The organism is Rhodococcus sp. P4_E4 (genome assembly GCF_056401575.1).
This window is the reverse complement of record NZ_JBFUJB010000015.1, coordinates 115,344-171,611: the sequence shown is the minus strand read 5'-3', so window position 1 is coordinate 171,611 and position 56,268 is coordinate 115,344. Positions and strand designations below refer to the sequence as shown.

General features: G+C 62.0%; 58 protein-coding genes (2 of these 58 running past the window's edge). 29 read left to right on the top strand and 29 right to left on the bottom strand.

Annotated features, from left to right (window positions below; genetic code table 11):
- From AC1DVN_RS17540 to AC1DVN_RS17520, 5 genes are all read right to left on the bottom strand, one after another.
- On the bottom strand, positions 1-977 hold the 5' portion of the coding sequence (locus AC1DVN_RS17540; protein ID WP_021333908.1) for an alpha/beta fold hydrolase. It extends 55 nt beyond the left edge of the window; 977 of the gene's 1,032 nt are visible here — the first part of the coding sequence; it begins with the start codon at positions 975-977; its stop codon lies beyond the left edge, outside the window.
- Between the two features lie 168 nt (positions 978-1,145).
- Positions 1,146-1,442, bottom strand: coding sequence for a DUF2516 family protein (locus AC1DVN_RS17535; RefSeq protein ID WP_003941505.1), 297 nt, complete (start codon positions 1,440-1,442; stop codon positions 1,146-1,148).
- Between the two features lie 96 nt (positions 1,443-1,538).
- The gene (locus AC1DVN_RS17530; protein ID WP_019744417.1) at positions 1,539-2,366 is read right to left on the bottom strand and encodes a heparin-binding hemagglutinin; all 828 of its coding nucleotides are present in this window, start codon (positions 2,364-2,366) and stop codon (positions 1,539-1,541) included.
- Entirely contained in the window at positions 2,359-2,865 is a 507-nt protein-coding gene (locus tag AC1DVN_RS17525; protein ID WP_019744418.1) for a helix-turn-helix domain-containing protein, read from the bottom strand. Before AC1DVN_RS17525 ends, AC1DVN_RS17530 begins: the two co-directional genes overlap by 8 nt.
- Positions 2,866-2,968: 103 nt before the next feature.
- Entirely contained in the window at positions 2,969-4,249 is a 1,281-nt protein-coding gene (locus AC1DVN_RS17520; RefSeq protein WP_020968906.1) for a DUF445 domain-containing protein, read from the bottom strand.
- Between the two features lie 170 nt (positions 4,250-4,419).
- On the opposite strand from AC1DVN_RS17520, the gene AC1DVN_RS17515 reads away from it, so the two are divergent.
- Both AC1DVN_RS17515 and AC1DVN_RS17510 read left to right on the top strand, forming a co-directional pair.
- Positions 4,420-5,154, top strand: a complete 735-nt coding sequence (locus AC1DVN_RS17515; RefSeq protein WP_003941527.1) for a TetR/AcrR family transcriptional regulator — start codon at positions 4,420-4,422, stop codon at positions 5,152-5,154.
- Between the two features lie 57 nt (positions 5,155-5,211).
- A complete protein-coding gene (locus tag AC1DVN_RS17510; RefSeq protein ID WP_019744420.1) occupies positions 5,212-6,066 on the top strand; it encodes a polyphosphate kinase 2 family protein in 855 nt (284 codons plus the stop codon).
- Between the two features lie 16 nt (positions 6,067-6,082).
- Here the strand turns inward: AC1DVN_RS17510 and AC1DVN_RS17505 are convergent, their stop codons facing one another.
- Positions 6,083-6,304, bottom strand: coding sequence for a hypothetical protein (locus AC1DVN_RS17505; RefSeq protein ID WP_020968904.1), 222 nt, complete (start codon positions 6,302-6,304; stop codon positions 6,083-6,085).
- A 114-nt stretch (positions 6,305-6,418) separates the two neighbouring features.
- Between AC1DVN_RS17505 and AC1DVN_RS17500 the strand changes: the two genes are divergently transcribed.
- Positions 6,419-6,988 carry a DUF2231 domain-containing protein gene (locus AC1DVN_RS17500; RefSeq protein WP_092765583.1) on the top strand — a complete coding sequence of 190 codons (570 nt, stop codon included), beginning with the start codon at positions 6,419-6,421 and terminating at the stop codon, positions 6,986-6,988.
- 22 nt (positions 6,989-7,010) lie between these two features.
- Here AC1DVN_RS17500 and AC1DVN_RS17495 read toward each other — a convergent pair whose 3' ends face one another.
- On the bottom strand, positions 7,011-7,424 hold the full coding sequence (locus AC1DVN_RS17495; RefSeq protein WP_003941464.1) for a DUF6292 family protein: 414 nt from the start codon (positions 7,422-7,424) through the stop codon (positions 7,011-7,013).
- Positions 7,425-7,544: 120 nt separating this feature from the next.
- Between AC1DVN_RS17495 and AC1DVN_RS17490 the strand changes: the two genes are divergently transcribed.
- On the top strand, positions 7,545-8,813 hold the full coding sequence (locus AC1DVN_RS17490; protein ID WP_020906742.1) for a glycosyltransferase: 1,269 nt from the start codon (positions 7,545-7,547) through the stop codon (positions 8,811-8,813).
- A gap of 71 nt (positions 8,814-8,884) precedes the next feature.
- On the opposite strand, the gene AC1DVN_RS17485 is transcribed toward AC1DVN_RS17490, so the two are convergent.
- Positions 8,885-9,328 carry an STAS domain-containing protein gene (locus tag AC1DVN_RS17485; RefSeq protein WP_020968900.1) on the bottom strand — a complete coding sequence of 148 codons (444 nt, stop codon included), beginning with the start codon at positions 9,326-9,328 and terminating at the stop codon, positions 8,885-8,887.
- Positions 9,329-9,719: 391 nt separating this feature from the next.
- Between AC1DVN_RS17485 and AC1DVN_RS17480 the strand changes: the two genes are divergently transcribed.
- Positions 9,720-10,151 (top strand): ATP-binding protein, encoded by a 432-nt coding sequence (locus tag AC1DVN_RS17480; RefSeq protein WP_020968899.1) that lies wholly within the window; start codon positions 9,720-9,722, stop codon positions 10,149-10,151.
- Positions 10,148-10,942 carry an RNA polymerase sigma factor SigF gene (locus AC1DVN_RS17475; protein WP_020906739.1) on the top strand — a complete coding sequence of 265 codons (795 nt, stop codon included), beginning with the start codon at positions 10,148-10,150 and terminating at the stop codon, positions 10,940-10,942. Before AC1DVN_RS17480 ends, AC1DVN_RS17475 begins: the two co-directional genes overlap by 4 nt.
- Before the next feature lie 16 nt (positions 10,943-10,958).
- On the opposite strand, the gene AC1DVN_RS17470 is transcribed toward AC1DVN_RS17475, so the two are convergent.
- The 4 genes from AC1DVN_RS17470 to aceA all read right to left on the bottom strand — a co-directional run bounded on the left by AC1DVN_RS17470 (position 10,959) and on the right by aceA (position 16,840).
- Positions 10,959-11,999, bottom strand: coding sequence for an NAD(P)-dependent alcohol dehydrogenase (locus tag AC1DVN_RS17470; protein WP_019744429.1), 1,041 nt, complete (start codon positions 11,997-11,999; stop codon positions 10,959-10,961).
- Positions 12,000-12,071: 72 nt separating this feature from the next.
- Entirely contained in the window at positions 12,072-14,378 is a 2,307-nt protein-coding gene (gene metE / locus AC1DVN_RS17465) for a 5-methyltetrahydropteroyltriglutamate--homocysteine S-methyltransferase (RefSeq protein WP_019744430.1), read from the bottom strand.
- Between the two features lie 91 nt (positions 14,379-14,469).
- Positions 14,470-15,366, bottom strand: a complete 897-nt coding sequence (locus AC1DVN_RS17460; RefSeq protein WP_003941541.1) for a 3-hydroxybutyryl-CoA dehydrogenase — start codon at positions 15,364-15,366, stop codon at positions 14,470-14,472.
- Positions 15,367-15,550: 184 nt separating this feature from the next.
- Complete coding sequence (gene aceA / locus AC1DVN_RS17455) at positions 15,551-16,840, bottom strand: isocitrate lyase (RefSeq protein WP_003941533.1); 1,290 nt, start codon at positions 16,838-16,840, stop codon at positions 15,551-15,553.
- A gap of 503 nt (positions 16,841-17,343) precedes the next feature.
- On the opposite strand from aceA, the gene AC1DVN_RS17450 reads away from it, so the two are divergent.
- From AC1DVN_RS17450 to ramB, 4 genes are all read left to right on the top strand, one after another.
- Positions 17,344-17,967 (top strand): hypothetical protein, encoded by a 624-nt coding sequence (locus tag AC1DVN_RS17450; RefSeq protein WP_020906738.1) that lies wholly within the window; start codon positions 17,344-17,346, stop codon positions 17,965-17,967.
- Positions 17,968-18,046: 79 nt separating this feature from the next.
- On the top strand, positions 18,047-18,334 hold the full coding sequence (locus AC1DVN_RS17445; RefSeq protein ID WP_020906737.1) for an FmdB family zinc ribbon protein: 288 nt from the start codon (positions 18,047-18,049) through the stop codon (positions 18,332-18,334).
- A gap of 94 nt (positions 18,335-18,428) precedes the next feature.
- Positions 18,429-19,688 carry a formamidase gene (gene fmdA / locus AC1DVN_RS17440; RefSeq protein ID WP_019744435.1) on the top strand — a complete coding sequence of 420 codons (1,260 nt, stop codon included), beginning with the start codon at positions 18,429-18,431 and terminating at the stop codon, positions 19,686-19,688.
- A gap of 121 nt (positions 19,689-19,809) precedes the next feature.
- Complete coding sequence (ramB, locus tag AC1DVN_RS17435; protein WP_019744436.1) at positions 19,810-21,222, top strand: acetate metabolism transcriptional regulator RamB; 1,413 nt, start codon at positions 19,810-19,812, stop codon at positions 21,220-21,222.
- A gap of 5 nt (positions 21,223-21,227) precedes the next feature.
- Here the strand turns inward: ramB and AC1DVN_RS17430 are convergent, their stop codons facing one another.
- The 9 genes from AC1DVN_RS17430 to AC1DVN_RS17390 form a co-directional block, all read right to left on the bottom strand.
- Positions 21,228-22,250 carry an alpha/beta hydrolase gene (locus AC1DVN_RS17430; protein WP_092765586.1) on the bottom strand — a complete coding sequence of 341 codons (1,023 nt, stop codon included), beginning with the start codon at positions 22,248-22,250 and terminating at the stop codon, positions 21,228-21,230.
- 131 nt (positions 22,251-22,381) lie between these two features.
- Entirely contained in the window at positions 22,382-23,401 is a 1,020-nt protein-coding gene (locus AC1DVN_RS17425) for an alpha/beta hydrolase (RefSeq protein ID WP_021333900.1), read from the bottom strand.
- 68 nt (positions 23,402-23,469) lie between these two features.
- Positions 23,470-25,110 (bottom strand): class I adenylate-forming enzyme family protein, encoded by a 1,641-nt coding sequence (locus AC1DVN_RS17420; RefSeq protein WP_084325136.1) that lies wholly within the window; start codon positions 25,108-25,110, stop codon positions 23,470-23,472.
- Between the two features lie 9 nt (positions 25,111-25,119).
- Positions 25,120-25,824, bottom strand: coding sequence for an ABC transporter ATP-binding protein (locus AC1DVN_RS17415; RefSeq protein WP_019744440.1), 705 nt, complete (start codon positions 25,822-25,824; stop codon positions 25,120-25,122).
- A 1-nt stretch (position 25,825) separates the two neighbouring features.
- On the bottom strand, positions 25,826-26,599 hold the full coding sequence (locus tag AC1DVN_RS17410; RefSeq protein ID WP_029254813.1) for an ABC transporter ATP-binding protein: 774 nt from the start codon (positions 26,597-26,599) through the stop codon (positions 25,826-25,828).
- Positions 26,596-27,555 carry a branched-chain amino acid ABC transporter permease gene (locus AC1DVN_RS17405; protein WP_170320399.1) on the bottom strand — a complete coding sequence of 320 codons (960 nt, stop codon included), beginning with the start codon at positions 27,553-27,555 and terminating at the stop codon, positions 26,596-26,598. The genes AC1DVN_RS17410 and AC1DVN_RS17405 overlap by 4 nt, the downstream gene beginning before the upstream one ends.
- 68 nt (positions 27,556-27,623) lie before the next feature.
- The gene (locus AC1DVN_RS17400) at positions 27,624-28,499 is read right to left on the bottom strand and encodes a branched-chain amino acid ABC transporter permease (RefSeq protein WP_046378187.1); all 876 of its coding nucleotides are present in this window, start codon (positions 28,497-28,499) and stop codon (positions 27,624-27,626) included.
- Between the two features lie 15 nt (positions 28,500-28,514).
- Entirely contained in the window at positions 28,515-29,699 is a 1,185-nt protein-coding gene (locus tag AC1DVN_RS17395; protein WP_019744444.1) for an ABC transporter substrate-binding protein, read from the bottom strand.
- A gap of 126 nt (positions 29,700-29,825) precedes the next feature.
- Positions 29,826-30,593: a TetR/AcrR family transcriptional regulator gene (locus AC1DVN_RS17390; protein WP_477847276.1), complete on the bottom strand. Its 768-nt coding sequence runs from the start codon at positions 30,591-30,593 to the stop codon at positions 29,826-29,828.
- A gap of 267 nt (positions 30,594-30,860) precedes the next feature.
- On the opposite strand from AC1DVN_RS17390, the gene urtA reads away from it, so the two are divergent.
- The 8 genes from urtA to AC1DVN_RS17350 all read left to right on the top strand — a co-directional run bounded on the left by urtA (position 30,861) and on the right by AC1DVN_RS17350 (position 37,436).
- Positions 30,861-32,117 (top strand): urea ABC transporter substrate-binding protein, encoded by a 1,257-nt coding sequence (urtA, locus tag AC1DVN_RS17385; RefSeq protein WP_019744446.1) that lies wholly within the window; start codon positions 30,861-30,863, stop codon positions 32,115-32,117.
- A gap of 54 nt (positions 32,118-32,171) precedes the next feature.
- Positions 32,172-33,056, top strand: coding sequence for an urea ABC transporter permease subunit UrtB (gene urtB / locus AC1DVN_RS17380; RefSeq protein WP_003941514.1), 885 nt, complete (start codon positions 32,172-32,174; stop codon positions 33,054-33,056).
- Positions 33,053-34,159 carry an urea ABC transporter permease subunit UrtC gene (urtC, locus tag AC1DVN_RS17375; RefSeq protein ID WP_020906728.1) on the top strand — a complete coding sequence of 369 codons (1,107 nt, stop codon included), beginning with the start codon at positions 33,053-33,055 and terminating at the stop codon, positions 34,157-34,159. The genes urtB and urtC overlap by 4 nt, the downstream gene beginning before the upstream one ends.
- Positions 34,156-34,992 carry an urea ABC transporter ATP-binding protein UrtD gene (gene urtD / locus AC1DVN_RS17370; RefSeq protein ID WP_019744448.1) on the top strand — a complete coding sequence of 279 codons (837 nt, stop codon included), beginning with the start codon at positions 34,156-34,158 and terminating at the stop codon, positions 34,990-34,992. Before urtC ends, urtD begins: the two co-directional genes overlap by 4 nt.
- 3 nt (positions 34,993-34,995) lie before the next feature.
- Positions 34,996-35,688 (top strand): urea ABC transporter ATP-binding subunit UrtE, encoded by a 693-nt coding sequence (gene urtE / locus AC1DVN_RS17365; protein WP_003941544.1) that lies wholly within the window; start codon positions 34,996-34,998, stop codon positions 35,686-35,688.
- A 1-nt stretch (position 35,689) separates the two neighbouring features.
- Entirely contained in the window at positions 35,690-36,379 is a 690-nt protein-coding gene (locus AC1DVN_RS17360; protein WP_020968890.1) for a GntR family transcriptional regulator, read from the top strand.
- Positions 36,380-36,569: 190 nt separating this feature from the next.
- On the top strand, positions 36,570-36,947 hold the full coding sequence (locus AC1DVN_RS17355; protein WP_139148511.1) for a hypothetical protein: 378 nt from the start codon (positions 36,570-36,572) through the stop codon (positions 36,945-36,947).
- A 267-nt stretch (positions 36,948-37,214) separates the two neighbouring features.
- Entirely contained in the window at positions 37,215-37,436 is a 222-nt protein-coding gene (locus tag AC1DVN_RS17350; RefSeq protein ID WP_125461331.1) for a hypothetical protein, read from the top strand.
- A gap of 352 nt (positions 37,437-37,788) precedes the next feature.
- Here the strand turns inward: AC1DVN_RS17350 and AC1DVN_RS17345 are convergent, their stop codons facing one another.
- From AC1DVN_RS17345 to AC1DVN_RS17335, 3 genes are read right to left on the bottom strand one after another with little or no spacing between them, the layout of a single operon-like run.
- Complete coding sequence (locus tag AC1DVN_RS17345) at positions 37,789-38,397, bottom strand: signal peptidase I (RefSeq protein ID WP_030535532.1); 609 nt, start codon at positions 38,395-38,397, stop codon at positions 37,789-37,791.
- A gap of 10 nt (positions 38,398-38,407) precedes the next feature.
- Positions 38,408-39,025, bottom strand: a complete 618-nt coding sequence (locus tag AC1DVN_RS17340) for a hypothetical protein (protein WP_020906724.1) — start codon at positions 39,023-39,025, stop codon at positions 38,408-38,410.
- 7 nt (positions 39,026-39,032) lie between these two features.
- Positions 39,033-39,662 (bottom strand): SipW-dependent-type signal peptide-containing protein, encoded by a 630-nt coding sequence (locus AC1DVN_RS17335; protein WP_019744453.1) that lies wholly within the window; start codon positions 39,660-39,662, stop codon positions 39,033-39,035.
- Between the two features lie 227 nt (positions 39,663-39,889).
- Here AC1DVN_RS17335 and AC1DVN_RS17330 point away from each other — a divergent pair, with 227 nt between their 5' ends.
- The 6 genes from AC1DVN_RS17330 to atzF all read left to right on the top strand — a co-directional run bounded on the left by AC1DVN_RS17330 (position 39,890) and on the right by atzF (position 46,024).
- Complete coding sequence (locus tag AC1DVN_RS17330; protein ID WP_020906723.1) at positions 39,890-40,879, top strand: LLM class flavin-dependent oxidoreductase; 990 nt, start codon at positions 39,890-39,892, stop codon at positions 40,877-40,879.
- Between the two features lie 9 nt (positions 40,880-40,888).
- Positions 40,889-42,085 (top strand): MFS transporter, encoded by a 1,197-nt coding sequence (locus AC1DVN_RS17325; RefSeq protein ID WP_030535534.1) that lies wholly within the window; start codon positions 40,889-40,891, stop codon positions 42,083-42,085.
- A gap of 97 nt (positions 42,086-42,182) precedes the next feature.
- Entirely contained in the window at positions 42,183-42,989 is an 807-nt protein-coding gene (locus AC1DVN_RS17320) for an SDR family NAD(P)-dependent oxidoreductase (RefSeq protein WP_477994074.1), read from the top strand.
- Entirely contained in the window at positions 42,986-43,519 is a 534-nt protein-coding gene (locus AC1DVN_RS17315) for a carboxymuconolactone decarboxylase family protein (RefSeq protein WP_019744457.1), read from the top strand. Before AC1DVN_RS17320 ends, AC1DVN_RS17315 begins: the two co-directional genes overlap by 4 nt.
- 76 nt (positions 43,520-43,595) lie before the next feature.
- Positions 43,596-44,297, top strand: a complete 702-nt coding sequence (locus AC1DVN_RS17310) for a GntR family transcriptional regulator (protein WP_477994073.1) — start codon at positions 43,596-43,598, stop codon at positions 44,295-44,297.
- Between the two features lie 17 nt (positions 44,298-44,314).
- Positions 44,315-46,024 carry an allophanate hydrolase gene (gene atzF, locus AC1DVN_RS17305; protein ID WP_477994072.1) on the top strand — a complete coding sequence of 570 codons (1,710 nt, stop codon included), beginning with the start codon at positions 44,315-44,317 and terminating at the stop codon, positions 46,022-46,024.
- A gap of 3 nt (positions 46,025-46,027) precedes the next feature.
- Here atzF and AC1DVN_RS17300 read toward each other — a convergent pair whose 3' ends face one another.
- Positions 46,028-46,603 carry a TetR family transcriptional regulator gene (locus tag AC1DVN_RS17300; RefSeq protein WP_019744460.1) on the bottom strand — a complete coding sequence of 192 codons (576 nt, stop codon included), beginning with the start codon at positions 46,601-46,603 and terminating at the stop codon, positions 46,028-46,030.
- A 68-nt stretch (positions 46,604-46,671) separates the two neighbouring features.
- Between AC1DVN_RS17300 and AC1DVN_RS17295 the strand changes: the two genes are divergently transcribed.
- The gene (locus AC1DVN_RS17295) at positions 46,672-48,219 is read left to right on the top strand and encodes an MFS transporter (RefSeq protein WP_477994071.1); all 1,548 of its coding nucleotides are present in this window, start codon (positions 46,672-46,674) and stop codon (positions 48,217-48,219) included.
- A gap of 17 nt (positions 48,220-48,236) precedes the next feature.
- On the opposite strand, the gene AC1DVN_RS17290 is transcribed toward AC1DVN_RS17295, so the two are convergent.
- Positions 48,237-49,088, bottom strand: a complete 852-nt coding sequence (locus AC1DVN_RS17290; RefSeq protein ID WP_477847263.1) for an SDR family oxidoreductase — start codon at positions 49,086-49,088, stop codon at positions 48,237-48,239.
- Positions 49,089-49,206: 118 nt separating this feature from the next.
- Between AC1DVN_RS17290 and AC1DVN_RS17285 the strand changes: the two genes are divergently transcribed.
- Positions 49,207-49,656, top strand: a complete 450-nt coding sequence (locus tag AC1DVN_RS17285) for a winged helix-turn-helix transcriptional regulator (RefSeq protein ID WP_477847261.1) — start codon at positions 49,207-49,209, stop codon at positions 49,654-49,656.
- On the opposite strand, the gene AC1DVN_RS17280 is transcribed toward AC1DVN_RS17285, so the two are convergent.
- The 3 genes from AC1DVN_RS17280 to AC1DVN_RS17270 form a co-directional block, all read right to left on the bottom strand.
- The gene (locus AC1DVN_RS17280; RefSeq protein ID WP_019744462.1) at positions 49,632-50,624 is read right to left on the bottom strand and encodes an iron-siderophore ABC transporter substrate-binding protein; all 993 of its coding nucleotides are present in this window, start codon (positions 50,622-50,624) and stop codon (positions 49,632-49,634) included. The two genes, AC1DVN_RS17285 and AC1DVN_RS17280, sit on opposite strands and share 25 nt — an antisense overlap.
- 183 nt (positions 50,625-50,807) lie before the next feature.
- Positions 50,808-52,211: a dihydrolipoyl dehydrogenase gene (lpdA, locus tag AC1DVN_RS17275; RefSeq protein ID WP_003941477.1), complete on the bottom strand. Its 1,404-nt coding sequence runs from the start codon at positions 52,209-52,211 to the stop codon at positions 50,808-50,810.
- A 49-nt stretch (positions 52,212-52,260) separates the two neighbouring features.
- On the bottom strand, positions 52,261-53,247 hold the full coding sequence (locus tag AC1DVN_RS17270) for a dipeptidase (RefSeq protein ID WP_477994070.1): 987 nt from the start codon (positions 53,245-53,247) through the stop codon (positions 52,261-52,263).
- 233 nt (positions 53,248-53,480) lie between these two features.
- Here AC1DVN_RS17270 and AC1DVN_RS17265 point away from each other — a divergent pair, with 233 nt between their 5' ends.
- The 3 genes from AC1DVN_RS17265 to AC1DVN_RS17255 all read left to right on the top strand — a co-directional run.
- Entirely contained in the window at positions 53,481-54,530 is a 1,050-nt protein-coding gene (locus AC1DVN_RS17265; RefSeq protein ID WP_021343370.1) for an alpha/beta hydrolase, read from the top strand.
- Between the two features lie 255 nt (positions 54,531-54,785).
- Positions 54,786-55,802 (top strand): alpha/beta hydrolase, encoded by a 1,017-nt coding sequence (locus AC1DVN_RS17260; RefSeq protein ID WP_046378180.1) that lies wholly within the window; start codon positions 54,786-54,788, stop codon positions 55,800-55,802.
- An 84-nt stretch (positions 55,803-55,886) separates the two neighbouring features.
- Positions 55,887-56,268, top strand: the 5' portion of a protein-coding gene (locus tag AC1DVN_RS17255) for a prolyl oligopeptidase family serine peptidase (RefSeq protein ID WP_477847256.1). 1,670 nt of this gene lie beyond the right edge of the window; the window shows 382 of its 2,052 coding nt (coding positions 1-382); it begins with the start codon at positions 55,887-55,889; its stop codon lies beyond the right edge, outside the window.

Sequence of the window (56,268 nt, the reverse complement as noted above, 5' to 3'; positions counted from 1 at the left end):
GACGACATGTGACCGACGCCCGGCAACACGATCAACCGTTCGAGGTTGCCGGCGTCGTCGAGGACCTGCGCAAGCTTGCGCGCATGGACCGGCGGAGTGAGCCGATCGAGCGAACCGACGAGCACGGTGGTCGGCACTTCGAGATTGTCGAGTCCCTCGTGAATGTCGAGGGTGCTCAGCGCTGCTCCCCAACCGCCACGAATCCGCGGCTTGCACTCACGAACGATGTTCTCGCAGAACTGAATCTCGGCCTTGGTCGCGTTCGGTGACATCGAGACGTACTGGATCGCCTTCGTCATGGCGCCCGAGGAGACAAACGGAACGGGCGAACTGAGGATGGCGCGGCCCACGGGGACCGGCACCCGAGGAAAGCGATTGGGCAGTGGGATGACCGTGGTCTCGGCGATCAACCTTTCACTCGCGGTGCTCGCGAGCATGACCGCCGACGCGTACTTCTTGACCTCGTCGGGGTGACGACCAGCCCAGGCGATGATGCTCATCCCGCCCATGCTGTGACCGACGATGACCGCCTTCTTGTCCTCGCGAACCGTGGCTGCCAGCACGGCAGAAAGGTCGTCGGCGAGGACGTCCGGGCCGAGCGGAAGATTACCGACGGTGCTGCGTCCGTGACCGCGCTGATCGTAGGTGATGACGCGATATTCACCGGCAAGCGCATTGACCTGCGGGTACCAGAATTCGGTTGAGCACGTCCAGCCGTGACTGAGAACGATCGGATCGCCGTCGACGGGACCGTAAGCCCGGACATTGATGATCGCACCGTCGTCGGTGGTCAGTTCGCTGATATCAGCTTTGAGCGTCGGAGTCTTCAGGAGTGCGTTGGGCTCGACGTCGCTCGAAAGAGTCAACCCGCGCGTGGATCGCCGATGACGGATCCCAGCGACTGCCGCGACGAGTGCTCCCACTCCGACGGCGCCTGCCAGTACTCGAAGCTCTGTGGTGCGCGAACGACTGGACATACATTTACCCCTGACTGCTGCTGACGACAGACGGATGCAATCTATGTGTGACTGCCGTTAACCGACACTATCACTCGAACAACGCGCGTTGTCAGCGTTGGAGCGAAGAGTGGGGCAACACACGGTGACCTGGAACCGCGTCACCGGATGAGCAGAAACCGCGGCCCCCTACCAGCGGGAACCGCCATGCTGGATGTCGTCCACGCGCGGTCGAACGTCGACGAGATATACACACACTGCAACAACCGCGATGATGCCCAGGAGACCGACAGGGGATGTCGCCAGCAGGATCAACGCCGCAACGATCAGAATTCCGAGCCAGATCGGCTTGGTCAATTTGTTGACCGCGGTAAAGGCGTCCGGACGCTGCCTGACGGCATGAACGATCGCGTAGACAGCACCCACCAACGCGAGCACTTTCAGTGCGAGAAAGATCAGACCGACTAGCCCATCGACTTGAGTCACAACTACATCCTAAGTTCTCATCCGGTTCCCGACGAACACGAAGGCTCCCACACTCGGCTGAGCGCGGGAGCCTTCGTCAGGTGGAGCTGGGCAAAATCAGGCCTTCTTGGCCGGAGCAGCCTTCTTGGCCGGAGCCGGCGCGGTGGCCTTGGCCGGAGCAGCCTTTGCCGGAGCAGCCTTGGCCGGAGCAGCCTTCTTGGCGGCGGTGGTCGCGCGCTCCTGGACGTCGGAAGCGGCAGCGGTCACGCGAGCGGCAGCTTCCTTGGAAGCCTCGTCTGCCTGGTCACCGAGGTCGAGGACCTTCAGTGCTGCCTCGTCGCCTGCGTCGGCGATCTTCTCGCCGGCGTCAGCGATCTTCTCGCCGACCTCTTCTGCGGTGTCGGAGATGCGTCCGGCAGCGCGGCCGGCCAGCTTGGCAGCCTGCTCGCCCACGGCGCGCGTCTGACGAGCAACGGTTCCGAGTGCATCTTCGGTCAGCTCGACGGCGTCGCCGAGTGCCGACTCTGCAGCAGCGATGCCCTCTTCGACTGCGGGCTGCTTGCGGATGCGCTCGACTGCGTCTTCGCCGCGCTCCGCGAGGGAGTTGTACAGATCGCCGGCAACCTTGAGGTATGCCTCGGCGACCTTGCGGAGTTCCTCGGGTGCGAACTTCTCTCGCAGCTCGGCGAGCTCTTCGGGCAGCTCGGACGGCAGGCCGGCGAGACGCTCGCGCAGTGCCTCGACGCTCTCGGCAACGTCACCCTGAACGGAAGCAAGCTTCTCGCGGGCACCGTCGACACGGCCGTTGACGTCACCCTGGGTGTTCTCGGCGCGCTCACGAACCTGAGCGACTACATCGGCCACGGCCTGGACAACCAGGTCGCCTGCGCCGACAGCGGCGTAGAGCGAGGTCTTGACGCTGTCGATGGCGTTCTTGTCAGTCATCTTGTTCTCCTAGTGAAGTCTCGGTGTCTGGAATTGCGGCCGATTCAGCGAAATCGGGCGCTGCGGCTGGTCTGGACGACTCGTTCTCGCGACAGAACGAGTCGTAGATTTCGAGCAGTACTTGCTTCTGCCGTTCGTTGATGGCCGTCTCGGCCAACACCGCGTCCCTGATGGGACTGTGCGGGCGTTGTTCGAGATATCCCGCTTGGACGTACAGGACTTCTGATGAGACCCGAAGACCCTTGGCAATTTGCGCCAGTACGTCTGCCGACGGTTTACGCAATCCGCGTTCGATCTGACTCAGATACGGATTGCTGACGCCGGCGAGTTGAGCAAGTTGGCGCATCGAAACTTGGGCGGCTTCCCGCTGTGCACGAATGAACCCCCCGATGTCGTGTGCCGCAGAGCTGACGACGCGAGCTGCCAAGTCGCTTGCTCCGGCTGCGGCACCGGATAATTCACGATCTCCGTCATCGGAGTTCGTCGACTTCGCTGGCATTGCGTCCTCCCTTTCCAGTGGACATTTCCCAGGATAGGAGAGGGTGCTAACTATTGCAAGCACTACTGCTAGCACTCGTGGCGGACGTCACATACCGGACAGCTCAGCCGAAGATGAGCGTCGAAATCGTGTAGATCAGCAGCCCGGCGATCGAGCCGACAACGGTGCCGTTGATACGGATGAACTGAAGATCTCGACCGACCTGCAGCTCGATTTTCTGGCTCGCTTCGTCGGCATCCCACCGCTCGACCGTGTCGCTGATGACTCCGGTGATCTCGTCGGTGTAGTTCTCCGCGATGTACTTGGTGCCCTGCACCAGCCAGCCGTCGACCTTCTCACGCATGGATTCGTCGTCTCGCAGCCTGACTCCGAAGCCGGCAACGTTCTCGGCGACCTTGGTCCGCAGGGTGCTGTTCGGATCGTCGACCGACTCCATGATGAGGCGCTTGGCGACCTGCCACGTCGACGACGCCAGACCCGTCACTTCCTCGCGGCCCATGATCTCCGCCTTGATCCCTTCGGCCTTCTTGATGGTCTCCGGGTCGTTCTGCAGATCATCGGCGAAGTCGATCAGGAAGCGGTTGGCGGCGAGGCGTACCTCGTGTTCGGGGTTGGAACGGACCTTCCAGGTGAACTCGACGAGTTCCTTGTAGATCTTCTCCCCCAGCATCGCGTCGACGAATTTCGGCGACCACGCCGGCGAATCGCGAACGATCACACGGTCGATCGTCTCCTGGCTGCCGAGTGCCCACTGATGCGCGCGCTCGGCAAGCAATTCGATGATCGGCAGTTGCTTGTTGTCCTTGAGCAACTCCCCGAGCACTCGGCCGATCGGCGGTCCCCACATGGGCTCGGCCAGCCGCTTCACGATCGTGTTGTCGATGATCTGGGCAATGTCCTCGTCGCGAAGAACCTCGACCATCCCGCGCAATACCGTCGACGTCTCGGCGGCGACGCGAGCGGCATTGGCAGGTTCAGCCATCCACGTACCGAGGCGGAGCGGAATCTGCGCCTGCTGCACCTTGGCCGACACAACCTCGGGAGCCAGGAAGTTCTGACCGACGAACGAGCTCAAACTGGCTCCGAGCTGGTCTTTCTTACGCTTGATGATGGCAGTGTGCGGGATGGGAAGCCCCATCGGATGACGGAAGAGCGCGGTGACGGCAAACCAGTCGGCAAGCGCGCCGACCATGCCCGCCTCGGACGCGGCCCGGACGTACCCGACCCACTCTCCGGCGCCGCGGGATTCCTGCCACCGGCAGAAGATGTAGACCACCGTCGCGAAGCCGAGGAGGCCAGTGGCGAAGACTTTCATCTTGCGAAGGTCCCGACGCTTGGCGGCGTCGTCGAAGGCGGAGAGGCTCAGTTGCTGCACCCTCGCCATTGTGCCGAAAGGTGTGACGCGGCGTAGCGCGAGCGACACGATGTCCGATTCGCTAGGACTTAATCCCCCGAACTGCGGATGTGAGTGCCCGAGATAAAGGCACGGACATTAAGCTGGACCAGAAAGTAGACCGATCGGACGTGGCTCGCACCACAGATATGAGATGACTCGTGGCCAAGAATGCCGTGCAGGACAACGAGCAGGTAGACGGCCCAGTCGTTGCTGATGCGAAGCCCGAGAAATCCGACGGTCGCAAGCGTCGGTGGCGCGAACACAAGATCGCTCGCCGCGAGGAACTCGTCGACGGCACCATCGCTGCTATCCGGGCACGCGGCCGTGAGATCGGCATGGACGAGATCGCCTCCGAGATCGGTGTGTCCAAGACCGTGCTCTACCGGTACTTCGCCGACAAGAGCGACCTCACCACCGCCACGATGATGCGGTACGTCGAGACCATCCTGTCGCCGCGTATCTACGAAGCGATCAGCGGTGATCTCGACGATTTCGAACTCACCCAGGCCAGCATCACCGCGTACGTCGAGACGGTGGCGTCCGACCCCGACATCTACCTCTACGTCATGGCCAACGGCGCCGGCGCCAACCGCGACGTCGTTGCCGATTCCGAGCGCATGATCGCCGAATTGCTCTCCACGGTGTTGGGCAATCGTCTTCGCGAGATGGAGATGGATTCCGGCGGTTCCCTGCCGTGGGCGTTCGGGATCGTCGGCGGAATTCAGCTCGCGACGCACTGGTGGATCTCCAACAAGTCGATGTCCGCAGAATCGCTGATCGACTACCTCACCATGATGACGTGGGGCGGCATCACCGGCATTGCTGCGGTCAACGGATCACCGGCCAAGTTCAAGTCGGTTCCGCATCCCCTCGTCAAGCCTGCCGAGGACTGACTCGCCCGAGACCGAACTTTCGAGCCACAGGGGTCGATCCTGTGGCACTCTTTCGGCATGGCACAAGACTCGCTGTGGGAAACACCGGCCGCCAAGACACTGCGGGCGGAGCCCGGGTTCGAACTCGATCAACTCGATCGCAACAGCACTCCGGGATTCACCGGAAACAAAGCTGACGGCGAACGACTACTCGAGGAGCGCGGCGCGGTCCTGTCCGACCTGCAGGAGTTGCTCTACGCCAACGGCAGGTCCGGGGACAGCCGTTCCATCCTGCTGGTCCTGCAAGGAATGGACACCGCAGGCAAGGGTGGCATGGTCCGACACGTGATCGGTCACGTGGATCCTTCGGGAGTTCAGCACGCGGCCTTCGGCGTCCCGACCGAAGAGGAAAAGCAACATCACTACCTCTGGCGGATCAAGAAGGAACTCCCCCGCGGCGGCTATCTCGGTGTGTTCGATCGCTCCCACTACGAGGATGTCCTGGTCGTGCGTGTCCACGATCTTGTCCCTGAGGATGTCTGGAGCGCGCGCTACGACGAGATCAACCAGTTCGAGAAGGAACTCGTCGACGCCGGAACCACCATCGTGAAGGTGGCGATGTTCGTCTCGCTCGACGAGCAGAAGAAGCGGCTCGAAGAGCGGCTCGACCGCCCGGACAAGTACTGGAAGTACAACCCGGGTGACGTGACCGAACGCGGTTTGTGGCCTGCATATCAACAGGCGTATCAGGCAATGCTCGACAAGACGTCGACCGAGCACGCGCCGTGGTACGTCGTGCCGTGTGATCGGAAGTGGTACAGCCGAATTGCGGTCACGGAGCTACTGATCGACGCTCTGGAAAAGCTCGATCTCGACTGGCCGCCTGCCAACTTCGACATCGAGGCGGAGAAGGCGCGACTGGCACAGTCCTGATCAGAAGCAGTCCTGATCAGAACAGGTGTGGGGATTCGCGGTGCACTTTGTGGTCGTGATGAACGGTGCTGGTGTACAGGGCAACCGCCAGTCCGATGGACGCGACGCCGGCGAGCCCGGCAATCAACGCCCAACCACCGTGCCCTGAACCGGCGGCCACGAGAAAGCTGCCGAGACAGACAACTGTGGCCAGCACCAGGAAATACGACGCCCACGCTGCAAAGAGATTGAGCTTCATCGTTCGCTCCTCCGGTCGGATCTCTTTCGTTTCGACCGTACGCCGGAGCATGACGGTCGACAAGACACTCCTGTCGTGAGGTTTCCCGACGTCTACGCCGGGTAGCCGAATTGCATGGACATCGGAACTCTTTACCGCGGAATCGAATCGGCGCGCGGACTGGACGGTCCGTCCACTGGCATCAGACGCAGAATCCTCCAGATCACCGAGCGATCCGACAGATCGCGTACTGTCACCGCACTTCTGCGCGGCGCCCTCGTCGGGCATCCCATCCATCCCGCCCTCGTGACCATTCCCGCGGGCGCGTGGACGGCTTCGCTGATCTTCGACGTGTCAGGCGATCCGCAGACTGCACGACGGTTGATCGGGCTCGGGCTTGTCTCGACGCCGCCGGCTTTGCTGACAGGCTGGCTGGACTGGTCCGAACGTGGCGACGTCGCACGCCGTGTGGGGCTGGTACACGCCGCGTCGAATGCTGTGGGGATCTGGTCTTTTGCCGCGTCGTACAGGCTACGCGGCAAGGATTCACTCGCGCTGGCGCGAGTTCTGTCAGTGCTGGGGCTCACTGCGGTCGGTGTCGGTGGCGCGCTCGGCGGTCACATCGTTTTCAAACTCATGGACGATCCTGCCGTCGAGGCTGCAGCGACTCCGGTTCTCGATCCCATCCTGGACGTGGTCAACTGAGCTGATCGGACCTCAATACTGTTCAGGCGTAAGCACTTCCGGAGTAGCTCCGTAGTTCTCGCGCGGTCTCGTCCGAATCCGCCAGTGGCCTGTTCATGACCCAGTGCGGGCTGCGCGTGCCCAGTGTCGCGGCAAAGTCGGCGACGGCGTCCGGGGTCGGCACTGCGTGTTCGCCCAGATATCCGAGAACGATGAGGTCCTCCCCTGAACGAGTCTCCACGGCCAGGGCCCAACCGCACGTCTCCTCCCACAGCAACGCCACCTCACGCCCAGGGAAACGCGGCACAGTTCGATCCAACGCGATGTAGGCCTCCAGAGGATGCTCGCGCCTGCAACACCATTGCTCTATGCCGGCCCCCACGCCGACCGCCACCCGTTGTACGTACCGCTCGAACCCGAGTCCGACGGTTGCGTCGACCAGCATTTGTTCTGTCATCGAACCTCACTCCTCGCCATCGTGTTTGGAATGTGCCCAGCGCTGACCGCGCCGAAACCCGGTTCAGATCACGGACTCCGGGTATCCCCAGACGAACCGATCAAGTGGAGAGGGGACCCGATGAAGTACTCGCCCGCTATGGCTCCCGGACGAATGCTGAAGATCTCCATGGTGTCGGTGAACGCCGATCCACTCGCACCGGTGGGCTGCTCGGCAGCCGGTGCACAGAACCTGCACGTCGACGAACTGTCCGCGGCCCTGGTTCGCGCCGGACACGATGTCACCGTCTTCACCAGGCGGGCACACGTCGGTGGACCGGACCGCGTTCGCGCCCGCGCCGGGTACTCCGTCGACTATCTCGAAGCCGGCCCGACACACGCTCTCCCGGACGCCGAAATACTCCCCCACCTGGGCACCTTTGCCAGCATTCTGCGCGCTCAGTGGAGTACCGACCGACCCGATGTGGTGCACTCGCACTTCTGGATGTCTGGTGTGGCAACGGAACTCGCGACCCGCTCACTCGGCATCCCCGTACTTCAGACATTCCATTCCCTGGGATCTGCGGCGCACCGACACCTCGGAGCAGCCGACGACAGTCCATCGGAGCGGACTCACCTGGAACCGTTGATCGCCAGGGGCGCAACCCATGTGATCGCGACAAGTTCGGACGAGATCTTCGATCTGGTTCGGCAGGGGTCACCACGATCACGGACCACGATGGTGCCCTCGGGCGTCGATACCGAAGCGTTCACCCCGGAGGGACCCGCCGCGAAGAAGACCGCGCCGCATCGATTGATCTGCGTCGGAAGGCTGGTGGAGCAGAAGGGCTTCGATGTTGCCGTCGCCGCGCTGGCTTCGCTGCCGGACACGGAGTTGGTGGTGATCGGCGGGCCACCCGTCGCGCAACTGAGCACCGACGAGGTTGCGATCCGCTTGGTCAAGCTCGCCGAGCGGCTCGGCGTCGCAGATCGAGTCCAATTGTTGGGACGCGTTCCGCACCGCCAGCTACCGAAACTGATGCGGTCGGCCGACGCCCTCGTATGCACCCCCAGATACGAACCTTTCGGAATCGCGGCGCTGGAAGCGATGGCGTGCGGAGTTCCTGTAGTCGCGACTCCTGTTGGCGGACTGCGGGATACGGTGATCGACGGACTCACGGGGCGTCGGGTGCCGGTGAACAGCCCCGTGGAAACCGCGCGCGCGGTCCGGCATCTTCTCGACGACGAAGACGAGGGCGCGGCGTTTGCACGGCAGAGTCGGGCCCGAGCGTGCGAATCGTATTCATGGGATCACGTCGCCACCGAGGTGGTCCGAACCTACGGCCGCTGCGTCACAGCACCGCCGAGAGCCCGCCAACACAAGGGCACTCACCGAAGTGAAGTGCACTGACGCTGACGGGCTCTACGAAGCTGATTTCTCGAAACTGTAGGTGACTCGAAACTATCGGCGAAAGGGCGGTATCAAGCCGGGAAACGTCGGGTCTCTTCGAGTCCGATTGCATGATCCAGCGACTCGTAGCAGGCAAACATCGACTCCTGACCAGCTGCTTTGAGTAGCCTCTGAACCGGGCGGGCGCAGACGAGCGCGAGTGTGCCGCCCACGTCGCGTGATCGCGTCGACAGGACCGACAGCACGGACAAGCCGCACGTCCCCATGAATTCGAGTTCGGAGAGATCGACAACCAGCGTCCGGTCCGCGGCAACGTGGTACGTCAAGAAGTCACGAAAAGCATTGGCGCTCATCAGGTCGATCTCGCCACGAACGTGGATCACAGCGGTATGTGCACTGATGCGGTGCGCGTGAAACGATGCGGTCGCTGTCCCGGTCGCGGGAGGTCCGTAATCTACCGATCCCTTCGCCGCGTTCGTAAAGCCTGAAATAGATGATCCTGGAACAACAGTCATGGTTCTCCCATCCCGCAACGGTTTACACTCTGCAAAAGAGAAGGGACCTCCGAAGGAGCCGCACGATGAACGGGTCTCCAGAATTACGGATAAATCCCTCATCGGCTGTGTGCTCAACCTCGGTTTGAAACAGTACGCCAGCATGACCGGCGTCACAAGTGCGTTGCGACCATTCGTTTCGGTGTTCCGAACAAAAATGTGGTTTGGTCTGCGGTTCCGCGAGGTAATCCGATGTTGCGATCGCCAACGGTCGTGAGCAGAATCGTGTCGTTTACCCCGGCACCACCATCGACCAAATTTCGTGTTCGGGGGTCACTGTGAAGGTCGAGATGGGTATCGTTCTCGGCACCAGACTTCACCGCGACCCCTGGTACGACGATCCGGAGAACTTATGGCACACCTCAGCGCACTCGAGCCCGATCAGGATCAGACTCAGCCAGTTGTGGAGTTGAGGATTCAAGCGACTCTCGATCAGCTGTCGATTTTGCGTGCACTGGCCGCCACTGTTGCCATTCAGGAAAACTTCGACCTCGACGCCATCGCCGACATCAAACTGGCCATGGACGAAATCTGTACGCATCTGATTGTTCGTGCTGCGCCTGATTCGGTTCTGGTGTGTCGGTTCGTGTTCACTCCCCCGCAACTGCACGTATCCGTATCGACGACAACCACGGAGTACGAGGACAGCACTCAGCGATCGTTCGGGTGGCACATCCTCACCGAACTCACCGATTCGATTTCGCTCGACCAGGAAGAGAACCTGGGCGGCGTCGGCTACATCACGACCATGAAGTTCACCAAGGCCCTCAGCGGGCGCCTGTGACCGCTTCCGCAGACGGCCCGTCACGCCCGCGCCGGCGGTCCACCGACGAATATCGGGACGTCATACCCGTTTTCGAGGAAATGCGGACCCTCGAGCCCCACAGTCCGGAGTACGAACGAGTGCGCACCGCACTGATCACCAGGTGCCTACCGTTGGCCGAACACATCGCCAGACGATTCGACGGGCGCGGCGAGGCACACGACGATCTGGTTCAGGTGGCGCGCCTCGGTCTGGTCAACGCCGTCGACCGTTTCGATTCCACGCGGGGATCCGATTTCGTCTCGTTCGCGGTTCCCACCGTGATGGGCGAAGTTCGACGACACTTCCGCGACACCGGTTGGGCATTGCGGGTTCCACGCCGGATGAAGGAGTTGCACTTCCAACTCGGGCAAGCCATCAGCGAGCTGTCACAACAACTCGGGCACGCGCCGACCGTCGACGAGTTGGCCGAGACGTTGGGGATCGAACGTGAAGAAGTTGCCCAGGCGCTGATCGCCGGCAACGCGTACCAGACCGTCTCGGTCGATGGTGCCGCGTCCAATCACACCGACGATCTTCCGCTCGTAGAAACACTCGGTGACTACGACGCCGCACTCGAGAACGTCGAGAATCACGAGGCATTACGTCCACTTCTCGACAAGCTTCCCGAGCGAGAGAGGACGGTGTTGATGCTCAGATTCTTCGGAAACCTGACGCAGACACAGATCGCCGAGAAGGTCGGTGTGTCCCAGATGCATGTGTCGAGATTGCTCGCGAAGACCTTGAGTAATCTTCGCGAGCAACTCGACTGAGCGGGACCGAGGCGGGTCAGATTGTTGCGGTGTCGATCACGAATCGGTATCGAACGTCGCTCTTGATCACGCGCTCGTAAGCGTCGTTGATGTCGCTCGCCGGAATCAGTTCGATTTCTGCGCCGATGCCGTGCTCGGCGCAGAAGTCGAGCATCTCCTGTGTTTGCGGGATACCGCCCACCATGGAGCCGGCGAGGCTACGACGGTTTGCGGCGAGCGAGAATGCTCGAACTTCGATCGGCTTCTCCGGCAGGCCCAGTTCGACGAGCGTGCCGTTGATGGCGAGCAAGGACATGTAGGCGTCGATATCGAGATTGACCGAGACTGTGTTGAGGATCAGGTCGAACTCGCCGCGAAGAGCCTTGAACGTCTCACGGTCATTGGTCGCGTAGTAGTGATCGGCGCCGAGACGAAGGCCGTCTTCCTTCTTGCCGAGCGTCTGGCTCAGGACGGTAACTTCCGCGCCGAGCGCCTTGGCGATCTTCACACCGACGTGACCGAGGCCGCCGAACCCGATGATGGCGACCTTCTTGCCGGGGCCGGCATTCCAGTGCCGCAGCGGTGAGTACAAGGTGATGCCGGCGCACAGCAGCGGCGCGGCAACGTCGAGTTCGATGCCCTCGGGGATCGAGAGAACAAAATGCTCGGTGACGACGATGTGCGTCGAGTAGCCACCCTGAGTGCGCTCGCCGTCGCGTCCGGTGGCGTTGTATGTACCGGTCACACCCTTGCGGCAGTACTGCTCTTCGCCGGCCAGGCAGGCGTCGCACTCTCCGCAGGAGTCGACGAAGCAGCCGACGCCCACGCGGTCGCCGACTTTGTGCTTGGTGACGTCCGAACCCACGGCGGCGACGACACCGGCGATTTCGTGTCCGGGGACGATCGGGTACTTGGCTCCGCCCCACTCGTTGCGAGCGGTGTGGATGTCGGAGTGGCAGATGCCGGCAAATTTGATGTCGATGAGAATGTCCAGTGGACCGAGCTCGCGGCGTTCGACGGTGGTCTTCTCGAGCGGACCGTCAGCGGACGTCGCGGCGTAAGCAGCAGCAGTAACCATGCACACATGCCTACCCGTGCATGGAGGGACCTGCAAATCGCAGGCCCCTCCATGACGTGTTCTTGACGTGACTTACCCGGCGTCGCGCTCCGCTTGTTCGGCGCGACGACGCAGGCGCCTCGCGGCCGCAACCATGTTGCGCAGCGAAGGCTCGAGCTGCCATGGATGGCGGGTCTTGAGGCCACCGTCCGGGTTGGCCCACAAACGATCGAGAGAGATCGATTCGCTTGCCTCGGTGAGCAATTCGTCGAGCTCGTCGATGTCGGGAATCCGAGCCGAACGAGATTCGTACACACCGGGGCCGACGCCGTGCGTGAGCGCGCCTTCCTTGAGTGCTTCGAGAACCCACGTGATGGAGCGGGTCGCGACGATAGCCGTCACATCGGCGTCCAACCGTTCGATGGCGTCGACCACCGACGACCGAGCGGAGTACGTCAGATGTGTGTGGATCTGTGTTTCCGGCTTCGCTCCACCTGTTGCCAGACGGAACGCGTCGACGGCCCACTCCAGGTAGGCCTCCCGGCCGTCCTCACGCAGTGGCAGCAGTTCACGAATTGCCGGCTCGTCCACCTGGATGATGGCGATTCCGGCAGCTTCGAGATCCGCGATTTCGTCTCGAATGACAAGTGCCAGTTGCTCTGCCGTTTCGTAGAGCGGCTGATCCTGACGAACAAACGAACGGGCGATCATGGTGACCGGACCCGTCAGCATGCCCTTGACCGGCTTGTCGGTCAGCGACTGCGCGTACGCAATCCATTCGACCGTCATCGGCTTCGGACGTGCAATGTCGCCGTAGAGAATCGGCGGACGCGTACAACGAGATCCGTAGGCCTGAACCCAACCGTTGTGCGTGAAGGCATAGCCCTCGAGCAGTTCGGCGAAGTACTGGACCATGTCATTGCGCTCGTGCTCGCCGTGCACGAAGACATCGAGACCGATGTCCTCTTGCAGACGGATTGTGCGCTCGATCTCTTCCTGGATGCGCTTGTAGTAGTCGTCCCACTCCAAACGCCCCTGGCCGAGTTCGTAACGAGCCTGGCGAATCGCGTCGGTCTGCGGGAACGAACCCAATGTCTGGGCCGGAACCAAGGGCAGGTTCAACCGTTCCTGCTGAGCTTTACGACGCTCCTCGTACGGTGCACGCACACGATCTTCGGGCTTGATCGCGTTGACCCGAGCACGGACAGCGTGCTTGAGCTTGAAGTGCACCTTCGTCGGACGCTTACGCCACTTGTCCGAAGGACCTTCGGTGAGTGCCTTCGCCAGGGAGACGACCTCGCCGACCTTCTGCTTCGCAAAAGCCAGACGGTCTGCGACGTCTCCTGGAATGTCGTACTCGGAGAGCACGTCGTACGGCACGTGCAGCAGCGACGACGACGTGGAGACGACGAGGTCGGGCACAACGTCCTTGAGTTCGTTCAGGTACGTCAAGGTGTTGAACCGGTCGACGCGCCAGACGTTGCGACCGTCGACGACGCCCGCGTAGATGCGCTTGCGCTTGATGTTCGGCACTGCGGCCAGTTCCTCGGCCGTGATCTTGCCGTGCACCAAGTCCAGACCGAAGGCTTCGATCTTGGTGGGCGCCAAGATGTTGAGGGCTTCGCCGAACTTGCCGTACGGACCCGTCACCAACAGGCGCGGGCGGAGCGGAGCCGTCGACAGCTTCTCGTACGCACGTCCCAGAGCGGCTAGCTCCTCGGGGGTGCGGTCCTCGGTCACCGAAGGCTCATCCAACTGAACACAGGTGGCACCGGCCTTGGCGAGCTGCTCGAAGAGCTTCTCGTACTCGGGCAGGAGCGCGTCCAACAAGTCGAGCGGGGTGAAGTTCGGATCGGACTTCTCGGTGGCGGGTCCGACCTTCGAGAGCAGAAGCAGCGAGACGGGCCCCATGATGACGGGGCGCAATTCGATGCCGCGCGCCTTAGCGCGTTCGAACTCGTCGAGAAGTGCCTCCGAGTTGAGCGAGAACACCGTGTTCGCGTCGATCTCGGGCTGACGGTAGTAGTAGTTCGTGCCGAAGAAGCGCACCAGCTCGAGAGGCGGGAAGTCCGGGCGACCGCGGGCCATCGTGAAGTAGAAATCGAGCGGATCGAGGGCGCCCTCGAGCGGCTTGAACCGCTCCGGCACTGCGCCGAAGAGCAGCGCATTGTCGAGGACGTGATCGTAGAAGGAGAAGGTGTTGCCCGGAACCTGGCTCAGTCCCGTCGCAGCCAGTTCACTCCAGGTCGATTCCTGGAGTTCCTTGGCGACCGCGAGAAGTGCGTCCTTGTCCGAAGTGCCGTGCCAGTAGGACTCGAGGGCGCGCTTGAGCTCACGGCGCGGCCCGATGCGCGGATACCCCAGGACGCTGGAGCCGAATGCTGCAGTGCTGCTGGACATGCGGTCGACCTTTCTAACCGAGGGGCGCGAGCGCCCTGTGCGCGCTTATGGAGTCTCTACACTCCACAAACGCGCACAGGGGCTTTGGGCCTTAGCTTGCCTGCTTGGTGGAGCGACCGTTGTCGGCGTATTCGTAGAAGCCCGCGCCGGACTTCTTGCCGGTCAATCCGGCTTCGACCATACGCAGGAGCAGCGGCGGAGCGGAGTACAGCGGCTCCTTGAACTCTTCGTACATGGAGTCGGCGATGGACTTGACGGTGTCGAGTCCGACCAGGTCCGTCAGAGCCAGCGGACCCATGGGGTGCGCGAGGCCGAGAACCGTTGCCTTGTCGATGTCTTCCTTGGTCGCGAAGCCAGACTCGACCATGCGGATCGCCGAGAGCAGGTACGGCACCAGGAGTGCGTTGACGACGAAGCCGGAGCGGTCGGCACTGCGGACGACCTGCTTGCCGAGGATGTCGCTGGCAAAAGCCTCGGCGCGCTGCGAGACGGAGGCACTGGTCTTGAGCGTCGTCACCAATTCGACGAGCGGCAGGACCGGAACCGGGTTGAAGAAGTGCATACCGATGACTCGCTCGGGACGCTTGGTCGAGATGCCGAGCTTCATGATCGGGATCGACGACGTGTTGGATGCGAGAACCGCATCCGGGTCCGTCACGACCGCGTCGAGCTCGGCGAAGATTTCGCTCTTGATCTTCTCGTCTTCGACGACGGCCTCCACGACGAGCTGGCGGTCCGCGAAATCTCCCAGATCGGAGGTGAAACGCAGACGCCATGCGGCCTGCTCACGCTCACGTTCTGTGATCTTTCCGCTGCTCACACCGCGGTCGAGCGAACGCAGGATGCGTGAACGCCCGGCTGCTGCAAGCTCGCGAGTCTGCTCGAAGACCAGAACATCGACATGTGCGCGGGCGCACACCTCGGCGATTCCGGCACCCATGATTCCGGCGCCGATAACGCCGACGCGCTGAATTTTTTCGCTGGTCACGTCAGCTCCTTGTTTGTCTCGTGGAGTTTGTCTGGTGAAGGTGTTGTAAAAGAAGCACTTCGAACTGCGTCGACGCTGGTGGCCGATGCAATCGGAACTGCCTTGAAGACGAGAGAAAGTAGTGCGGTGATACAAGCAGGGGAGAGACCCGAAGCCGAGCCTCTCCCCCACCCGAAGTCAGTTCTTAGTGGAACTGGCCCTCTTCGGTGGAGCCCTTGAGAGCTGCCGTCGAGGTGTTGGGGTCAACGGTGGTGGCGATGGTGTCGAAGTAGCCGGCGCCAACCTCACGCTGGTGCTTGATGGCGGTGAAGCCACGCTCTTCGGCAGCCTTGAACTCGCGCTCCTGCAGGTCGACGAATGCCGTCATGCCTTCGCGGGCGTAGCCGTAGGCCAGGTCGAACATGCCGTAGTTGAGCGAGTGGAAGCCGGCCAGCGTGATGAACTGGAACTTGAAGCCCATCGCGCCGAGCTCCTTCTGGAACTTCGCGATGGTCGCGTCGTCCAGGTGCGCCTTCCAGTTGAAGGAAGGGGAGCAGTTGTAGGCCAGGAGCTGGTCCGGGAATTCGCTGCGAACGGACTCGGCGAACTTCTTCGCAACCTCGAGATCCGGCACGCCGGTCTCCATCCAGATGAGGTCTGCGTACGGTGCGTAAGCCTTGGCGCGAGCGATGCAGGGCTCGATGCCGTTCTTGACGCCGTAGAAGCCTTCAGCCGTGCGGGTTCCGTCGAGGAACGGGCGGTCACGCTCATCCACGTCGGAGGTGATGAGGGTTGCAGCCTCAGCGTCGGTGCGGGCGATGATGACGGACGGAACGTCCGCAACGTCGGAAGCCAGGCGAGCCGAGGTCAGGGTGCGGATGTGCTGCTGCGTGGGGATGAGCACCTTGCCGCCGAGGTGGCCGCACTTCTTCTCCGAAGCGAGCTGATCCTCCCAGTGGACACCGGCAGCGCCGGCGCCGATCATGGCCTTCTGCAGCTCGTAAGCGTTGAGAGCGCCACCGAAGCCGGCTTCGGCGTCGGCAACGATCGGAGCGAGCCAGTTGCTGACGGAGGTGTCACCCTCGGTCTTGGCGATCTCGTCGGCGCGCAGCAGTGCGTTGTTGATGCGACGAACGACGGTCGGAACCGAGTTGGCCGGGTAGAGGCTCTGGTCCGGGTACGTGTGGCCCGAGAGGTTAGCGTCGCCGGCAACCTGCCAACCGGAGAGGTAGATGGCCTTCAGGCCGGCGCGAACCTGCTGCACAGCCATGTTGCCGGTAAGTGCACCGAGGGAGTTGATGTAGTCCTCGTTGTTCACGAGATCCCACAGGATCTCGGATCCGCGACGAGCGAGGGTCTGCTCCTCGACGACGGTGCCCTGGAGCTTGACGACCTGATCGGCCGTGTAGTTACGAGTAACGCCCTTCCAGCGAGGGTTGGTGTCCCAATCCTGCTGGAGCTCAGCTGCGGTCTTCGGGGTGCCGGTGGTCGACATCAAGACTCCATCTCTTTGATCTGCTGGTCCGGCCTGTTGTGAGCAGTACGTGCGTACTACTTCACATACTTGCCAGGCCCTTCTTGTGTACTTACCGAGAATGGCACATCGAAAAAGTGCCGTCTACCTGTTGCTAATGCCAATCTTCGCTACCTTTTCAACACACTTTGCTAAGTCTGTGAAGATTCCTACACGGCTGGTACTACCCAATCGGACAGGTTCCGTACTGGCGAGTAGCAAAGAAACCGCAGGCTGTGAACGAAATGCACTCAACTCCGTCACTTGCAATTCCGGCAGTTCGCGCGGCACTCGGAACAGGCCCATCCGCTACTTCGGAGCCAACTTCACGACTCGCAAGTGACCGCAATCACTTCGTGGCAACAGGCTTCGCTCGGGCAATTCCAGGGATCTACCCGTCAGAAAGCCACAGACAACCCATTCGCCGGCCATATGCTGTCGAACCATGACTTGTCGTTCGACGCCCCCGACCGGGCGATAAAGCGGTGCCGGACAACTATCAGCGGCCACCGAACAACCAGGCATGGTCGCAATCCGGTCCACAGCCGCCACAGTTGGGCTACCGGGCCGCGCCGCAGTCGTATCCTCCGCCCCAGGGATTCCCGCCTGCACCGCCGCGTGGAAATCCGCCGCCGCGTCGGCCCGGCTGGGTGATTCCGGTATCCGTAATCGGAGTCATCACTGTGTTGGCTCTCTTCGGCGGGCTTGCCTGGGTCCTCTGGCCGAAGGACGTCCCAAACTCAGCCGCCGGTGGCGCGGCCCAGACCACCATCACCGCCGCGAACACACCCGGCACCACGACAACCGCTCCCAGCACGACATCCCCGACGACCACACGCGCCGCGAACTTCCCGGCCGGTGCGTCCGCCTGCCCCGGCGGGCAGCCGGCCGGAAGTTACAAGGAGTCCGCGACAAGTGGGGGCAAAACTTCGTGCGAGTTTGCCGAGGCAGTTCGGATCGCCTACGGAAACTCCGGTGCCACCGGTGCCTCCAGCACCGTGTCCGCACGTAGTCCGGTGACCGGCAAGGAGTACACGATGGCATGCAAGGTGACCTCCGGCATCGTCACCTGTACTGGCGGCGACAACGCGGTTGTGTACTTGCGCTGACGGGCGCAATTGCGGCATCGGCAACCCGGTGCGTGTCGTTCCAGTGTCGCACTTACGGATCCTCCGATAGCGTGACCGCATGCCTCTGTACGAGTTTCGCTGTACCGGCTGCGGCCCGCTCGAGCGGTCGTTCGCGATGGCCGAAGTGCCCCAGTCGATCCGTTGCCCCCAGTGCAGTCTCGAATCGAAGCGTGTTGTCTCGTCTCCCCGTTTGAGTCACAGCTCGTCAACCGCGATGGGTTTACTGGACAGCACTGCCCGATCAGCTCACGAGCCTGCCGTGGTCAGTGGGTCACTACCCGGCCGTGGCCGACAATCTGCCCCGACGACGTCCAATCCGTTGCACCGCAAGCTACCTCGCCCCTGACCGTCCTCACCGCGCGTCCTGGCCGTGAGTCCCGATCCGACACGAAAGTCCTGCCGCCACGAGTTTTCCGTTTCTTCGAGAATGAGGAGTGCATATGCCTGAACTGCTGTTTCCACTCGATTCCGCCAAGAAATTCACCGACCAGGCGATCGTCGGCCACAATCGGTGGCACCCGGACATCCCGGCGGCGGTGACGGTGAAACCCGGTGATGCGTTTCGTGTCCATTGCCGCGAATGGTTCGACGGCGCAATCCACAACGACGACTCGGCCGACGACATTCTCAATGCACCTCTGACGACCGTCCACACGCTGTCCGGCCCCTTTTCCGTCGAAGGCGCAAAGCCCGGCGACCTCTTGATCGTCGACATCTTGGATATCGGGCCTATCCCCCAAGAGGATTCGGGTCCGTTGGCCGGCCAAGGCTGGGGGTACACGGGCATCTTCCCGCGAAACAACGGCGGCGGCTTCCTCACCGAACAGTTCCCCGACGCGTACAAGGCCGTCTGGGATTTCTCCGGCCAAACGGCGACGTCGCGTCACATTCCGCACGTCTCGTTCACGGGCATCGTCCACCCGGGGCTGATGGGTACTGCTCCGTCGGCGGCGTTGCTCGCCAAGTGGAATGCCCGCGAGGGCGCTCTCATTGCCACCGATCCCAATCGGGTTCCCCCGCTTGCACTTCCGCCCGAGCCCCGCGATGCAGTACTGGGAACCTTGACCGGTGACGAGTACACACGCGTAGCCGGCGAGGCGGCGCGCACCGCTCCCCCTCGCGAGAACGGTGGAAACCAGGACATCAAGAACCTCACCAAGGGCAGCCGAATCTTCTATCCGGTATTCGTGGACGGTGCGAATCTGTCGGTCGGCGATCTTCACTTCTCCCAGGGCGACGGTGAGATCACTTTCTGCGGTGCCATCGAGATGGGCGGCTTCATCGATCTTCGTGTGGACATCATCAAGGGCGGAATGGATACCTACGGCGTTTCCGAGAACGCCATCTTCATGCCGGGCAACACGGATCCGCAGTACTCCGAGTGGCTTGCGTTCTCGGGCACTTCCGTCACGTTGGACGGCGAACAGAAGTACCTGGATTCACATCTGTCCTACCAGCGTGCGTGCCTGCACGCGATCGAGTACCTGACCAAGTTCGGGTACGCGCCAGAGCAGGCGTACCTGCTGCTGGGTGCGGCACCGATCGAGGGCCGCCTGTCTGGCGTCGTGGATATCCCCAACTCGTGTTCGACGGTGTATCTCCCGACTGCGATCTTCGACTTCCCCCTCGCACCCTCGTCGAGCGGACCGTTCCAGATCGATCCCGGAATCGGCGCTCCGCGTTCGGAGAACAGGGTCTAGGCCTCCCGCCCCGTGAGTGGTTGAGGAGTGTGAGGACTCCTTAACCACTCACAGGGGGTGCCGGTGCGAATTCTGCAAACCCACCTTTGCGAAGCCGGACTGTCACTCGTATCCTGGGAAAATGTCGAAAACCTTTGTCGGTGTCCGGCTCCGCCAACTGCGGACCGAGCGCGGGTTGAGTCAGGCTTCGCTGGCCAAGACGCTGGAGATCTCGGCAAGCTATCTCAATCAGATCGAGCACGACGTCCGGCCACTCACCGTGCCGGTCCTCCTGCGAATCAGTGAAGTCTTCGGCGTCGACACCACCTTCTTCTCCCCACAGGACGACACGCGCCTGATCGCGGAAATGCGTGAAGTTGCCCTCGATCAGGAGATGGGCATCGACGCCGACGCCCACGAAATCGCGGAGATGGTCTCCACGCACCCGGGCCTGGCCAAGGCGATGGTCAACATGCATCGCCGCTTCCGCAACACCACGGCGCAACTCGCCGCAGCGACGGAAGACCGCTTCTCGGACGGCAGCGGCAGCGGTTCGATCACCATGCCGCACGAGGAAGTGCGCGACTACTTCTATCAGCGGCAGAACTACATTCACGATCTCGACACCGCGGCCGAAGAACTCACTGCCCGGATGCGCTTTCATCGCGGCGACGTCGCCGGCGAGATCGCCAGGCGCCTGGAAACCGTCCACGGCGTGCAGATCGTTCGACGAGTCGACCTGGGCGAGAACATACTTCATCGTTACGACCCGGATACCAGGGTCCTGGAAATCTCCGCACGGCTCTCCGGCGGGCAACAGGTCTTCAAGTTCGCGACAGAACTCGCGTACCTCGAGCACGGCGATCTGCTCGACTCGTTGGTGGCCGAAGGCAACTTCACCAGCGAAGCGTCGGTCTCCCTGGCGCGACTTGGATTGGCCAACTACTTCGCGGCGGCCACCGTGCTCCCCTACAGCCAGTTCCACGACGTCGCCGAGGACTTCCGGTACGACATCGAGCGCATGTCCGCCTTCTATTCCGCGAGCTACGAGACGATCTGCCACCGCCTCTCGACCCTGCAGCGCCCCAAACTTCGCGGGGTTCCGTTCATGTTCGTCCGTGTCGACCGTGCCGGAAACATGTCGAAGCGTCAGTCCGCCACCGGATTCCACTTCTCCACCAGCGGCGGTACGTGCCCGCTGTGGAACGTCTACGAGACGTTCTCATATCCGGGCAAGATCATGCCCCAGATCGCACAGATGCCCGACGGCCGCCGATACCTCTGGGTTGCTCGCACGGTCGAACGTCGAGCGGCTCGATACGGACAGCCCGCAAAGATCTTCGCCATCGGATTGGGATGCGAGATTCGACACGCCCACCGACTCGTCTACAGCGACGGTCTGGATCTGGACGAGTCGAATCCGGGAACGCCGATCGGCTCGGGCTGCCGTGTCTGCGAACGCCTCAACTGTCCGCAGCGTGCCTTCCCGCCGTTGGGTAAAGACCTCGACATCAGCGAGCACCGGAGTTCGATTTCGCCTTACGTGATTCGCTGACCGCGCTAACGCACGTAGTTGCGCAGGAACGCGACTGTGCGATCGAACGCGATCATCCCGTCCACGGTATCGAGGTCGAACTGATATTCGTGGTCCAGCGCAGGCTCGTGATCTTCGGGGTAGAACAGTGCGTCTACTTCGACGCCCAGATCGGCGAGCCGTTCTGCCATGGGTTTCGACTGGCTGGCGGTCAGCGGGTCGACATTTCCGCCGGTGATGAACGTCGCTGGAAAGTCCGAGGTCACATGGCCCAGTGTCGACATCTGACCCACTGCAGTCGACCCGTCGAAGTCCCTCGTTCCGAGATACCCCCACAGCGATTGCTTGTCGACGCCCCAACCGAAGTACTTCCCCTGTGACAGCAGCGGTTTCAGATCGAAGACCCCACAGTCGAGGACAACTCCGCGTATCTGCTCGGGACGTAATGCCGGCTCCACACCCATTTCCGACGCGTAATCAGGGCTGGTCATGACCGTCGCCAACTGACTGGACAACTGCGCGCCTGCCGAATCTCCCGCAAGAAAGAGATTGTTCGAATCGACATGCAACCTGTCCGCATTGCTCACGATAAATCGATACGCGTCGTTCAGTTGATTCACTGCGGTGGGGTAATACGCATCTGGTCCCAGTGAGTAGTCCACCGAAATCACTGTGAAGCCTTGATTTGCCAACAGTTTGTAGTAACCGTCGGCATCAGTTCTCGATCCTGATATCCAGCCACCGCCGTGCACCCAGACCACCGTGGGTAGCGCCGAAGTGGACTCCGACGGGTAGTACGCGTCCAGTTGTGCATCGTCGTCGCCGTCGCGGTACGACTGATCGAGAATCGAGACGATTTCTGACGGTGCATGCCTGTCGAGTTGTGCGTGAGTCGCTTCGGAGCCACCCGCTGACATCCACCGTACGAGGAGAACTCCTGGCCACGGACTGACGAGTGCCGCGGTTACCCCGGACAGCAGAATGACGACGAATACCGCCGCGATTCCGACAATGCGCCTTCGCCGTCTGTCGGGGGAAGACGCGCGCACAACAACTCCTGGGGTCGGGTCGGATTCACCCAGGCTAGACCAAAAGGACTAGTCGAGAATTCCCCGGCAACACACCCGCGGCGCTTTGTCTGAAATGACCATTTCTTCAGCGTCTCAGCATCATCCGACAACTAGCGGGTGTGTGCGTCGAGAAACTGAACCGTGCGATCGAGGGCAGTGAGACCGTCGGCATTGTCCAGATCGAACTGATACTCGTGACCGAGCGCCGGAACGTGATCGGCCGGATAGAACAGTGTGTCGACCGCAACCCCCAACCCCGTCAATTTGTCAGCCAACGGTTTCGACTGAGAATCTGTCAAAGGATCCGCGTTGCCGCCGCTGATGTAGGCAGGCGGAAATTGAGCGCTGACGTAGTTCAAGGTCGACATCTGATCCGCTGCGTCGGTACTCATGAAGTCACGCACCCCGGTATACGCCCAGAGGGACCGATCAACCCCCCAACCGATGATGCCGGGTCCGCCGACCATGTTCCCGACGTCGTAGATTCCACAGTTCAGGATTACTCCACGTAACTGATCCGGCCGCAGCGACGGGACCACGCCCACACGGTTCGCATACGCGGGATCAGTGATGAGAGTGGCGAGCTGACTCGAGAGTTGCGCTCCCGCAGAATCACCGGCGAGAACGACCGTCGTCGGATCAACATGCAGCCGTTCCGCATTCGCGACGACGTACGCGTGAGCGTCGTTGAGCTGCCGCACCGCTGTCGGATAGTGATGCTCAGGTCCGAGTGAGTAGTCCAGGGACACAACGGTGTAGCCACGAGAGGCCAGCAACTCGTAGTACGGCGCGTAGTTGGACTTGCTTCCCGAGATCCAGGCACCGCCATGAGTCCAGATCACCGTAGGCAATGCGGTCGTCGTCGCTGCGGGAAAGTAGACATCCAGGTATGCGTCGTCGTCATCGGCGCGGTACTGCTGGTCCTTGATCGAGTCGACGCCTTCGGGCGCGTGCTTCTCGAGCGCCTCGGTGACTTTCACGGCATCACGATCGAAGACCCATCGTACGGTGAGTGCGCCAGGTCTCGGGCTCAGAACGAAGGCCAGAACCACGGCTCCGACCAGAACGAACACAATTGCCAGAGCCCACAGCAAGCGCCTGCGCCACCGATGCGGTGAAGGGTTCGTCATCGGGTTTCCTTCACTCTCGGCAAAATGTCCGGATCAGCGTAACGCGACGCCGGTACTGTCAGGCGCGATCAGCCGAGTTCAGCGATCCGCCGCTGCGCGAGTGCCTTGACTTCGCCCTTGGCTACTTTGCCGCCTGCCGCCATCGGCAATTCGGCGACCGTCATCACGTACTCGGGTATGTACTCGCGGGTCACTCCTCGGCTCTGCAGCCAGGCGGTCAGGTCCACCGAACTCAGATCGTCATCGGCGGACACGACGACCGCACAGACCTTCTCACCGAACAGCGGATCGTCGACTCCGACCACGGCGACCAGTTCCACCGAAGGATGCGCGCGCACGTACTCCTCGACCTCGACCGCGGAAATGTTCTTGCCGCCTCGAATGATGATGTCGGCTTTGCGCCCGACCACACGCACCCGCCCGGTCTCGTCGATCTCGACGATGTCGCCGAGAAGCATCCAACCGTCGTCGGTGTACAACTCGTCGTTTGCATCGACGTCGCCCCAATAACCCTGGCACATCAGCGGGCCGTTGACCGCAGGCTGACCGCGACGGACGGAGCCGGTCACTTCCTTTGCCGCATCGTCGAATACACGAACTTGCATGCGATCGATGACGTGGCCGCACGTCTTCAGTCGGGTATCGGAACCGTCCGAAACCGTCGTCACCGAGACGGCGCCGGTTTCGTTTGATCCGTAGAACTGCAGGACAGCCGCTCCGGTACGTTGTTCGAAGGCCAGTGCCTCCGAATACGGCACGGCTTCACCACCGGTGAACATGAAACGAAGTGACGAGAGATCGGCCGATTCCGCGGCCTCCGAACGCAACAGCATCTTGAATTGTGTACTCACACAATTCAAAGCAGTCACCCGTTCGCGCTCGATCAACTCGATCATCACCGAAACGTCGAAGCGTTCCATGACGACATTGCGAGCACCGAGTAGCGCCGGCAGGAAATGCGAAGTCCAGAGGCCGAATCCGAAAGGTGCCGGAACCGCGCCGAGGAACACCTCATCCGGACCGATCGCCGCCGCCTCGGCGGCGATCTCGGAGAAACCAACCCAACGATCCTCGGTTTGTGTGACCAGTTTGGGTAAGCCCGTTGTGCCGGACGTCGAGTTCAGCATCGAAACGGCTGACGTGACAAAACACGGACTGGTTGCGGGGAACTGCTTTAGCTCGACCGGCAACGAGGTGAGTTCGCCGTTTGCACTCATGCGTTCGAAACTCACGTCGGCGCGTTCGTCGGCGAAGACGACGTCCAGTCCGGGATGCTCTGCCCGCAGACTCGCCACGAGTTCGGCGGTATCGACGCCGCGCAGCGTGCGAGTGGTGACGAGAACGGAGGCTTCCGAGCGGGCGATCAGATGAGAGATCTCGCGAATGCCCGAGCGCGAACCGATTCCGACGGCGACGCGGCCGGTACGAAATGCTGCGCAGAGAGCCGCATGGAATACAGCGGTGTCGGGGAGCAACACGGCTACATGTCCGTATCCCTCACCAGCTAGATCCAGCGCCGACGCGATCGCATCGGCAGCCGCGTCGTACTGTTTCCACGACACCCTCGATTCCGGAGTGACAAAGGCGGTTTCGTCCGGGATGGTCTCAGACCAATGCCTGACCATTTCGCTGATGCTGACGCCGGCGAACCGGTCCGGATTCGTGGCGAATTCACCGACGGTGAAGTCGAGTGTCTTCGTTTCAAGCATGATCGTGGATCATCTCCCGTCGGCGCTGAGTACGCCCATCGATTGTTTGTACGCGTTGTCCAGTGTCGCTGCGGAATCGCATTCGCGGACGAGTTCGCCGCGCTGCATGACATATCCGCGGTCGACAACCGATTTCAGTGCAGTAAGTGCCGGTTCCGTCACGATGACGGTCACACCCTCGGCGGCCAGACCCCCGACCAGCGCTCGCAGCTCCGCGACGATTTTCGGTGCCAGTCCTGTCATCATCTCGTCGAGGAGCAACACCTTCGGGGTTTCCAGAAGGGCCCGCCCCAGAACCAACATCTGCTGCTCACCACCGCTGAGGACCCCGGCATAACTCTCGGAGCGTTCACGCAGGATCGGGAACCTCTCGAAAGCTGTTTCCACGGCATCGGCTTTCAATCCCAGCAGGTCTGCGCCGACGCGTAGGTTCTCGCGAACGGACATTCGCATGAACAGTTGCCTGCCTTGGGGTACGTAGGCAAATCCGCTGCGGACACGATCCAGTGCCGATAATTTCTGGATCTCTCGACCATCGAATTTGATTGTCCCGGTGGCGGGAACCGAGCCGTAGATGGATCCCGCCAAGCTGGTCTTGCCTGCACCGTTCGGCCCGACGATCGCTGTCACTTCACCGGCGGGGGCGACAAGGGAGACTTCCCGGACGGCGACAGCGGATCCGTATCGAACTGTGACTCTGTCGAGTTCGAGCATGTCAGGCGCCTTCCTCGTATTCGGAACCGAAATAGACTTCTCGCATCGCGTCGCTGGCCAAGCACTCCTGCGGTGGTCCGTAGAACGCCACTGATCCGAAATTGAGCAGCACGATCTTGGTGGCGAGCGCCGCGATGAGATCGACGTTGTGATCGACCAGGACTACTCCTTTGCCCTGCGCGGCAATCGATCGCACGGCACCGGAGATGGCAGCGATGCCGTCGTGATCCGCGCCGGCAAACGGTTCGTCCAACAGGAGAACATCGGGTTCGGTCGCCATCGCCCGCGCCACCTCGACCAGACGCTGCGCCCCCAAACTGAGATCCCCGCAAGCACTCTCGACGTCGGTGACCGAGTATCGCGCAGCAATCTCCCGGGCCCGCTGTGCTGTCCGGTCCCAGTTCTCGAAAGGTCCTTTGATCGCCCACCACAGCGAGTGCAGAGGTGAGGTGATCTTGTGCCCGTACAGTCCCGGGATGATGTTGTCGACGGCGTCGAGTTCCGCCGCGAGCTGCGGATGTTGAAACGTGCGCGAGAGCCCTTGCCGTGCACGGCGCTCCGACGGCCCGGTCAAGGGAGCACCGGCGAGCGCGACGGTTCCGGAGTCTGCTTGCTGTGTGCCGAAGATGCAGTCCACCAGTGTGGTCTTGCCTGCCCCGTTCGGGCCGACCAGGCCGATCACCTCTCCCGGTCCGACGCTGAACGAGACATCGTCGACAGCGCGGACGCCGCCGTAGGACTTGTGGAGCCCGCTCACTTCGAGTAGCCGAGTCATCGATTGCCACGCTCCTTGTACAGACGGTTCATTCGACCCAGAACGTTCTGACTCCACCCGATCACCCCACCAGGCGCCACGATGAGGATCACCAGGACGGCTCCGGCAAGCAGGAGTTCGCCGCTTCCCTGGTAGCCGGGCATGTTCAGCGTCACGATCACCACGATCAATGCACCGAGCGGAGCACCCCACGCCGAGCCGCGACCGCCGATGATCGGCATAAAGATTGCAAGGAAAACAATACTGAGAGTGAAGGTTTCAGGAGTGACAGCTTGCACCGACACGGTGAACAGCGATCCGCCGGTCGACGCGATCGCGGCACCGATCGCCAGCGCCACAACGGTCAGGTGCGCAGGATTGACGCCGGAAGACCGTGCGACATTACGATTGTCGCGGGCAGCTTGCAACATCAGCCCCCACACCGATTTCCGAAGTCGATCGACAGCGACCGCGATCAGACACACGAACAAGATCGCGAACACGACCAATGCGTAGCGCGGTGGCTCCCAGCCGAACATCGTCACAGTCTCGACGCCCGAGACCCCGGCCGACCCGCCGGTGAAACTCGGCCCGTCGATCAACCAGTGCTCGAAAGCGATACCGAACAACAAGGTCACAGCGGCAAGGTAGAAGCCGGAGAGTTTCTGCGTTGCCAAGCTGAGGAGTACTGCAACCGCTGCAGCGGCGAGGGCGCCGAGAATCCATCCCCACCACATCGACAACCCGGTCCGAACCGAGATCAGCGCAACGGCATACGCGCCGATCGCCGCATACGCGCTGTACGCCATCGACAGTGATCCCGCGAGCACGAATGGCACGTACATGCCGAGGGCGATCAGCGAATACGTCGCAGCGAGGAACACCAGATCCTGTCGGTACAGACTCGGCCCCATCCACAGCAGCACGGCAGCGACCACGACCACGGTGATCAGCGCTTCCCGTGACACAGCGAGCATCCTCGTCCGGGAACTGCCGGCCGGAGTGGGCGGATTTGACGTCAGCGGACTGGTAGAAAGCGAGGCCATCAGACGCGAACCTTCCTCGAGAGCAAGCCTTCCGGACGGAAAGCGAAGAACACCAGGGCAATCAACAGAATCGCGGTTTGAGCAGCACTCGCACCGAAGTAGTACGGGGCGAATACCTGGACGACGCCCAACACCATTCCGCCGATCAGCGGAGCCCAACTCCGGCCGGTACCACCGATGACGAGTGCGATGAATGCCGTCAGCGTCCATGACAGACCGCTCGTGAACTGAACACCGGCCTTGGGAGCGAACAGAAGTCCGGCGACGGCGGCGATCACACCCGCGAGGGTGAACGCGATGAGGCGTACCCGATCCACCGGCAAGCCCAGGACGCGGGCGGCATCCGGACTGTCGCCGACGGCGCGAAGCAGACGGCCCGAGGTGGACCGGTTCAGCCACAGTCCGATACCGACGAAGATCCCGGCAGTTCCGACGACGAGTACAACGGTCGAACTGTCGACGGTGGCACCGAGCACCGATATCGGATCGAAGTCGAAGATCTTCTGCCCGGGAAGTGGTGTGCGGCCGAAGACAGTGCCGGCGAGCTGCTGGATCCCGAACAGTACTGCGGTCACAGCCACCAACGCCGGTAGTTCCCCACGACCCGATCGCTTCTGAACCTGTTTGACCACAAGCTTTTCCGTCAGGATCGACAGCGCCACCGCTACCGCGATCCCTAGCGGCATGGCAATCCAGAGAGCGAGCCCGTAATTGATCGCGACCCAACTCGACGCCATGGCCGCAGCCATCGCATACGGACCCATCGCAAAATTGAAGAAATCGGCGCCGACCACCACGAGATACATTCCGAGGGCTATCAGTGAAAAGAATGCACCGATCTCGATGGCAGCGAGCCACAGTTGTGCGTCTGTCATGTCAAGGCTCCTCGGTTATCCACACGGGGGTTGGTAGGAATCCCACGGATGGGCCGGCTTGTTGTCCTCACCGAATTCGACGAGCACCAGTCCGCAGAGGCTGTCCGGAGCCAGGTGATCCTGCGAGGAGAACGACAGTGTCAATCCGTCCTGGCCGAAGCTGGCGGGAAGTGCCGAAACCTGTTGAAGAGCATCACGAACGGCCGTCCGATCTCGGTGGTCGCCGGCAATTTCGATTGCCTCGGCCAACATCATGACGGCGTCGTACGCCTGTGCGTCGTAGGCGGTCAGTTGATAATCAGGCCCCTTCACCGCCTGCACCTTGCGACGCAGTTCGGCGGTTCTCGGGTTGTTCTCACTGAGCGAGCCCATGTACACCATGCCGCTCAACGCCTTCGGGTCCGCCAAAGCCCAAGATGCGGGCTGGTTTCCGATGGAAGCGAGTGAGAAGCGTTGCGTCTGTGGGGTGATCTTCGACAAGGTGTTGTGCGCGAGGATTTCGAAGTGCCCGCCGATACTGGCGACCAGAATCGCGTCCGGTTCGGTTTCCGCGAGACGTGAGACCTGTGCGGTGATGTCCGCGGCATCGACCGGCGCCTTTTCAACGCCCGTCACTCTCGCGCACTTCTCGAGCGCCGGCCGCAGGGTCTTGATGATTCCGTCGATGGACGCACTCGCGTCACCGAGAATTCCCAGGGACTTGTACCCCATCTTCTCGAAAGCCCCGCAGTACACCTGGGCGTACTGCTTCAACGAGTTCGGAATCATGAACGAGAAGTCGTTGTCGGGCGCCGAGGCAAAGGCGTCGCTGAGAACGACCGGAGCTATCGCGGGAATCTTCGACTGCTGGAGAATCGACTTGGCCTGCAGCACCGACCCGCTGCCGGTGGCGAGGATGACCGCACTTGATCCGTGATCGACCAACTTCCGAATGATCGACGGGGTCTTGGTGGGACTGCTCTCGTCATTCTCGACAACCAATTCGACCTGCTTGCCGTTGATTCCGCCGGCCTGGTTGATCAGGTCGACAGTCATACGCACGGTCTTGCCGGCGATCGTGCTGTACGACGCACCGGGCCCGGTGGAGTCCTCGTCCAAACCGATGACGATGGTGTCTTCGGGAATGACACCGGCAGATGCGCACGCGCTCGCCCCGAGGACCACTGCCGCGCAGACGGCAATCGCCTTTCCGAGTCTCACATCAATCTCCCGTCCAAACTCTGCTTGGTAAATCAAACAAGCGCTTGATTTATGAGTGTGGACAGAAGTATGCACTGGGTCACACCGATAGTCAAAATTCGAACTACACGCGTAGGAACTGCGGTGTTACGGCTTCTGCAGCTGCCGGATCGAGGAGCTGAGTTCGCGAATGACGGACTTCAATTCGTCGACGTCCGAACGGAGTTCGGCCATTTGGGAGTCAGAGCGGAGTTCGGCAAATTCGGAGGCAGGAGATACGGTCTGCGCTTCCTTCTTCGTCGTGCGCTGCGCAATGCGTGCCACCGGCTCGCCGTCGACGGAACGTGCGGCGAAGCCGTCCAGGAAAACCGAAATCAGATTGCGCTGCAGATCATCCGCCAACTCGGAAAGCTGCGGGCGATACTGCGCGACGGTGGACCAGACGGATTCACGCAGGAGACGGTGAAACTGTTCGGGATCGATGTCTTCCCGAAACTCCGCGTCGGCAATTCCGCGAGCGATAGCCGATCGCCAGTAGCTGTGTGCCTTCTGAACCAAGATGGTGATGGGCGCGTCCGCCGGTTGCGACGAAAGTATGGCTTCTCCCTGATAGACCTCCGTGGCATACGGGTGATCCACCGCCGATGCAAAAGACACCGAGACCATCGTTGCCAGGCGATCTCGGGCCGAACCTCCCGACTCGATCGAGTCTTCGTACCTGACGTTGAGGTCTTCGAGAAACCGGACGACGATCTCGTTGGCTATCGCATCCTTGGAGTCGAAGTAGTGATAGAGGCTGCCGGAGAGAATCCCGACTTCGTCGGCGATGTCGCGTACCGTCGTCGCGGCGATTCCCCGCTCACTGAACAGCTTGGCCGCATGAGCGAGTATTTCGTCCCGTCGGGTCGAGCGCACGAGAAGATCCTTCCGACGTTCCGATCGTCAAGCGAGTGCTTGATCAATTTCTCGTCGATGCTAACACCGCACCCTCGCTGACCTGCGGTGTGAGGTCCTGGACATCCAATCGAAACACCGGACACACACTTGTCACCGACAGTCATTCCACCGCAACAACTTCCACCTACTCTGTGCACTCGACGAATACAGCGTTGTATACGCACTCCGGATACAGATCTGTCAGAGCCATTGTCTGCCAGAGCCATCGACACGAAAGGCCCGTACATGCGAACCTTCTCGAAGCGCACCCTTGCCGCGCCGGCCGCTCTCGCCGCGCTGGGCTTGGTTCTCACCGGCTGCGGAAGCAAGGCGACAGACACCGCATCGGGAGATTCGACGGCTACGTCGTGCGTCGACACCTCGGGGGACACGATCAAGGTCGGTTCTCTGAATTCACTCTCGGGCACCATGGCCATCAGTGAAGTGACGGTCCGCGACTCCATCTCGTTGGCGGTGCAGGAGATCAACGATTCCGGCGGTGTGCTGGGCAAGAAGATCCAGATCGTGGCAGAGGACGGCGCGTCGGAGCCGACAGTGTTCGCCGAGAAGGCCGAGAAACTGATCAGCAGCGATTGCGTCGCAGCAGTTTTCGGTGGCTGGACTTCCTCGAGCCGCAAGGCCATGCTGCCGGTGTTCGAGGACAACAACTCCTTGCTCTACTACCCGGTCCAGTACGAGGGACTGGAAGATTCGAAGAACATCTTCTACACGGGTGCAACGACCAACCAGCAGATCATCCCGGCTCTGGATTACCTGAAGGAGAAGGGCGTCAAGTCGCTGTATCTGGTCGGCAGCGACTACGTGTTCCCGCAGACCGCCAACCGCATCATCAAGGCCTACGCGGCAGCGAACGGCATCGAGATCAAGGGCGAGGATTACACGCCATTGGGCTCGACCGACTTCTCCACCATCGTGAACAAGGTCCGCACAGCCGACGCCGATGCCGTGTTCAACACACTCAACGGTGATTCCAACGTCGCGTTCTTCCGTGAATACTCGAATGTCGGCCTGAAGCCCGCCGACATGCCCGTCGTCTCCGTCTCCATTGCCGAGGAAGAGGTCGGCGGTATCGGAGTCCAGAACGTCGAAGGCCAGCTGACGGCGTGGAACTACTACCAGACCATCGACTCACCCGAGAACAAGAAGTTCGTCGAGGCGTACAAGGCGAAGTTCGGCCAGGACAAGCCCACGTCCGATCCGATGGAAGCGGCATACACCTCCGTCTACCTCTGGAAGAACACCGTCGAGAAGGCCAACTCGTTTGCGGTCAAGGATATTCAGGACAACGCCGACGGTGTGACCTTCCAGGCACCCGAAGGACTCGTCACCATCGACGGCGACAACCACCACATCACCAAGACTGCCCGAATCGGCGAAATCCGTTCCGATGGACTGATCTACACGGTCTGGGATTCGGGACAGCCGATCGAGCCGGATCCGTACCTGAAGAACTACCCCTGGGCCGAGGGACTCGGCAGCTGATCGACGAAAGGCGGAATTGACGGAATCGACGAGTAGAGAGGTGGAGCGTCTGTCATGGATGTTGTGATCGGACAGTTGTTCACGGGTTTGAGTATCGGATCGATTCTCCTGTTGGCAGCGTTGGGATTGTCTCTCACGTTCGGGCAGATGGGTGTCATCAACATGGCACACGGCGAGTTCATCATGGCCGGCTCGTACACCGCATACGTAGTGCAGCAGGTGATCTCGAATGCAACGGGATCGTTGATCATTTCTCTGCTGGTCGGTTTTGTCGTCGGCGGACTGATGGGTGTCGTGCTCGAAGTGGTCCTGGTATCGCGGATGTACCACCGACCCCTCGACACCCTGTTGGTGACATTCGGCGTCGGATTGATTCTTCAGCAGTTGGCGCGCGACATCTTCGGCGCGCCGGCAGTCAATGTTTCGGCGCCGAGCTGGCTTTCGGGCGGGGTCGATATTTTCGGCGCCGTGGTACCGAAAACCCGCATCTTCATTCTGGTGTTGGCGATCGCAGCGGTGATCGCGCTTTCGGTCGCGCTGAAGCAGTCGTCGATGGGTAGACGCATCCGGGCCGTCGTGCAAAATCGCGATCTGGCCGAGACGAGCGGAATCTCCTCTCGTCGTACGGACATCACGACCTTCTTCCTCGGTTCCGGACTCGCCGGCGTCGCGGGTGTCGCGTTGACGCTCATCGGTTCCACCAGCCCGACCATCGGCCAGTCCTATCTGATCGACGCCTTCCTGGTTGTTGTCGTCGGCGGTCTCGGTCAGATGAAGGGAGCCGTGATCGCGGCCTTCGCCCTCGGCATCTTGAACTCGTTCATCGAGTACTCGACGACGGCGTCGATCGCGAAGGTGATCGTGTTCGTCATCATCGTCGTCTTCCTTCAAGTTCGGCCGCAGGGCCTGTTCGCAGTCAAGACGAGGAGCCTCGTATGAGCATCCTGAACAATTCCCGAATTCGGGTGTGGGGCGGTTTTGCACTTGCCGCGATCGTGCTGTTCGCCATCGCTCCGGCTGTGCTCTCGGACTTCAGGCTGTCACTGTTGGCCAAATTCCTGTGCTTCGCCATAGTCGCTGTCGGCATCGGCTTGGCTTGGGGCAGAGGCGGAATGCTCACGCTCGGCCAGGGCGTCTTCTTCGGAATCGGCGCGTACGTGATGGCGATGCACCTCAAGATCGCCGATGCCGAACTCAAGGGCGACGCGGTCCCGGACTTCATGTCCATCGCCGGCAAAACAGAACTTCCGGGATACTGGCAACCGTTCGCCTCGCCATTCGTGGCGATCTTCGCCATCCTTTTCCTGCCTGGCGCTGTTGCCTTTCTCCTCGGACTCGGTGTGTTCAAGCGGAGAGTCAAGGGCGCATACTTCGCGATCCTCTCGCAAGCACTCGCCGCGGCTTTCGCGATCCTCTTGATCGGCCAGCAGTCGATCGGTGGCAGCAACGGCCTCAACCGCTTTCGCACGTTCTTCGGTTTCAACCTCAACGATCCGGCGAACAAGCAGATGTTGTTCTTCATCGCCGCCGGAGTTCTTCTCGCATCGGTCGCTCTGATTCGCCAGCTGATGAACTCCCGATACGGCGAACTCCTCGTCGCCGTCCGCGATCAAGAGGAGCGCGTACGTTTCCTCGGATACGATCCGGCGAACATCAAACTGGTCGCCTACGTGACCGCGGCGTTCCTCGCCGGTATCGCCGGTGCGCTTTTCGTTCCGATCGTGGGCATCATCTCCCCCGCCGACGTCGGAATCGTTCCGTCAATCGCCTTCCTCATCGGGGTCGCGATCGGTGGCCGCGCAACGCTTCTGGGTCCGGTACTCGGTGCGATCGGCGTCGCTTGGGCGCAGTCGACATTCTCGGAGAAACTCCCTTCGGGATGGATCTACGCACAAGGGTTGATGTTCATCGTCGTGGTCGGGTTCTTCCCGGCAGGTGTGGCCGGATTGTTCGCCCTGATGCGCCACCGCAAGAAGCGTGAGACCCCGGCCGACCCGCCGGTCAAGGTCTCCCAACCCGAACCAGTGGAGGTGTCGTCATGACCAACACAACCGCCACCAGCGAACCCACACCGGCACTGGGCGGCAACGCCGGAATGTCGTCCGAGTACCTCGAAGTACGGAACCTTTCGGTCAGCTTCGACGGTTTCAAGGCCGTCGACGGCGTCGACTTGACCCTCATGCAGGGCGACCTCAGGTTTCTCATCGGCCCGAACGGGGCTGGAAAGACAACGCTGGTCGACGCCATCACCGGACTCGTTCCCGCGACGGGTTCGATCACGAAGTCCGGCGAGCAACTGCTCGGCAAGAAGGTTCACAAGATCGCCCGCCTCGGCGTCGGGCGAACCTTCCAGACGGCAAGCGTCTTCGAAGAACTCTCGGTGCTGCAGAATCTCGACATCGCGGCGGGAGCCGGTCGCTCGGCGTGGAACCTGCTCCGAAGGCGCAAAGGTGTGCTCCCCGAGATCGAGGAGGCTCTGGAGACAACCGGCTTGGAGCACCTCAGAGACACTCCCGCGGGCATTCTGGCGCACGGGCAGAAACAGTGGCTCGAAATCGGAATGTTGTTGGTGCAGAACTGTTCCGTGCTACTACTCGACGAGCCCGTCGCTGGGATGAGCCTGGAGGAGCGCGAGGAGACCGGAAACCTTCTGCGTCGCATCGGCGGTGCACGAACCGTCGTCGTGGTCGAGCACGACATGGACTTCATGCGATCGTTCGCCACGTCCGTCACAGTGCTCGCCGCTGGGAAAGTACTCGCCGAAGGAACTGTGGCGGAGGTTCAAGCCGACCCCAAGGTGCAAGAGGTCTATCTCGGCACAGCCGCTGCCGGAACCGATCTCGGCGCCGACACCGAACCGACCCCGGAGGACTGAATCATGCTCGAGCTCGTCGACATCCGCGCCGGCTACGGACGCACCGAAGTAATCCACGGCGTATCCTTACTGGTTCCCAGTGACGGGGTTGCGGCAGTCATGGGTCACAACGGTGCGGGTAAAACCACCTTGCTGCGCGCCGCCGTCGGTCTGATCAAACCTACGCGGGGAAAGGTACTTCTGAACGGTGAGGACATCACCGGACTACGGCCGAGCGCCCGCGTCGCTCGCGGACTTGCCTACGTACCGCAGGGTCAGCAGTCGTTCGGACAACTGACAACTGCCGAGAATCTTCGGGTGGTCGCCGACGGGCGCAAACGCGGAAAGGCACTCATCGCAGAGGCATTGGATCTGTTTCCCGCGCTCACCACACTCCTCGACCGTCGCGCGGGACTTCTCTCCGGCGGGCAGCGCCAACAACTTGCCATCGCCCGCGCTTTGATCACCGAGCCCAAGATCCTCATCCTCGACGAACCAACCGAGGGCATTCAGCCCAACGTGGTCGCCGAAATCGAAAGAACCGTCATGGAACTCACCGAGCGCGGCGATCTCGGTGTCCTCCTCGTCGAGCAGCACATCGGTTTCGCGCTCCAATCTGCTCAGCATTACAGCATTCTCGCGGCCGGACACGTGACCTCGACCGGTGAGGGCGGCACCACGTCCACCGAGGCGGTTCGTCGAGCGATGGCAATCTGACATGAGTGTGCGGCCGCCGCTGCGCGAACAGGTTTACCGGTCGATCCGAAACGATCTGATGTCCGGTCAGATCGCGCCCTCGGAACGACTGGGCGAGGAACGCCTGGCCCATCTCTACGGTGTCTCGCGAACACCGGTGCGCGAAGCGCTCGCAAAGTTGGAATCCGACGGGCTGGTCGAGCGCGACGAACACGGACTCTTTCCGTACCGACCGCACCTCGACGAGTTGGGTGGCCTCTACGAGCTGCGCATACTCCTCGAGGTGCACGGGCTTCGTCGGGTACTCGACGGTGAGGCCCCCGCTCATGATCGAGACGCGCTCGGTTCCGAGCTCGACAAGTGGTACGCATTTCTCAAACAGATGCCGGTACCGGACGCCGGTTTCGTGACGCTCGACGAGGAGTTCCACATCGCGCTCCTCGCCTCGTCCGGAAACCACGCGTTGGTCGACGCCTTGCAGGCCGTCAACTCGAAGCTGCGCCCCGTGCGGATGTTCGACTACCTGACTCCCGACCGTATGAAGGCCACCGTGGAGGAACACATCTCCGTCGTCGAACTGGTGCTGGACGGCAAGATTCCGCAAGCCCACGAGGCGCTGGTATCGCACATCGACATCTCTCGTGCGGTTGTCCTCGACCGTGCTCGTCAGGCCCTCTCGTTCGCCGCCATGGCCAATGCCGTGCGTAACTGATCAGCTTCGTGTCGCTGACTTCAGGGTGACGACTTCGGTGACGTGGTCTCTCGTCAGGGGGATCCTGAGGTACTCCCCCGGTACGGTTGGCTTCGGGCCGAGTTCAGAACCGGGGACCGTACCCGTTGTGCCGTCCGAGCATTCGACTGAAACTTCGCTCGTGTAGTCCGCATCAGGCGCAACGTCGCAGGTGAGTCCGTCATCCGTGGTGAAGGCGGAGATACTCGAACCGACGGGCCCCTGGATTACTGTCCCGATTGGGTCCGCCGGAGCCGGTGTACTCGTGGTTGGTGTAGCCGTCGTTGTCGGCGTTGCTGTCGATGTCGGGGTTGCTGTCGATGTCGGGGTTGCTGTCGATGTCGGCACAGACGCGGTGGTCGTCATCCCTGCAGTGTTCTCAGCTGCTGTGGTCTCAGCTGCTGTGGTCTCAGCTGCCGTGGTCGAAGAAGTCGTCGATGACGGGGGTTCGCTCACCGAAGTAGGCGTCGGGCTGACCGCACGCGCAGCAAATCCGGTTGCGAGGCTCAGCGGCGTGACCGGGTATGTCGCGGTGCCAATTCCGCATTGAGCCGTTACAAGATTGAACGTCACGTTTGTGGTGCCCAGTATCTGCGCCCCCAGAATCGCAAAAGCTGCCATCGAAAGACTCACGCTCAGCGTCGATTGCGCCGTTGTTGCCGTGGACGTTCGCGTGCTCACGAGCTTGATGTTCGTGTATTGAATCGTCGCCAAGCCAGCGGCGTTCACAGTGGCGTCCGCCCCTGTCACCGTCACCGATCCGTTCTCGGCAGGCTGTGGAATCGTGAGGACGCGAGATCCCACCGTCACCTGATTCGTGGGGCTACTCGCCGATACCGATGCCCTGTTCGAGGTATCGCACGCAGCCCCTGCCGTAATCGGCGATGCCACAGTGACTATCGGCGCACTTACCAGATCAATCCCCAGTAGAGACAGCAAGTTCACTGTCACGGTCATCGAGGTGAGTGTCGACGTCGCATCGGTATCCGAAACAATTGCCGACTGGCAGCGGCCGCTCGCAGGCTGCCCGACCGAGTAGGCAGCGCACGACGAGATCGATCCGGTCCGGGACAACGAGTTGACGCCCAGCAGCTTTGCAACCACAAGATTGGTTGTGTCCAGGTCCTTTCCAATCGTGTTCTGTTGTGAGACACCTTCGAACATCGAACTGCCGAAAAGATCTATCACGATTCCGCCACTGGACAACCCGAGCCCGCCGGCGCCTCTGCCGTACCCACTCGTCGTCCATGAACCGGTGGAAATCGGACCGGTCACGTATTCGGAGTCTGTCCACGCCGCTTCGGTCTCTCCGAACAGTGGGTGAGACGAGAAACCGGAGCCCAGAACAACCGCAACTGCCAATACGATGACTGAGAACAGGTGGCGACGCTTCATTGCCTCCCGCCGTCCGGCGGTAGAAGAACCTGAATGGGTTCGGTTTTCGGTTCGGCCAATTCGGCATCATCGTCGTCATCGGTATTGCGCGGCCAGAATACCGCAACCACCAAAGCGGCCATGGTCAGCGTGATCGCCCCCAGAACAAGAGGATTCGAGAAGTAGACGATCACCCGCGCCAATCCCGGAACGTGCCAGAGCACCTTTCGGACCGTGGTGACCTCGTATACCGCGGGATCAGCCGAAGCGTTGGCATCACCCTTGAGATCGAGAATCGTGATGCCGTTGTCCTGGGTACGAGCGGAGACGACCCGGTGGGTCACCGGCAGTTCGGACACTCCCCGATCGACGGTGACGACGTCGCCCACCTCGACGGAATCTGCCGGTACTTCCCGCACAACTGCCAGAGATCCGGTCGGAATGGTCGGCGACATCGATCCGGTCTTGAACATGATCAGTGTGATGTCGAAGGCGACGGCACAGATCACCAAAGCGATACAAACAACCCCACCGGCAGCGAGAACCTGAAGGATGCAGTCCCCGATGATCGTGGGGACCGAACGCTTCTTCGTCCGGGCATGTGTTGCCCGGGCATGTGTTGGCATTGCAGCTCCTTCAGGGTGTTGCACTGAACTGCCAAGTGGGAGTTGCCGTTTTACCGATCAACGCCGAGTTACTCCAATTAGCCGAGGTTCCGGGCAGCGAAATCTCGAAGCACAGCGCCACCGCGGCGCCCGGGGACGCTCCACCGGCGGGTAGCGCGATGGCCCCGACTGCGGAACCAGTTGAGAGCGACGGAAACACCGTCGCACTTCCCACCACGAATTGTGGTGTTCCCGTGGAGAAGGCTGACGCATCACAGGTCGTCGACTTGACCACCCGATACCGAAGCGCCGACGCCAGAGTGGAGTCGCCGGCAACCGTGGCCGCCTGCAGAGTGACGGATGCTGCCGGCGAGACCGGCACTGTTCGAAGAGATATCGGGCCGTACGAGAACGCACCGGGGCGAATCAGGAGCGCCGAGGGTGTGTACGTGAAAATGCCAGGGGCACTGGATGCATGCGACGACCATCCACCGCCGACGTTCGACTCGATTCCGAAGGTTCCGGTGCGAAACGATGCATCGCCCATCGTGCTGTCCACCCAACTGGCAGCCACGGTGGTTGCACCGATACCCAGGACGAGTCCCGAGGCCGCCAGTGCGTACACCTGACGCATTCGCCGTGTGACCACGCAGGCGTCAGGGGGTGGACTGGCCGGTGAACTGCCAGAGCAAGCGTCCGGTGTCCTTGCCCGACACGATCGAGGGGTCGACTCCGGCGGGCAGCGTGACCGCGAAGCACAGTTCGACCGGCACACCCGTGCCTAGCAAGGCGACATCCGAACCCGAACCTGCCGTCAAGGCCACCGGACTAGCTGTCGTGCCCACCCATGCTGTGCCTGCTCCAATTCCCGCCGCCGTGCAGGCCGTGGAGGAGACACCTCGATACACCGAGTACCGCAGGGCGGGTTTGAGATCGGCATCACCGCCCGTCGCACCGAGTAGTTGTACCGTCGCGCCGAAAGTGCTGGCCGTGGGACCGATCCGTAGCGCTACCGGCGCATATACCGTCGTTCCGGGTGCGAGTGTGTTGAATCCCGTGCTGAATTGGAAGTGGCCGGCGGAAGCGTCGACTTGATACTCACCCCAGGTCGTCAGTCCATCGAAACTGCCCTGGAGATTCCAACTTCCCGTCTTGAACTGCGCGTCGCCGAAAACATTGTCTGTCCACGCTGCCAAGGTGACAGCGGCGCCGATACCGAGGACAAGTCCTCCGGCTAGTAATGCACGTACTTTGCGCTTGTTTACAGCCTTCCGATCAGTGGCCATGCTGGTCTCGATTCACTTGGAATGCGAAAGAACCTCCGATTCGGGAAATCTAGCCCCCACTTTCACCCGAAATATCCGAAATGACCGAAATTGAGACAAAGACTTGACGCCTTCTCCTCCTCGCCGCCATCTGTGGGCGTTGACCAGGGGGAAATAGGAAAGCCGGCCAGATGGTTGCACCTTCCAACGACGCTTGCGTTCTATTCGCTGAGAAAGGCTCCACCTCCATGGCCGTACCACTTTCCATCCTCGACCTCGCCCACATCGGGGACGACGAAACCGCCAAAGACAGCTTCGACGCCAGCGTGACCTTGGCGCAGCGTGCCGAAGAGTGGGGCTACAAGCGAATCTGGTACGCCGAGCACCACAACATGGGTTCCATCGCGTCTTCGGCAACCAGCGTTCTGATCAGCCACGTCGCCGCGAACACCAGCAAAATCCGCCTCGGCGCCGGTGGAATCATGCTGCCCAACCACGCACCGCTGACGATCGCCGAGCAGTTCGGCACCCTCGAGACTTTGCACCCCGGTCGAATCGATCTCGGTCTCGGCCGCGCGCCCGGTAGTGATCAGAAGACGATGCAGGCTTTGCGACGCGACCCGAGTTCTTCGGACAGCTTCCCGCAGGACGTACTCGAGCTTCAGGGCTACCTCGGCGACACCTCGCGCGTCCCCGGAATCAATGCCGTTCCCGGTAAGGGCACTCACGTTCCGCTCTACATTCTCGGATCGTCACTGTTCGGCGCCAAGCTCGCCGCGATGCTCGGCCTGCCGTATGCATTTGCCTCGCACTTCGCCCCCAACGCCCTGCGCGACGCCGTCGCAATCTACCGACGCGAGTTCAAGCCGTCGGAGCAGTTGGCGGAGCCGTACGTCATCGCCGGCGTCAACGTCATCGCCGCCGACACCCATGAGCAGGCTCAGCAGGACTTCCTCGCGGCCAAGCGTTCGCGCGTCAGTCTTCTTCTCGGGCGTGGACGCAAATTCACGGACGACGAAGCGGACATGCTGCTCGACTCCCCCGCCGGTCAGCAGGTTCTGCAAATGACCAAGTACAGCGCCATCGGCACGCCCGCCGAGGTGCGTGCGTACCTCGACGAGTTCACCGAGCATGCGCAGGCCGACGAGCTGATCACGGTGTCGACCGGCACCAACCGCGAGGCATGGTTGCGCACGTTTGAACTCCTCGCCGACGTGAGCGATCTGGTGCCCGCCTAAGCTGCCGGTATGGGCGATCCATCCCGTCGCGGGTTCATCTCGGTACTGGCCGTACTACTTTCGACGGGTTGGGCCGCCAACCACTTTGCTTCGCTCATCCCGGTTCTCCGGGTGGACGAGGGCCTTTCGCATACCGTGCTCGACGGTGTTTTCGGTATCTATGCGCTCGGACTCCTACCCGGCCTGTTGACCGGTGGAGCAGTGTCGGACCGCGTCGGCCGAGCTGTAGTCGTCCTTCCCGGAGCACTCATAGCCTCGCTCGGAACCTTGATTCTTCTTCTCTGGCACGACGCGCCCGGGCTCATGGTCGGGCGCCTCGTAGTCGGTATCGGTGCCGGTCTGGCAATCGGCGCGGGTACCGCGTGGGCGGCCGACCTTCGCGGCAAGTCCGGAACCGTGATGGCGGGCGTCGTACTCACCTCGGGTTTTGCACTGGGACCACTGTTTTCGGGTCTGTTGGCACAATTTGCCGCCTTCCCACTCGCTACGCCCTTTGTCGTCTCGACCGTCTTGTCGGTGGGTTCGGTTGCCGCGGCAGCTGTGTGGAGTCGTACTCCTGCTCCCACCAAAGCTGCGATGTTCACACAGATTCCCGACCGCGCAGAGCGGTCGGGAACCGGTGTGAAGGCCGCACTGCTCTGGGCACTTCCGTTGGCGCCATGGGTGTTCGCCAGCGCAACAGTGTCTTTCGTGACCATGACGGCCAGGCTCGGGGACCGCTACTCAGGTCCTCTCCTTCCGGGTTTCGCGGCGGCGCTGACTCTGGGTGCTGGAATCCTGGTTCAAACCGCTGCGCGCCATCGCAATTGGGGTCCTCAGGCCGGCACGACAGGCGCCGCACTGGCGGCACTCGGATACTGCCTGGTCGCAGTCGGCGGCGCGCACCCCGCGCTCGGGTTGTTCATCGTCTGCGCGCTCGTCCTCGGTACGGCCTACGGACTGTGTCTGCGTGAGGGACTGCTCGACCTCGAGTCGCTGGCTCCCCCGGCCTCGCGGGGCGCTTTGACCGGGATCTTCTACGTCGGCACCTATCTCGGATTCGGACTGCCGGTGCTACTGGTTGTCATCGAACCCACGATGGGCCCGTCACTGCCGTTGGTGATCCTCGCCGCTGTTGCCGCCGTCGTTGCCGTGGTCCGATTCCGTCGATTGCGGTCGCCCCAGGCTTCCACGCCACATCCGCGTCTCGAAGCCGCATCGGTCTGAACACCCGTTCGGACGGAGTTGGCGGTACTTGCAGTCGCAGCTACCCGGCGGTGTTAGCGTCGGAGGACCAGAAGGTAACTGCGTAGGGACACAGCACATGGGCAAGAGCGAGGCGGGCAAGGCCGAATCGGCCAAGAGCAGTGGCGACGATCTGACGGGTCGGCGCATCCTGATCACCGGCGCTGCCCGCAATATCGGTTCTTCGCTGGCCAGACGCCTGTACCACCGTGGTGCGTCCGTGGGACTGCTCGGCCTCGAGCCGGAACTTCTCGAGCAAGTCGCCACTTCCTGCGGCCGCGCACCCTGGCAGTTGTGCGATGTCGCCGACCCCGAGCAGGTATCTCGCGGCGTCGACTACATCGCTGAGAAGTTGGGAGGCATCGACGTCGTCGTGGCCAATGCCGGCGTCGAGGCGAACTCGTCGATCCTCGACGGAGACGTCGAAGACATGCGTCGCGCAGTCGAAGTCAACCTCATGGGCACGTACTACACCCTGCGCGCAGCGGGTCCCCACATCAGTCACGAAGATGGTTACGCCCTGGTGGTCGCCTCGGCCCACGGCGCGGCGAAGCACCCGTTCCGCGGACCGTTCGGTGCTTCGCGCGCCGGTGTCGAAGCGTTGGGCGACGCGTTGCGCCTGGAAATGAAACACCTTGGTACCAAGGTGGGCGTCGCGTATATCGGAGACATCGACACCGATACCACCGCACTCTCTTTCGACGGCGCTCGCGGAACCCTCGCCAGCGCCGGCACCACGACCGTCGCTGACGCCGTCGACGCGTTCGAGCGCGGTATCGTCGGCCGGAAGTCACGCGTACACGCGCCCCGCCGCAGCGCTGCGGTTCGCCACATCGCGCAACGAGCTATCGACCTCCGTCCCTCTCACATCCGTGGAGTCGCATGAACCCCCGCATCCCGCCCGGCCGATTCAAAGATCTCGGTCCGATCAACTGGGGAATCTGGCGTGTCCTGTCGAAGGCTGCCGGAGCACCCGATGCGCATCTGTTCAGCACCTTGGGGCGCACGGGTGGACTCTTCCGCGGTTGGCTGCACTACTCCGGCTCACTCATGCCCGGCGGCAAGATCTCTCGCCACGACACCGAACTGATCATCCTGCGGGTCGCGCACCTGCGGGACTGCGGTTACGAGATGGATCACCACATCAGGCTCGGCCGCAAAGCCGGAATCGACGCAGAAGAACTGGCCCGAATCATCGAGGGCCCTGGCGCTTCCGAGTTGAGTCCGCGTCACCGTGCGATCTTGACTGCGGTCGACGAGTTGGTCACCACCAAGGATATCACCGACAACACGTGGGGAACGCTCTCGCAGCATCTCGACGATCGTCGGTTGATCGAATTCACCTTGCTGGTCACTCAGTACGACGGCCTGGCCACCACGATCGGAACCTTGCGGGTTCAGCGCGACTTCTCCTGAAGTTCCGCGGCGGCCGTAACTCAGCTCTTACCCGAAGACATCTGGACGAAACACCTGATCAATAGCGTATACAGGTATGTCGACAGGGATGAATACGGCGCCGGAGCCACTGCGTGAGGTGGTCTACCGGGAACTACGCACCGAACTGGTCAACGGGACTATCGGGTTCGATCAGCGCCTGACGGAACCGAAACTCTCCACGCGTTTCGGCATTTCTCGCACACCAGTACGGGAAGCGTTGACGATGCTGTGCGCCGATGGACTCCTGCGCCGGGAAGAATACGGGTTCTCCGCCGTGCGCCCGAGCATCCCGCGGATCCGAGATCTGTACGAACTCCGAATCACTCTGGAACTACAAGGAATTACCCGGGCGATCGCAGATCCGACGATCCGGCACGACCGAACAATCCTCGACGACGAATTGGTGCGGTGGCGTGCCCTGGCTCTCGATCCGCCCGCTCAGGAACCGGGGTTCGTCGAACTGGACGAGGAATTCCACGTCGCCGTACTGAGGGCGTCGGGAAACAATGAACTGGTCGCGTCGCTGCTGTCGGTGAATTCCCGTATCCGGCACGTTCGGATGTACGACTTCATGGTCAACGGCCGCATCGACACCTCGATCGCGGAGCACATTCGAATCCTCGACGAACTACGTGCCGGCAATCTGCCCGAGGCCCGCACGCTTTTGCACCAGCACATCGGCGAGTCTCTCGACGTCGTCCTCGACCGGGTGACCCGCGCGATCACCGCGCTCTCACTCGCCACCATCACGGACTGATCGGAGCAGTACACACCATGACCATCGCAGCAGAAGTTTTCACCCCGACAGCCCGGGTCGAGCAGGCATTCCAGCGGATCGAGGAAGTAGATCGCCCCGAAGTCTGGATCACGTTGCGCCGCAAGGAAGATGTGCTTGCCGATGCCGCCTCGGCCGAAGCCAGAATCGCCGCGGGCGAGCATCTTCCCCTGGCTGGGCGTCTGGTCGCCGTCAAGGACAACGTCGACGTCGCCGGTCTGCCGACCACAGCGGCGTGCCCCGAATTCGCGTATGCGCCGGATGAAACTGCCAGTGCCGTTGCACGGTTGATCGAGCACGGAGCTGTTGTTCTGGGGAAGACCAACCTGGACCAGTTCGCCACCGGGCTGGTCGGAACGCGTAGTCCGTACGGAGCCGTTCGCTGCGCCTGGAACGAAGAGTTGATCTCGGGCGGTAGTAGCTCCGGATCCGCCGTCGCTGTCGCGCTGGGGATTGCAGACATCGGAATCGGCACCGACACCGCCGGTTCCGGCCGGGTACCGGCGGCATTTCACGGGATCTACGGACTGAAGCTTTCGCTCGGCGTCATTCCCGTCCACGGAGTAGTGCCCGCCTGCATCGACTACGACGCTCTGACGGTGTTCGCCGGCGACCTCGAATCGGCAACCGCGGCAGCGGCAATCATGGTCGGCCACGAACCTCGAGATCCCCGCAGCCGCGTCTGGCCTTCCGACGTTCGTCTCGCGGCGGCGCCGAATCCCCGCGTCGCGGTCCCCCGAATCGAGGATCTCGCTCAACTTAGCCCGTCGTATCTGGCAGCATTTCAGGACACTGTGACAGCTCTGGTAGCCGGCGGCGCCGAGACCGAGACCGTCGACATCTCCGGGCTGCTCGACGCGGCCCGATTGCTCTACGACGGCGCCGTGGTGGCGCAGCGGTACGCCGCTGCCGGCGAGTTCCTCGAAACCCGCCCTGCCGGAGCAGATCCCGCGGTGTCCGACATCGTGCTCGGCGCGAAGCACCCCACCGGATACCAGCTAGTCGACGATCTCGACGCTCTCACCCGCGCCGAGGCAGCCGCCCGGGCACTCCTCGCCGGGTTCGACGCCCTGCTGCTTCCCACCACCACCGAACATCCGACGATCGCCACCGTGACCGAGGATGCGTTCGGAATCAACCGCCGGATGGGAACTTTCACCAACTTCTGCAACCTGCTCGACATGGCGGCCGTCGCGGCGCCCGGACACTGCACTGCCGAAGATCACCCGTTCGGCGTCATGTTCGTCGTACCCGCTTTCGACGACCAGATCGCCATCGACCTCGCCGCACGACTCGGTGATGTGCCTTCACCCACCCTCGTCAATACCGGAATCGACCTCGCAGTATTCGGCGCTCACCTGCGCGGGCAACCCCTCAACACACAGTTGGTCGACCTCGGCGCGCGGTACGTCGAAACCGTCACGACCTCGGATGCCTACCGGCTCTTCGCTCTCGACACGACGCCCCCGAAGCCCGGCCTGGTACGCCGTGGCCCTGGACTCGGCGCACCGGTCGTCGGCGAGATCTTCCGGATCTCACCGGCTGGCCTGGGAACGTTCCTCGCCGCCTTGCCCGCGCCGATGGCGCTCACCAGCGTCGAGTTATCGGACGGCAGAACGACAGTCGGTTTCAGCTGCACTCATGACGCCGTAAACGGCGCAGCTGACATCACCGGCTACGGCGGTTGGGCCGCGTACCTCTCTCGCTGACAGTCAGGGCTTGCAGATTCGAGTGACGGCCTCGCGCACCACTTCACGGCGGCGCGCGATCTCGTCGGCGTCGACGTTCTGGTTGTCGGCCACACCGGGGGCCACTACCCAACCGAACACGAGGCCGAACAGCATCGTGATCAGGTCCTGGGGGTCCCAGTGCTTCGAGATGAGGCCGTCTTCTTGAGCCTTGCGGATCGTGGCCATTCGCGGAACCCAGCTGGAATGTTCCTCGGCCAGCTTCTTCATCCGTGGTGCCTCACCCTGCAATTGACCCCAGATCATCATCCGTTGAATCTGTGGTTTGGCGAGCATTGCGTCGAACAGTTCGACGGCATGCGCGGGCATGTCTTCACCGGTGAACTCGACGGACTCCATCGCCTGCTCGAAGTCGACGTCGAGCACCGCGTGGAACAACGCGACCTTGTCACCGAAATAGGCGTAGAGGCGCTCCTTACTGGCGTTTCCGTTCTTCGCAATCCGATCGATGCGCGCACCGGCAAGCCCGTAGGTGCCGAATTCTTCTTGCGCAGCGTCGAGGATTCGCTGTTTCGTCGCGGTCACGTCAGTGGGAGCCATAGTGATGATGGTAACCGAACGAACTATTTCGTTTGACTCACCCGAGAAGGCTGGAATACCTTTTTCCAATGACCACCACGTCCCACGTCGACGGCGGCACTCTGCCACCGATCCCGGCTGTCTCCGAGAATCCGAATCATCAACGTCGCTGGCTGGTGCTCTGCATCGTCGCGTTCGCTCAACTCATGGTGGTGCTCGACGGCACCATCGTCTCCATCGCCCTACCGGCAGCCCAGGAGGAACTGGGCATCAGCGACCTTGACCGCGCGTGGGTGGTCACGTCGTATGCCTTGGCGTTCGGTGCGCTGCTGCTCCTCGGCGGACGTATCGCAGACTACTGGGGCCGAAAGCGATCCTTCATCGTCGGCATGGCGGGCTTCGCGGTTGCCTCCGGCATCGGCGGCATCGCGCAGAGCGGTATCGAACTGTTCATCGCCCGCGCCGGCCAGGGCGTCTTCGCAGCATTACTCGCGCCCGCTGCGCTGTCGATGCTCACCACCACCTTCATCGGAGAGAAGGAGCGCGCCAAGGCTTTTGCCGTCTACGGCGCGATCTCCGGCGGTGGCGCTGCCATCGGCCTGCTCCTCGGTGGAGTGCTGACGCAGTACGTCGACTGGCGCTGGTGCCTGCTCGTCAACATCCCGATCGCGCTGATCGCCATCGCTGCAGCCGTCCCGATCGTCAAGGAAACCAAAGCGCACGGCGACACGAGCTACGACCTTCCCGGCGCTGTCCTCATCGCCCTGGGGCTCGGCTCACTGGTCTACGGATTCACACGCGCCGAGCACGGCTGGGGTCAGGCAGACACTTTGCTGTTCATCGCACTGGGCCTGGTCTTCCTCGCCATCTTCGTGGTCGTCGAGAGCCGCAGCAAGAATCCGCTTCTACCGCTGAGCGTTCCGTGGCATCGTGATCGCGGCGCTGCTCTGATCGGCTCCATGCTGGTGGGCGCCGCCCTGCTCGGCGGCACGTTGTACCTGACGTTCTACCTGCAGATCGTGCTCGGATTCAGCCCGGTCATGGCCGGCGTCGGATCGCTGCCGATGGCATTCTTCATCGTCTTGGCATCGACCATCGCAGCGCAGTTGTCCACCAAGATCGGCCCCAAGCCGCTCATGGTCGCCGGCCCGCTGGTGGCCGCAGTAGGACTGCTCATGCTGACCCAGATCGAGGTACACAGCTCCTACTGGACGCACGTGTTCCCCGGCCTCGCGATCTTCGGCTTCGGACTGGGCCTGCTGATGGTGCCGATGCAGAACCTCGCGCTGATCGGTGTTCCCGACCACGACGCCGGCGCTGCCAGTGCCCTGGTCAACGCCACCCTGCAGATAGGCGGCGCACTCGGAACCGCACTGTTCACCACGATCTACGCTTCGGCCAAGTCGGCCTTCACCGCCGACAACGCGGCGCCGATCCCGCCGGAAGGCATTCCCGTCGACATGTCGAATGCGACCATCCCGACCGGGGACCAATTGGCGCTACTCCCCCAGCCGGTGCAGGACTTCGTCGCCTCGATGACGGACTACTTCTTCGGCGCCGAGGTATCCGGATACTCGGCCGCATTCGGTTGGGCGGCAATCCTGTTGGCGATCATTTTATTAACCGCCCGCGGTTAATAAAGGCGCACAGCAGGTCAGGCCTTCTTCAACACCTCAGCCACCGGAGCGCTGCTGCGGCCGATCAACTTCTGCAGGTCACCAGACTCGGTGTCCAACGCCCCCTTGGCAATTGCAGCATCGGAATCCGCGAGAATCTCTGCGACCGGGGCAGGCAGGCCGACGCTCTCGAGAATCCCCTTGTATGCGTCCTCGCTCACGAACTGGTACGCGACAGGCTTGCCGGCAAACTCGCCGATCTTCTCGGCCAATTCGGCGTAGGTGAGCCTCTCGTCACCGCCCAACTCGTACACTGCACCTTCGTGACCATCGGTGGTCGCGACTACTGCTGCGGCGTCGGCGTAATCCGCACGCGCCGCAGCCGCGATCTTGCCTTCCGCTCCCGCACCGACCAGTGCGCCGCGTTCGATCACACCGGCCAGGTCGTTGGTGAAGTTCTCCCAGTACCAACCGTTGCGCAACAGCGCGAACGGAATACCGCTCCGAGTGAGCACGTCCTCGGTCGCCTTGTGCTCGGCAGCAAGCTTCATCGGCGTGTCCTGAGCATTCAAGATGCTCGTGTAGGCGATGAATCCGACGCCGGCAGCCTTCGCCGCGTCGATGATGTTGGTGTGTTGCGCGAGCCGTGACCCCACTTCACTTCCCGAGATCAGCACCAGCTTTTCGACGCCCGCCAATGCGGTTTCCAACGCCGAGGCAGCCGCATAGTCCGCTTGACGTACAACTACTCCGCGGGCGGCGAGGCTTTCCGCCTTCTGTGGATTGCGGACGACTGCGACGATGTCGGACGCGGCGGTTCCCCGCTCGATCAACGACTCGACTACCAGTTGTCCGAGGTTTCCGGTTGCGCCGGTGACTGCAATGCTCATGCGAACTCCCGATCCAGGTTGAAGCGTAAATGCGTTCTGCAACCATCATGCACTTATTTTTCGTAAGTGCAACACGTCGAGTTAGCGCCATGGGATCGTGCAGTAGTAGCCTGGGTTCATGACCAGCACCGACTCACCTTCACGTGCTGCCCAGACCCCTGATCCGAATGCCGACGTCGTGGACCCGACGCTCGAGGCTGACGTCTTCGCTCGCGGGTGCAACTCTCGGGCGGCATTGCAGAATGCAACCGGACGCTGGGGCGCACTCGCGCTGGCGGCATTGAACGAGGGCCCGTACCGGTTCAGTGCCCTGCGCCGACGCGTCGACGGAGTCAGCGAGCGCATGCTCTCGCAGACCCTGCAAGCACTCGAGCGGGATGGCCTCGTGCACCGTGAGGTACTCGAAACCATCCCGCCCAAAGTGGAATACAGCCTGACCGAACTCGGCGCCGACGTCGCCGCAAAGATCACGGCCCTGATCGAACTACTCGAGTCGCAGGTGCCGAAAATCGTTGCGTCACAAGCGTCGTACGACGCTCGGAATCAGCTCAACTTGTCCGAAAGCTGAGCGATGAACTCGTCGAATGCGTAGGGAACGCTCAGCACCGTCGGAGCGGACGTAGCCATCGCGTAGTCCATTCCGACCAGACGAACCAGACGGCCGTTCGACACCGAGGTCATGTTCGCGAACGGACCGAAGGACATCAGCTTGTCCAGGTTGGTGCCGTCGGCGTCGACGAGAATGAAGACGTCGGCGTCGAGTGTGTCGATGGATTCCATGCCCACGGACACCGAACTGTCGCCGGAAGTGCACACTGCGTCGACACCGGGCGAGGTCTTCACCCCGAGCTGGCCGAGAAGACGGATCCGCGGGTCGGTGCCGCAGAAGACGATCAGGCCCTCGTCGGTGCGCATTGCATACGTTGCGGTTTTGCCCTGGAACTGTGGGTGATCAGCGGCCTGCTTCTCGAAGTACGCCCCGGTCTCGTCGATCAGCGTCTGAGCCTGCTCCGGCTGTCCGAGCGCTGCACCGATCATGCTCATCTGCTTGTCCCACGCCGTATCCCACGGCTGGTCGGGGAACGCGACGGTCGGCGCGATGTCACTGAGACGCTTGTACTCGCCCTCGTCGATGCCGGAGTAGACGGCGAGGATCACGTCGGGATCGAGCCCGAGGATCTGCTCGAACGGGATATCGGGATTGGTCGTCATGAGAACGGGCTTGGCACCGTTCAGACGCGAAGCGTCCCAGGGCAGGATGTTGTTCTCGATGCCGTCGCCGGAGAAGCTCTCCATGGCGACCGGAACCTTGTTCAGCGCGATCACCGCATCCTGGCCACTCCATCCGATGGTCACGATGCGCATAGGCTCCGCGTCGATCGTCGTCGAACCGTAGGCGTGGTCGACGGTCACGGGGAACGCCCCCGCCTCGGCGGCACCCGAAGCTTCGGTGTCCGATCCGGAGTCACCTGAGGTTCCACAGGCGGAGAGCGTCAGCGCGACGCAAGCCGCGAGCAGTACGGAACGAGTTTTCATGAGTGGTCCTTCGAAAGCCGGATGGTCGACTCGGGACGCTAATGCGTTGCGCGCCTACACCCCGACTCGAAGGCCTCAGATGGCGGTTTCGCAACACAACTCGACACAAAAGACGAAAAACCCCGTGTGCCTTTCCGGTAGTGCGAACTACCGAAAAGGCGCACGGGGCCGAAGGCCCTGCCGTCAGAAGTTGATCATGTGGCCGGCGAGGCCGTGGATCGCTTCCTGCAGTGCCTCACTGAGTGTGGGGTGGGTGTGGACGTTGCGTGCCAACTCGTTGACCGTGAGGTCCCACTTCTGAGCCAAGGTCAGCTCAGGCAGCAGTTCCGAAACGTCCGGTCCGATGAGGTGACCGCCGAGCAGTTCGCCGTACTTCTTGTCGGCGATCAGCTTGACGAAACCGGTCGGGTCACCGAGACCGTGTGCCTTGCCGTTGGCAGCGAACGGGAAGTTCGCGACCTTGACGTCGTAGCCCTCGGCCTTGGCCTGCTCCTCGGTCAAACCGAACGAGGCGACCTGCGGCTGGCAGAACGTCGCACGCGGCATCATCCGGTAGTCACCGAGTGTCTGCGTCTCCGCGCCGCCGATGGTCTCGGCAGCGACGACAGCCTGAGCTTCTGCGACGTGCGCGAGCTGCAGCTTGGCGGTGACGTCACCGATGGCGAAGATGTGCGGGACGTTGGTGCGCATGTAGTCGTCGATCGCGATGGCGCCGCGATCGGTCAACGCGACACCGGTGTTCTCGAGACCGAAGCCCTCCACACGCGGTGCGAAGCCGACGGACTGCAGAACCTTGTCGACGACCACGGTCTCGATCTCGCCGGACTTGTTGTCCTTGATCGAGACGGTGACCTTGCTGCCGTCGTCGCTGATGGACTGCACAGCGGCACCGGTCTTGATGGTGACGCCGAGCTTCTTGTACTGCTTGGCGATTTCCTTCGAGACGTCGGCGTCCTCGTTGGGCAGTGCCCGATCGAGGAACTCGACGATCGTGACGTCGACGCCGTAGTTCTTGAGGACGTAACCGAACTCCATGCCGATCGCGCCGGCACCGACGATCAGGATCGAACCCGGAAGGTCACGGGTGAGGATCTGCTCTTCGTAGGTCACGACGTTCTCGCTCAGCGAGGTGCCGGGCAGCAGCTTGGTGTACGAACCGGTCGCGATGATCGCGTTGTCGAACGTGATCGTCTCGGTGCCACCCTTGCTCAGCTCCACGCTGATGGTGTTGGCGTCGACGAACGTGCCCTTGCCGTCGTACTCCGGGATCTTGTTCTTCTTCATCAAGAAGTGAATGCCCTTGACTCGCCCGTCCGCGACCTTGCGGCTGCGATCGAAAGCGGAGCCGAAATCGAAGGACACGTCTCCGGACATGCCGAACGTCTTCGCTTCTTTCGTGAAGATGTGCGCGAGTTCGGCGTTACGGAGAAGCGCCTTGGACGGAATGCAGCCGACATTCAGGCATACACCGCCCCAGTACTTCTGCTCGATGATGGCGGTGCTCAGGCCCAGTTGTGCCGCGCGGATAGCAGCGACGTACCCACCGGGGCCGGCTCCGAGGACAACGACGTCATAGTGTGAGGTCACGATTCACCAGGGTAGTCCTGCATCGTTTCGCTGTCCCCAGATGGTCGCATTACCCGTCGGTAGCCCACACTTCTCGGGCAACTCGGGCGAAATTTCCGCCGTACACGGCCTCGATCGACGGCTCGTCGAAGCCCCGCTCACGCAATACCTGATCAAGTGTCAGCACGTCCTCCGGAGGAGTCCACTGCAGTGGCCCCCACGCGGTGTACGCCTCGGAGAACGACGACGGGTTCTGCTCGATCTCTTCGCGGAAGTCGTCGGCGTCGAAGGAGAAGTCGGAGCCGATCCCGACGTGATCGATGCCGACGAGTCCCACAGCCTCTTCGATGTGGTCGGCCATCGCGGACAGCCGAGCCTGGTCGTCATCCGGTCCGTTGACGCCGAGGAATATGCCCACGCCGTTGATCCCGATGACGCCGCCGGTCTCCGCACACGCTCTGGCCTGATCGTCGGTGATGTTGCGCGGATGCTCCCACAACCTTCGGAGGTTCGAGTGGCTGTAGATCATTGCTCGCTGGGTGATAGCTGAGATGTCCAACCCCGTCTGTACCGAACAATGTGAGCCGTCGACCGTGATTCCGACGCGATTCATCTCGGCAACCAGGTCACGGCCGTATCCACTCAACCCCGTGTCCGCCAGGTCCAAGCAGCCGCAGCCGGCAGCGTTCATGTAGTTATACGTCGGCAACATCGAGCGGACTCCGAGGTCGTAGAAGTACGAGACGTTGGCCAGGTCTCCCTCCAGCGGATTCGAGTCCTCCAGGTCGAAGGCCAGGGCGATTCCGCCGGACTCCTGAATCTCGACGACGCCGTCGACGGTGAAGACAGGGGTTATCTCCGGGAACTCGACCCGCGCCTGCCACGCGAAACTCTTGGCGATTGCCGTCGAGTCCGCGCGAGTCTGCGGCGAGTAACCGACGTTCACCGAAACGTAACTCCCCGCTGGGCGCTGATATCGGAGAAGATCTTCGACAAACGCGTTCGACTGCAGAGGTAGGCAACAATGTTGTTCCCATAGTGGATATGTCCGGTTCACTCACTAATCCCGTCGATGATCAGGGAAATTCACCTGAAACTGGTCGTACGTTCAGCAAATCTCTGGTTCACTGGCGGATAACGCACCGATGCGGTAGAACTTACAAGACTCACACGCCCTGTACCTATCGACAGAGCATGTACCCAGCATGAATTCCCGCACGGGAACAGCAACAAAGGACCGTTCACTCCTGGGCGGATTCGAAGGAATTTTAGGTGGAGGTTTCTGAACGTATGCGTGCTCGCACTTTCAAGCGTGGCCGTCTGGTCGCCGCTGTAGCCGCAGTATCCGTGCTGCCGATGCTGATCAGCCCTGCAGTGTCGTCCGCAGGCGGAGATCCGTCGACCACCACGGCAACTGTTGCCAAGGCAAACACAACGGGTTCCAAGCTCTCGAGCCGCACGGACAACGGGCGCATCGCCACCATCAAGGTGTACTCACCTTCCATGGGACGCGACATTCCGCTCGAGGTCATCCTCCCAGCAGACGGCAGCGAACCCCGCCCGACGCTCTACCTGCTCAACGGTGCAGGCGGCGGCGAAGACCGGGCGACGTGGCAGCGTCAGACCGACGTCAACGAGTTCTTCGCTGACAAGAACGTCAACGTCGTCACCCCGCTCGAAGGTGCATTCAGCTACTACACCGACTGGGTGAACGACGACCCGTCCCTCGGCCGTCAGAAGTGGCAGACGTTCCTGACCCAGGAACTCCCGCCCGTCATCGACGCCGAGTTCAACACCAACGGCGTCCAGTCGATCTCCGCGATCTCGATGACCGCGACCTCGGTCCTCAACCTCGCCATCGCAGCTCCGGGCCTCTACAAAGGTGTCGGTGCATACAGCGGATGCGCCGAGACCAGCACACCGGTCGGCCAGTCCTCCATCGAACTGGTTGTGGGCATGCGCGGCGACGCTGACGTGACCAACATGTGGGGCCCCCTCGACGGCCAGGGCTGGATCGACAACGACCCCGTCGTCAACGCCGAGAAGCTCCGCGGCACCGAGCTCTTCATCTCCACCGGCTCCGGACTCCCCGGCCCGCACGACACCCTGAACAACGAGGCGATCAACGGACAGGTCGGCACACTCGCCAACCAGGTGATCGTCGGCGGCGTCATCGAGGCAGCAGTCAACTACTGCACCCACAACCTCGCCTACCGCCTCAACGATCTCAAGATCCCGGCCACCTTCGACTTCAAGCCGACCGGCACCCACTCGTGGGGCTACTGGGAAGACGATCTCCACAACTCCTGGCCGATGCTCGCTCGTTCGATGGGCATCTGACCGAAATCGTTCCGACTCGACCCCGCTCCCTGCACTTCCTGGAGCGGGGTCGAGTGCTTGTCTGGGCCGATTCGGGGGTTAATTCGGGGGTTAATTCCGGGGCCAATTCAATTGTCAGGCAATCGAATCGCGTCACTTTCTGCGCCCGCTCTGCTTTACTGACACATAACAAAAAGTGAACCTGTTCCAGTAAGGGCTCACAGGCACTTCGATCCGTTCCGGATCCGAAGACATTCAGGTGGAGGATCCGAACGTATGCGTGCTCGAATTTTCAAGCGTGGCAGTGTGATCGCAGCTCTCGCAGTGGCCACGGTGCTGCCGATGCTGATCAGTCCGGCGACAGCTTCTGCGGGCGGTGACACGTCCGGATCGCACGTCGTGAGCAACACCAAGACCGGCGACCGCAAGGTCACCATCTCGGTCTTCTCCCCGGCGATGGATCGCAACATCCCGCTCGAGGTCATCCTTCCAGCAGATGGCAGCGAACCCCGCCCGACGCTCTACCTGCTCAACGGTGCAGGCGGCGGCGAAGACTCGGCGACCTGGCAACGCAAGACCGACGTCATGAACTTCTTCCAGGACAAGAACGTCAACGTCGTCACTCCACTCGAAGGCGCATTCAGCTACTACACCGACTGGGTGAACGACGATCCGGTTCTCGGTCGCCAGAAGTGGCAGACGTTCCTGACCCAGGAACTCCCGCCCGTCATCGACGCCGAGTTCAATACCAACAAGGTCCAGTCGATCTCCGCGATCTCCATGACCGCGACCTCGGTCCTCAACCTCGCCATCGCGGCTCCCGGCCTCTACAAGGGCGTCGGCGCGTACAGCGGATGCGCTGAGACCAGCACCCCCGTCGGTCAGAGTGCGATCGAACTTGTCACAGGTACCCGCGGCGGAGCTGACATCACCAACATGTGGGGCCCGCTCGACGGTCAGGGCTGGAAGGACAACGATCCGGTCCTCAACGCCGAGAAGCTCCGCGGCACCGAGCTCTACGTCTCCACCGGCTCCGGACTCCCCGGCCCACACGACACTCTCGCCAACCCCGCGATCAACGGTCAGGTCGGTGCGCTCGCCAACCAGGCGATCGTCGGCGGCGTCATCGAGGCAGCGGTCAACTACTGCACCCACAACCTCGCCTACCGCCTGAGCGACCTGAAGATCCCGGCCACCTTCGACTTCAAGCCGACCGGCACCCACTCGTGGGGCTACTGGCAGGACGATCTCCACAACTCCTGGCCGATGCTCGCTCACTCCCTGGGCGTCTGACCCGATTCGTTCTCACTCGACCCCGCTCCAGTGTTTCGGGAGCGGGGTCGAGTGCTGTCGGGAGCGAGCAGTAAGAATGGACGCATGACTTCCGATCAGCAGCCCATCACCGGCGACGACCCCTACCTCTGGCTCGAAGACGTGACCGGTGAGTCTGCACTCGATTGGGTCCGTCAGCACAATGCCGTGACCGAGGAGCAGCTCACCGACAACGAGCGCTTCGATCGACTGCAGAGCGACGTGCGCGAGATCCTCGATACCGACGCACGAATTCCCTACGTCCGCCGTCGAGGTGAGTTCCTCTACAACTTCTGGCGCGACAGCACCCACGTTCGCGGATTGTGGCGACGCACGACGTTCGATCAGTACGTCACCGACGACCCGGAATGGGACGTCCTCGTCGACCTCGACGCCCTGGCCGAGGCCGAGGGCGAGAACTGGGTCTGGAAGGGCACGCAACTTCTAC

Bases quoted from the DNA above. Each gene is read 5' to 3' on its own strand.
- ramB (WP_019744436.1), top strand. From the start codon at position 19,810: ATGTCGAAAACCTTTGTCGGTGTCCGGCTCCGCCAACTGCGGACCGAG.
- AC1DVN_RS17285 (WP_477847261.1), top strand. From the start codon at position 49,207: ATGACCAGCACCGACTCACCTTCACGTGCTGCCCAGACCCCTGATCCG.
- AC1DVN_RS17525 (WP_019744418.1), bottom strand. From the start codon at position 2,865: ATGCCAGCGAAGTCGACGAACTCCGATGACGGAGATCGTGAATTATCC.
- AC1DVN_RS17480 (WP_020968899.1), top strand. From the start codon at position 9,720: ATGGCACACCTCAGCGCACTCGAGCCCGATCAGGATCAGACTCAGCCA.
- aceA (WP_003941533.1), bottom strand. From the start codon at position 16,840: ATGTCGACCACCGGCACCCCGAAGACCGCAGCTGAGCTCCAGCAGGAT.
- AC1DVN_RS17485 (WP_020968900.1), bottom strand. From the start codon at position 9,328: ATGACTGTTGTTCCAGGATCATCTATTTCAGGCTTTACGAACGCGGCG.
- AC1DVN_RS17290 (WP_477847263.1), bottom strand. From the start codon at position 49,088: ATGAGCATTGCAGTCACCGGCGCAACCGGAAACCTCGGACAACTGGTA.
- AC1DVN_RS17445 (WP_020906737.1), top strand. From the start codon at position 18,047: ATGCCTCTGTACGAGTTTCGCTGTACCGGCTGCGGCCCGCTCGAGCGG.
- fmdA (WP_019744435.1), top strand. From the start codon at position 18,429: ATGCCTGAACTGCTGTTTCCACTCGATTCCGCCAAGAAATTCACCGAC.
- AC1DVN_RS17335 (WP_019744453.1), bottom strand. From the start codon at position 39,662: ATGGCCACTGATCGGAAGGCTGTAAACAAGCGCAAAGTACGTGCATTA.
- AC1DVN_RS17520 (WP_020968906.1), bottom strand. From the start codon at position 4,249: ATGGCGAGGGTGCAGCAACTGAGCCTCTCCGCCTTCGACGACGCCGCC.
- AC1DVN_RS17400 (WP_046378187.1), bottom strand. From the start codon at position 28,499: ATGACAGACGCACAACTGTGGCTCGCTGCCATCGAGATCGGTGCATTC.
- AC1DVN_RS17415 (WP_019744440.1), bottom strand. From the start codon at position 25,824: ATGCTCGAACTCGACAGAGTCACAGTTCGATACGGATCCGCTGTCGCC.
- urtA (WP_019744446.1), top strand. From the start codon at position 30,861: ATGCGAACCTTCTCGAAGCGCACCCTTGCCGCGCCGGCCGCTCTCGCC.
- urtD (WP_019744448.1), top strand. From the start codon at position 34,156: ATGACCAACACAACCGCCACCAGCGAACCCACACCGGCACTGGGCGGC.
- AC1DVN_RS17425 (WP_021333900.1), bottom strand. From the start codon at position 23,401: ATGACGAACCCTTCACCGCATCGGTGGCGCAGGCGCTTGCTGTGGGCT.
- AC1DVN_RS17260 (WP_046378180.1), top strand. From the start codon at position 54,786: ATGCGTGCTCGAATTTTCAAGCGTGGCAGTGTGATCGCAGCTCTCGCA.
- urtE (WP_003941544.1), top strand. From the start codon at position 34,996: ATGCTCGAGCTCGTCGACATCCGCGCCGGCTACGGACGCACCGAAGTA.
- urtC (WP_020906728.1), top strand. From the start codon at position 33,053: ATGAGCATCCTGAACAATTCCCGAATTCGGGTGTGGGGCGGTTTTGCA.
- AC1DVN_RS17320 (WP_477994074.1), top strand. From the start codon at position 42,183: ATGGGCAAGAGCGAGGCGGGCAAGGCCGAATCGGCCAAGAGCAGTGGC.
- AC1DVN_RS17325 (WP_030535534.1), top strand. From the start codon at position 40,889: ATGGGCGATCCATCCCGTCGCGGGTTCATCTCGGTACTGGCCGTACTA.
- AC1DVN_RS17410 (WP_029254813.1), bottom strand. From the start codon at position 26,599: ATGACTCGGCTACTCGAAGTGAGCGGGCTCCACAAGTCCTACGGCGGC.
- AC1DVN_RS17505 (WP_020968904.1), bottom strand. From the start codon at position 6,304: ATGAAGCTCAATCTCTTTGCAGCGTGGGCGTCGTATTTCCTGGTGCTG.
- atzF (WP_477994072.1), top strand. From the start codon at position 44,315: ATGACCATCGCAGCAGAAGTTTTCACCCCGACAGCCCGGGTCGAGCAG.
- AC1DVN_RS17470 (WP_019744429.1), bottom strand. From the start codon at position 11,999: ATGGTTACTGCTGCTGCTTACGCCGCGACGTCCGCTGACGGTCCGCTC.
- AC1DVN_RS17500 (WP_092765583.1), top strand. From the start codon at position 6,419: ATGGACATCGGAACTCTTTACCGCGGAATCGAATCGGCGCGCGGACTG.
- AC1DVN_RS17330 (WP_020906723.1), top strand. From the start codon at position 39,890: ATGGCCGTACCACTTTCCATCCTCGACCTCGCCCACATCGGGGACGAC.
- AC1DVN_RS17510 (WP_019744420.1), top strand. From the start codon at position 5,212: ATGGCACAAGACTCGCTGTGGGAAACACCGGCCGCCAAGACACTGCGG.
- AC1DVN_RS17345 (WP_030535532.1), bottom strand. From the start codon at position 38,397: ATGCCAACACATGCCCGGGCAACACATGCCCGGACGAAGAAGCGTTCG.
- AC1DVN_RS17495 (WP_003941464.1), bottom strand. From the start codon at position 7,424: ATGACAGAACAAATGCTGGTCGACGCAACCGTCGGACTCGGGTTCGAG.
- AC1DVN_RS17420 (WP_084325136.1), bottom strand. From the start codon at position 25,110: ATGCTTGAAACGAAGACACTCGACTTCACCGTCGGTGAATTCGCCACG.
- AC1DVN_RS17265 (WP_021343370.1), top strand. From the start codon at position 53,481: ATGCGTGCTCGCACTTTCAAGCGTGGCCGTCTGGTCGCCGCTGTAGCC.
- urtB (WP_003941514.1), top strand. From the start codon at position 32,172: ATGGATGTTGTGATCGGACAGTTGTTCACGGGTTTGAGTATCGGATCG.
- AC1DVN_RS17280 (WP_019744462.1), bottom strand. From the start codon at position 50,624: ATGAAAACTCGTTCCGTACTGCTCGCGGCTTGCGTCGCGCTGACGCTC.
- AC1DVN_RS17310 (WP_477994073.1), top strand. From the start codon at position 43,596: ATGTCGACAGGGATGAATACGGCGCCGGAGCCACTGCGTGAGGTGGTC.
- AC1DVN_RS17295 (WP_477994071.1), top strand. From the start codon at position 46,672: ATGACCACCACGTCCCACGTCGACGGCGGCACTCTGCCACCGATCCCG.
- metE (WP_019744430.1), bottom strand. From the start codon at position 14,378: ATGTCCAGCAGCACTGCAGCATTCGGCTCCAGCGTCCTGGGGTATCCG.
- AC1DVN_RS17315 (WP_019744457.1), top strand. From the start codon at position 42,986: ATGAACCCCCGCATCCCGCCCGGCCGATTCAAAGATCTCGGTCCGATC.
- AC1DVN_RS17300 (WP_019744460.1), bottom strand. From the start codon at position 46,603: ATGGCTCCCACTGACGTGACCGCGACGAAACAGCGAATCCTCGACGCT.
- AC1DVN_RS17490 (WP_020906742.1), top strand. From the start codon at position 7,545: ATGAAGTACTCGCCCGCTATGGCTCCCGGACGAATGCTGAAGATCTCC.
- AC1DVN_RS17405 (WP_170320399.1), bottom strand. From the start codon at position 27,555: ATGCTCGCTGTGTCACGGGAAGCGCTGATCACCGTGGTCGTGGTCGCT.
- AC1DVN_RS17530 (WP_019744417.1), bottom strand. From the start codon at position 2,366: ATGACTGACAAGAACGCCATCGACAGCGTCAAGACCTCGCTCTACGCC.
- AC1DVN_RS17360 (WP_020968890.1), top strand. From the start codon at position 35,690: ATGAGTGTGCGGCCGCCGCTGCGCGAACAGGTTTACCGGTCGATCCGA.